The sequence below is a fragment of the Photobacterium arenosum genome, from assembly GCF_014841115.1.
Taxonomy (GTDB): Bacteria; Pseudomonadota; Gammaproteobacteria; order Enterobacterales; family Vibrionaceae; genus Photobacterium; species Photobacterium arenosum.
In genome coordinates this window covers 1-57,671 of record NZ_JACYTP010000013.1, presented here as the reverse complement: position 1 = coordinate 57,671, position 57,671 = coordinate 1, and the positions used below count along the sequence as shown (strand labels likewise).

Genomic DNA, 57,671 nt, shown 5'->3' with positions numbered 1-57,671 from the left:
AAAATATCGATTTGAATATCCGGGTTGATGAAACAGTTCCTGAAAAAACTCAAGGTGACAAGAACCGCGTGACTCAGGTTATGTTTAATCTGATTGGCAACGCTATCAAATTCACGAACAGTGGCTCAGTGAATGTTGCTGTCACAACAGCAAATAATGAGATTGTGATTACAGTTATTGATACTGGAATTGGTATCTCTGATGAAGCACAGAAAAATCTCTTTAATCCGTTTGTTCAGGCAGACGGTAGTATTACCAGAAAATATGGTGGTACCGGTTTGGGTTTGGCCATCAGCCGCCATCTTGTCGGGAAAATGCAAGGGCGTATTTCACTGGTCAGCCATTTAGGCCACGGTAGCTGTTTTTCTGTGTTTTTACCGATCATCGCAGCTGCAGCTGAAATAGAAGAAGAAAAGCTACCTCAAAGAAAAATTCCTCGCCGAGCATTATCAATTTTGTTGGCGGAAGACAGTAAGACAAACCAGATGGTTGCAAAACTCATGCTGGAAAAACGAGGACATCATGTTCAAGTCGCTGACAATGGGCAAATGGCACTGGATATGATTGAAGCGTCACCCGAACAATTTGATTTAATATTAATGGATATCTCTATGCCGGTTATGGATGGTATGGAAGCAACCAGAAAGATCAGAGAAAAGCATGTTGATTTACCCATAGTTGCGCTGACGGCAAATGCCATGCACTCAGATCAGCTTGAATATCAAAAAGCGGGCATGAACGGCTTTCTAGCAAAACCGATACGCGTAGCTGAATTGGATAAATTGCTGAGCGAATATGCCGAGCTAGTCTCGCTGGCATAATTCATTCTTATCGATGAACGCATTGGCGCTTGTCGGCCTTAGGTAATTCCACCTGACATTGAAGAACCAGGCAAACTGACAATTTGCAGCAGGACTTAAATACAAGTGTGAATTACCTATTTTATGGTAAATCACCATTATGGTTAAATTGCGTGAACCTGTCTGGCGAGGCCGTCATACAGAAGGGAGCAGAGAGCCCAACGTGTAGACTCTCACAGCCTTAATTTAACATAATGTACATAATGCGTACTTAACTTGGGGGTGATTGAGGGCCAGAATTCCAGTCATACCAAGGGCTAAGCCCTTAATCCCTTGGCTCCTTAACTTTGCCGTGATGTCCTGCCAGATTCGCTGAGCTTTGAAGTCTTTGGCACGGTCTGCAGCAATAAATATTAAAGCTTCCTCAGGTTTAATATTTGAAGCTTCAGCTAGGAAAATTGCTTGAGTATCAGATAGATATCTTTTTCCACTTCTGAATTCGGAGATTCTAGATGCTCCAACACCTAAATCATGAGCGATTTGCTTGTCTTGGATATATTTTTTTGCCTGTTTGTAAGCATCTAGCAATGTATTCGCGTACATAAAAAGTCCTCCGTTTTGCCCATTGTAGTTCGATAATTCCCAGAATTGGTATCTTGTAATTACCACATGCGGTAATTAGGATTACCGAAATTGGGAATCGATAAGCAACAAACACCTTATGACTCAGCCCCTGTATTACGAACAAAACGCCGATGGCTCTGGCTTCGCCTTCATTGACGGCGAACCTGAGTACTTCCGTTCGTCCGCTGAGTTACATCAAATCGGTCTGGAATTTTACCCTCAGGGTTACGAGCTGTATCTCGTTACGCCTGAGAACTGGCAGCAACTCTACGACATGGGAGTCTTCGAACATGAAAACGATTATTGACTTCCTGTCCTTCACTTGGACGCCTGCCGAGCTGGCCCATGTGCTGGAGCTTGCCAAGGCTGGTGCTACCGTCAAGGCCGTTCGCCACTTCGACTTTGTAGAGTCCGGCAAACGTGTCGATAACTTTGCACTGGATACGGGCAAGATTGATTATGCGGCGGAAGTGCGTCGCCTGCTGAAAAACACGGATTTTGTCATTGGCGCTGATGCTCGCCGTTTTCATGAGGTCAAATCAGACCTGCTTGATCACTTCGGACTGAACACTATGGATTGCCTGTGCCGTGGTGAAATCGACCGCTTTATCAATCGCCTTAACCATGGTCTCGGCAAGTTCGGCAATGAATGGACCTTCACGCTACGTGCTGGCGGTTTCTCCGGGTATCCGCAATCGGCCTCCATCATGGTCAACGGTCAGCAAGCGGGCCTGTGTGCTTGGGGTGCCAAACAACATGGCTGCTATGTGTCGTTTTCCGGTACGGGCTGTGTCGCGTTAGACATGCCTGAAGTGCACAAGATGCTCAATGATTTGCCAGGCGCAAAAATTACCCGCGCCGATGTCGCTTATGACTGTTTCAACGGTGAATTCGGTATCAATCTGGCCCGTCAAATGGCAAAGGAAGGCTGTTTCATTACCCGTGGCCGTCCGTGTTCGTACACCTATATCGAATCCGGTCACATGGCAAAAGTCTGCGATTACCAAACCCAGTCCGGCACATCCCAGTCCCTGAAAAAGCGTTACGGCCTTGTCCCTGAGTCCGGCCGCTCGTTCTATGTCGGTAGCCGTGATGCGGGCAAGATGTTGCGCGTGTACGAGAAAGGCAAACAGCTTAAATCAGACCAGCATCCTGAGTGGGTACGCTGGGAGCTGGAACTGCGCTCAAAAGACCGTGTGATCCCGTTCGATATCCTGATTGATGCCGACAAGTATTTTGCAGGTGCATACCCTGCCCTGAGCCGTATTTGTGAGGCTGAGCAATGCGCTATCGCCACCCACAAACGCCATTACATGACCTCGGTCGAGAATGCTGTCAAACACGGTGCTACCCAGTGCGGCAAGCTGGTCAATTACATGCGACAGGTACTTGACCTGACGCCTGAGCAGGTGGTCAAGCAACTGACCAGCCACCTTGAACCGTTTGAAATCCCAGACCGACTCAATGCACCTGTCACGGGTGATTCGGATGCGTCTGACAAAGTCCCGCTTGCGGATTTGCTGGCCTTGCGTCAGCGGTCTCATCGAAATTCAATTTATCAGCGCCTAGTGACGGCGTAACTAAACGGAGAATACACAATGTCTGGATTAACTGTACTGGTTTCGGGTGTAACCATGGGTAAAGGGATTTCTAAGAAGTCCGGTCAACCTAAGCCGTATGCCTTTGCGCAGGTGCATTATTTGGTGCCGGCGAAATCTTTCCTCAACGATGACAACAACATTAACAAGCTGGGGCTGGAAGAAAAAACCATTTCCATGTCAGAGAACGCCAGCCTGTTTGCCAAGTTTGGCGAACTGACGTTTCCGACTCAGCTTAAGTTGTCGCTGGATGCGGACCCGGAAAACCCTTCTCGTAACATTGTGGTTGACTACGCCAAGGCGTAACGGAGGCGTTATGAAATTAAGGAACCTGCACAACGCGGTCATTCTGGATACCGAAACCACGGGGCTGGATTCTGATGCTGAGATTGTTGAGGTGTCAGTGATTGATGCCTTTGACGGTACAGTGTTGTTTGATTCGTTGGTTAAACCTCAGCGCCCTATTCCATCGGATGCGATTGCGATTCATGGCATTGGTAATCACATGGTGGCCGATGCCCCTGAATTTGGCGACATCTGGCCGCAATTGGCTCAGGTGTTGAGTGGTCGGAATCTGCTGATTTATAACGCCGATTATGACACCCGCCTGATTGAACAGTCTTTGAAAATCGCAACGGGTGAATCGCACGTGTTACCTGTCCTTGAGACTTTTTGTGTCATGGAGTGGTATGCCGAATTCTGGGGCGATATGAATGAGTTTCACGGCACATATCGCTGGCAAAAACTGACCAATGCTGCCGCTCAGCAGAATATTGATATCTCTGACCTTAGCGCACACCGGGCACTAGCTGATTGTGTGATTACTCGGCGCTTGATTAATGCAGTCAATTATCAATTGGCGATACGGTCGTAAGAATCTCGGGGCGGCATCATGACAGACACATGCGTACAGATAAATGAGCAAGGTTTCTTGTATGCCGTGCCCACTCCTATAACGGATTGTGCGGGTTATGTCCTTATCAGCAAATCCAGTTATGACAGCTATCTGGCTGGCTCTGAACTAACGCCCGAGGATGTAGGTGCGGCGTTTTCATTCGGCTTTGCCGCTATCTTGGTGAGCTGCTATTTCGCGGCCTATCCGGTAGGCATTGCCAAGCGTCTAATTAACAAACTTTAGAAGGAAACTCTCTTATGGAAACTATCTTTGCAGCGGTTGATATGGCAGGTGTAGCGACGTCAGTAACCGCGATTGGTGTGGCTATTGTCGGTGTGGCGATGGTGATGAAAGGCATCACGCTGGCGAAACGCGCCGTTAACAAAGCGTAATGCTGCCCCTTCTGCATGACCTGACGCTCACGCTCTGGTCACTCATTGGTGCTATCGCAGCGTATGCGGTTATGCAGGGATGGCGCTAACGTTCTGACTCTTTGGGCGGCTTCGGCTGCCCTTTTTTTTGGCTGAACCATGAATAGATTCATTTTAATTCTGTTTGTTGCTCTGGTTGGTTTGCTTCCCTTTTTACCAATTAAGGCTCACGCGGTGATGTATTACTTTAATAACGGGATTCCATCGTATGGCTCGCAACGCGGAACGTGTTCACCTCCGGGTGAATACTTAGATCATACCTACTTTAGTGAAGTGGCCTCCTGTGTTGAGGGTAAGCCTTCCGTTGGTACGAATAGTTTTTTCACTGGTTGCCGCGCAGGTACTACGGGGGTTAGCTGTGCTAAAGGCGGCCATACAAAGGGGGCGGCAGTGCTTTCGCGTGATAAGCCTGAGAACTACTGTGATTCGGCACATGTTTCTAGTTTGATTAGTCATTATAAACAGCAATGCAGCAGTCAGTTTGACTCAGAAGAGTACGACATTAATCCTAACTATATGTGTGACAGGCAGTTGCAAGGTGTCAGCGGTACCTGTAATGCCGTCAAAAAAGGTGATGGCACAGGTGACGGTGATGGTGGCGGTGATGACGGCGGCTCTCCCGGTGGTGGTGATGATGGTGGCGGTGAAGACGGCGGCGGCGATGGCGATGATAACAACAGTCCCTGCAACGCCTATCTCGGGATACGTTTTGACGTGGGTTGGAAATCCGTTAACCATGGCACTACCCCCGGTAACTATTGGTGCTCCAGCAAAGGCGGCGGCTGCCAGGCTAAGTATGTATCCGGCTCTAAATTTTGTGGTAGTCCCGGTGCCGGTTTTGACTGTTTCGCTGAATTTGAGGTTATCGGCCCTGAATGTAATCTCTCAGAAAACGCTGACGGCTTCTGTACCGATTCCGGTTGCGTTAACTCTGGCGGTGGCGATAAACCCGGTGATGGTGACAAACCTGGCGACGGCGAAGAACCCGGTGATGGCAGCGGTGAAGAACCCGGTGACGGTGAAGATCCTACTGACTCCATTGAGGGACATCTACGCAACATCGACACCAATGTCGGCAAGCTGAACGTGGATATGAACAAACTGCTGGATACGTCCATAGACAGCAATGCCACCCTTGAAGACCAGCTTTCTCTGATGAATGACTTCAACAACACGGTAAAAAAATCTGACAACACCTTGGAGGCCATGGCGAATTTTTCCGAGCAGGAAATCAAGCTGTTGAGCAACATTCAGGGGGATTTATCTGACTATTTCGATGACCAGTATCAGCAGATGAAAAACCTGTCTAACAAGCTGAGTGATCTAAATGCCGATCTCAACGCTAACTTTGACAACTTAGGCTCTGGTAACGACAGCATCAAGGAAGTGAAGAAAGTCGTTGAGAAAACTGAGCAGGTTGCACAGAACACGGCGGAATCGAATACCCTGCTCAATGACATTAAAAATGAACTGGTCGCCAATCGTATAGCCAGCAATGCAGAGCACTTTGCCTCACTGGAAAAGCTCGACGAAATGAAAGGACTGCAGGAGGAAGGCAACACCCACCTTGAAGGGATTGGTGACAGCCTCACGGGTATCAGCGATTTGCTGTCAGACTTCGGCAATCCTGACCTGACCAATGCCGGGAACGGCACCTGTATTCAGTCGAAAACCTGCTCCAGTTTCTATGCCTCAAGCTATCCCGAAGGGATCACCGGCATTATCAATGACTTTACCAATGATATGACCTCAGGGGGACAATTTGACTTCCTGAACCAGTTTCAGGTTGATGCAGGCGGCTCTGCCCCTGATATGGGTATCGCGGTGGATTTTGGCCGATTCGGTAACTTCGGCCGATTCAGTTTTGACATTGGTTATGGGGTCTGGAGCTTTATCCGGGCCTGTATCTTGTTCTCTGCGGCCCTGCTCTGTCGTCGCTTAGTCTTTGGAGGTTAACGTGTACGTTGGAATGTTTGACTGGATAGTGATTTTGTTCAACATGCTGCTTGAGTTCCTGTACCGCATGTTGCTGTCAGGGCTGGAAATGCTCAAAGACTTGTTTTACTTGCTGTTTGAGCAGATTCTCGCAGGGGCCAAGATGCTGGTTGGCTCCATTGCTAACCTGCTGGCCCCGATTAATCTCAGCCAGTATCTGACCGGGTTGCCCACTGAGATTGGTTGGGTGTTTGGACAGCTCGGCTTGCCTCAGGCCATTGCCATGATCATCACGGCCATCACCATTCGCCTGATACTGCAGCTGATACCGTTCACACGTCTGGGGTCATGACATGATTAACTTGCTTATCGGTCGCCCCGGTGGCGGCAAGTCTTATGAGGCAGTGGTCTATCACATCATCCCGGCGGTTCAGGCTGGCCGTAAGGTGATCACCAACCTGCCCCTTAACATCGCGCATTTTCAATCTGTGTTCGGTGACGGCGTCACTGAGCTGATAAAAATTATTGAAACCGATATGTCAGATCACGGCAACATTAACCGCCCTTTCTCTAAGCCAGAGGATTATAAAGACGACTGGCGCAATGAAAGCGGTCAGGGGCCGCTCATTGTGGTGGATGAGGCGCACTTGGTGTTGCCAATTAGCCGGACATCGGTCGAGGTGCTGGAATTTCTCAGCCTCCACCGTCATCACGGTGTCGATATTTTGCTGATTACTCAGTCTGACAGGAAGATACACAAAGATGTGCGTGACATGGTTCAACTGCAGTACCGCTGCTCAAAGAATACGGCGCTCGGTAGCGAGAAAACCTATACCCGCAAGGTTCAGGACGGCTGTCGCGGTGAAGTCGTCAATACCAGCCAGCGTACATACAAAGCCTCTTACTTTCCGTTTTACCAATCGCACACCGCCTCAAACGGTGCGGTGTCCGAAGCCACGGCGGCGGACATCAAACCCATCTGGCAACATTGGTCTTTTATTGGCGGCGCGATTTGCCTGGTGTTTGTGGTGGGCATGTTTGCTACTGGTAATGTTAAAAGTCCACTATCAGCCGGGGTGAAAGAGCAGCCTGAGCCAGTCAAGCAATTACACATCCAGCCGGACGGCTCCCCGACTCCCGTTCCTGAGGTGCCAGCGAAGAAACGCACCAACGGCAAGCATCCTCTGGCTGACTTTGACCTTTATGTTACGGGTGCTGCCCGACAGATAGCACTCCGGCCAGATAAGAGCTTTGATCTTGATTTGTCCTTTGATGTGATTTATCTCGAAGCCTACAAAGACGAAATGAAACAGTTCGCGGTCAACTCTAAGGAGCTGCGCAAGCTGGGCTACAACATCCATGCTATCGGCAAATGTGTCTACTCGCTCGAATACCATGATTTCGATTCGATTGTCGTCTGTAACGAAAGTCGCGGCCTGATTCAAGATGGCCCACTATCAACCGTCACATCATTTTGATGAAAGCTAAGGAGGGGCGCCCCGCATCGCGGGGAGGTGCCTTAGCTTTCAGCTAACCAGATGCCGACAGGCATATAAGGGCCATCTCCGCGCCCTTTTGTAAACTCCCTACTCACTGGCCCGTAGCCCGCACCTGTGCGGTGCTCCCTAAACTGCATCCATCGAAACCCTTCATCCTGTCAGGCCGGAGCGCAGCGACTCCTGCCCGATAACCTGCCACTTTCTCACGGGCCGAAAACGAAGTTGCGGGAGCGGAAGCGCACCCCCCGTCTAGTAATACGGGGGGAAAGTCTCACGTTGGGCACTGCCCGGATAGCGCGGTACGATTCTAAAGGTTGCATATTTTTCTGGTTGTGATCTCATAAGCCAACGGCTTTAGATTTCGGGGGATGCCATGAGCAGAAATGCAGAGTACGAACAGCGCAAAAAAGACGGCGGATTCAAGAAAGTGACTGTGTGGGTTCCGGCGGACAGAGAATCTGATATCAAGCACGCTATCAATGAGCTATGTGAAAATGAACACCTGACTATCAATGTGCTGCGGGATTTGGTGACTGGCAGACTGGTGTCAATGAACCGAAACTAGCGCCTGTCACTGGTGACGGTTTTGTTATGAGTTAATATGAACTGCGATTTACTAAAGCGAATATCTGAGATCACAATGATGGATTCGTTAGGAATGATAGTTATTTCCCTGCATTTCAGAACTTTAGGAATTAAAAAAAAGCCCCGGAGGGGCTTTAAGTAATTTAAGATTCGAGTGCATCTAAGATTTCATTCAAATGAAGAAACATTGGAGTATTGCCATAAGTTTCGTCAGGTTCATCTAAAGCCCTGAAGCCTAACCTCTTATAGAACTCAACTGCATGCTTATCAGCATCGAGATACAATCCATAGCAACCAATAGCCTTAGCCACGACGGCTGTTTTTTCCATTGCTAAAGCTACTAGTTCTTCTCCAAATCCTTGTTTTTGATAAGCAAGGTCTACACCAAGCATTTCCAACCGAACCACTGGCACGAACTTCGGCGCGTTTCCGAACAGCCCTGTCACAGAAAATCCGTCTCGATTTAGTGCATGGGAGGAGGCGGTGTAGAACCCTACAAGTTTTGAGTCGTCAGAATCATCTAACAGAACAGTTACAACCGAAGTTGACGCTTTTCCTTTGACTTTTAGATTATTTCTGACGAACCTATTGATTACATCATTACCACAGTTGAAGTGTTTGATCCCTTTCAGCTTCTTTTCACCATCATACAGATGGTTTGTAACTGTGCATTCAGCATTATTTAAAGTGCAGCTGTTTACACTTTTATTAGACGGTTGAACCACTTTTTGTTCTCCTACGTTGCATTAATGCTTTCAGCGCAGGGGTTGCCTCAGTTGGTGGATTCTCAAGGATTTCATTTAAGTTAGTCCAGGCCGTATTAGATAGAGTCGTATGTGAATTAAACTTCATAACTTCTCTAGCTTTTTCTGACGCTGCAGACAAAATAAAAGCCGTTAAGTTTACACCAGACAACGCAGCTGCTTCTTCAAGCTGGTTTTTAACTAATTGATTTGTTTTCAAATCTAAGCGTGCGGATTGTTTTGTTTCACACAATGCTGCTGACGACATAATTGAATCTCTCGTGTCGATTGGATCTATGGTTTTAGAAACCTCCTTAGTATCAAGACTTGGTTCTATGCCTAAGTCTTCCTCTACTTGTTTGCTTTTGATTAATGTTTTTCATGTTGTCTTCTCCGTTAATGGTGTTGTTTACACGTACATATTACGTATCTCTTCATCAATAATCATACAAAAAACAATCAATGTCAACATATACGTAAATATTACGTATATATTTTTCTTGTGGCCCTATTGATTCTGTTTACGGTGTATTAATATCAACATAAGATTATGTTCTATATGTGTTTTTATCGCTTGATATTAGGTAGCCTTTTTAGCTGTCTTGCGGCTTTAAGAATCTGCGCTTTGGCTCGACGATCATTATCAGTATCTATCTCAATCAAGGCATTTCCTGTGATAATCCGTTCAGGTGACATACACCACCCTGCTGGGGTAATTTATCTATCCCGCACAATACGCCAGCCTCTCCAGGCATCATCAATCGATTCAAGATCACATCCGCTGTACATCTTCATCAATCGTCTACACTCTGGCGGCATCTCCTGTCCCGCATCCCATCTTGTGATGGTTACCAAATGTTTGAAACATAATGTGCTTCGGTATTTAGTGACTGGCCGACTGGTATCAATGAACCGAAATTAGCGGCTGTCACTGGTGACGGGGTGCTATCGGTTCAATTTCAGTTATTGTGCATAGCATTTTAGTAAATATGCATCTTGATGATATGGTAGACTCCGGATGTCTTTGTTATCAGGAGGTTACGTGAGCAGAGAACTACAATCTAATAAGTATGCAGGCTTTCTATTTGTGGCTTTAATCGTTGCATTATCGGTTATGCCTTCAGTCTCTTTTGTGGGGGACTATGTAGAGAAAGCAATCAAATTCGTCGCATTTGTGTTTACTTTAACTACCGTTGCTGCTTTAGCTGGCATTTGGCGGGGGTCTATTCCCTTCAAGGCTCGTGAGCTCAAAGCTATTGCGCTTGGTTTGCCAATTGTTTCATTGATTGATTTGATATATCCCTCGATTAAGTACAGTGATCAAGGATATTTTTCTGAAGTTCTTTTCACATTCTCGATTGAGTTCTGCATTGTTTTGTCAATCTCAAGTCTTATTTGGAGTGCTGCGAAAAAATGAGTATCTTAGCTGAACTTAAGACAGCTTGGCCTATCTCTAAGTTGTTCACCGCCATGTACAATGAATTCAGTACCAAAAACCAGTCTGAGAAAGTGTATCGAGTCGTTGTGCCTATGATTAAAGAGTACGTTAATCAGGGATACACTTTTAAGAATCCTGAAATGAAGGAGGCGGTTGAGATGTTGAAAGGACTGGCCCCGGTTGGTGCTCCTCGACATAACTTTGAGCGACGTTATTTAGTTGATGAGCGTACCCTGCTCGACCTTCCTGACAACCCAGATCGTTTATCTCCAGGTTACTGGTGGTAACACAGAAACAGCCCCAGCAGGGGCTGTTTTTCTATCTGGTATGCGGTAAGCCCTTCAGAAGCCTAGCTGTTTTAATGATCAGAGTATTGTTTTTACTGTCAGTCTCTGCACCAATCTCAAGTAACGCATGCCCAGTTAAGATTCTATCTGGTGTTAAACACCATCCATTTGGGGTGATAAGCCCTTCTTTCGATATTCTCCAGCCATTCCACGCTTCATGAGTTGTGATCTCCCTGTTTGAGTACAGTTTCATTAGTCGCCTGCACTCAGGCGGTATCGTCTGACCGCTATCCCATCGCGTGACGGTTCTCACAGATTTAAAACATAGTTTTGCGGTTTCATCCCTGCTTAAACCGCATACGAATCTTCTGAAAATATAGTTTTCTGTAATTTTTCTTGTCATGGTGTCACTTTTTGCAATACTCGAAAAATGAGTTGTTGCATAGTAACCCCTTTCATATAAGCACTTACTAAATTAGGTGTTAATAAAATCGTTTAACATAACCCAATCATAATGCGTACTTAATATGATAAACCAAATCTAAAATGTCTCTTTCCTGCAAAGTTAAAGTGAGCTGGTTCAAATCGACGGCTCCCACCGACAAATGCTGCCTCTTGATGTTTATCGACGATACCACCTGGACGACTGGTGAAGAAACTGAGTCGACTTTCGATTATATGGCCGCTACGCGTGATAAGCCATCTGCCTTTTACAGCGGCCGCCATGCGTTTTTTCATGTTGGTAAGCGCGATGCCCACACTGAGCGTTTGACCCATTTTGGCCGGGTGCTGAAGGATCTTAATATCGAGCGGATCTGCACCAACAGTTCGCAACAAAGGCCGCATTGAGTGTGCGAATAAAAATGTTACAGGATCACTAAAAAAAGGGAATGTGTCTCAAAGTATCAATACTATTAAGAAGCCAGCCAGCTCCCCCGACTTCATCGTCATTTCAACTGCTGCTTTGCCAAGCTGGCACATTATACCAAGGACATTTACTGGCCGGTGCACGAACTGGATGATATTTTACCTGGTAGGAACTGCGAAGAGACTCGTTCTGCAGATAGCCTTATCTCTTTCATATTTATAATGACTTGAAATACAGCTAAAGCACAAAATGACAACGTCAACAATGGTTAATATCGACATTTAACCTGAGCAGCTTGTCAAATTTGTTCTCTAAACTGTATATTATTTTGTGTTTTCCTTTGGTAAAAAACGATAGAAATAATAAGTTATAGTGCATTAAAGTTATGTTCTTGAACTCTTTACTGGTATGTCAGTACATTCTTATCTAAGATCAATGAGAGCAAAAACACATAGTAATTAATTGGATGCCAGAACATGAAAAGTATTCTTATCATTGAAGACAACAAAGTGATGGCACAAATTTTAGCTCAGCTGTTAAGAAACAGCATACAGCCCCAAACATTGCTTCATGCCAGTTCCGTTAGCCAGGCTGAGGCCATATTCATGAAATCTCAACTCTTAGGCCATACATTGGATTGTGTCTTTTTAGACTTAAACCTCAACCACCCTTTGGATGGCCTTTCGTTGCTGGGCCAAATAAAGCAGGATCACCCAGACTTGCCTGTTATTGTTGTGACGGCAGAAAATGAAATGGAAACGGTGAAAAAAGTTATCTCACATAAGCCTGATGGCTATATTGTAAAACCCCTTTCGATGCAAAAGCTCAATCAATGCTTGGCTAAGATATCAAATCTTCAGTTAGATATTGAAAAGTAACTAAGGTCTGAATTATATTTTTTTACACTTAAACAAGTTATGGTGCATTAGAGAAGCAATAATAGCCTGCTCTTGGCAGGCCTGAATCTAGGCTTGTCTCCGGCCTGATTTCTTGTTGTTAGAAGAAAACGGAAACACGTTGTGGATCTTTTGCTTCACTTTTGCTGGAACATCTTTCGAGAAAACCAGCTTTGTCGTAAACCTATTCTTATAAACCTTGATTTGCCCAGTAAATGGCTCCCGATGGGCAATATCTTTACACCCATGTAAGAATCCACTGGGGACATTCCCCTTCGTCTGTTTCAACTCACCTTGCTCAAATTTTAACATCATTACTGGGCGATCCTTAAAAACCAGGATCAACACAGCAACTGCCAGCAAAAGAACATATTCCATCGTCTTATTCCTCAAACAAACAGCGCATGATATTAGGTATAGCGAATCAGTCGAGTTGAAGCAATTTACTTAAGTCTTGTTTTATGTCCTGTACCTTTTTATTGGCTTCCAGGGACTTGGTGCTTTCACTCAACAAATACTCGATAGTGTCAGATAAGGTACAGTCCAACTCTTTCGACTTATCGGCCAGCTTCTCCCAGACACGATAATCCAGATCAATAGATTTTTTGCGTGTATGGACCTGCTCAGCATTGAAGTGGCGTTTTCGCTTCGCACGTATCGCCTGCTTCATTTTATTTTCAAGATCGGGAGACATGTGATGACCAATCCAATCCAGCACTTTGGTTGGTTCGTGCTCTATCTCAAGTAATGATGCCACGGCGGCCTCGGCCTCACTGGTATCAATATGACGCGTAACGGCTTCCCCTTCCTTGTACTTCTTTACCAGGTAGCCCCACTTCCAGCCAGCCTCAAGGTTTTCTAATTGCTGATATTTCATAATCGACGCTTATTTGGGTATGTAAAGTCTACAATTAATAGAGAGTGACAGTGTAACTAGATCGATAGTGAAGCACAATAGCACATTGATTTAGAAGCATGTCTCCCTCTTTGAAGGAACGCCTTTTGGCTGATTCTCATCCGAATCGCAGGATAATCCATGCCTGTTCTATTATGCGGACAACGATTCCTTTATACTGCTGTCTTTTTCACAGTAACGGAAATTATATCAAGCCTATGCAAGAAGAATCCTGGCGTACCATGCTCCCAGATTACACTCAGTATGAGTCAATTCTGGACCAGTATGCACAACTCCCCCCTGCACCGACAGGCATTTTACAAGATCGCCTGAGCGATGCCGTACGCCGATTCACAGCAGTTGATATCCAGCCCAGATTATTAAGAATTACTGCACCTGATAACAAGGTTTACCGCGACTATATCATTGATCTGCTGATGCATTGGGATTCAGCAGGTAAAAGCCCGTCAGATGAGTCTCCTATTGTAATAGCCGGTGACAATGTCACAGACATCAACCTGTTTGGAGCCGTGTATCCACCTTTAGAAGATGGCAAATTAACGAAACCTCAGGTTAAGCATGGTCTGCTTCACCAAGCCAACAACGGTTATTTAGTATTGTCTGTCGCCAGTATTCTTGCCAACCCAAGCTTATGGCCAAGGCTCAAAGCGGTACTGATGAATGGCGAACTGGAGTGGCAACCCGTTACTCAGAAGAAATTTTACCCATTGCCACCTGCTGAAGCACTGAATGTAAAATTAGTCGTGGTTGGTGACAGATTCTTAATGGCAGAACTGGAAAATGCTGAGCCCGACATCGCTTCTGGCTTTAGCATGTATGGTGAGTTTGAGCAGGATATGCGCCTTACTCAAGCGAGTCTGCCAAAATATTTAGCCTATCTGAAGTCTCTGATTGAAAAAGCTGGGGTACCAGACATGGCGGACAACGACGCATTGAAACTCTTGATGCGTACCGGTGCTCGCCATGAAGAAGATCAAAACCGTTTACCTCTTTGCCCTATCTGGCATCTAAGCCTGCTATGTGAGGCAGCAATAGAATCCCAGAGCAAACCGATTACAGCCGAACACTTGCAGCAGTCACTGAAAGCCAGAGAATACCGCAGTTCATATTTGCCAGAGAGAGCCATCGAGGATATCCATCACGGCCAGGTTATTATTAACTGCCATGGCAAAGAAATCGGTCAGGTTAATGGTTTAACTGTTGTCGAAATGCCTGGCCACCCTGTCGCTTACGGCGAGCCAGCCCGAATTTCCTGCGTGGTTCACTTTGGTGATGGCGACATTTCAGATGTTGAACGCAAGGCTGAACTGGCAGGTAATATTCATGCTAAAGGCATGATGATCATGCAGGCCTTTGTCAGTACCGCCCTTGACCTTGACCAGCCGCTGCCGTACTCGGCATCTATCGTTTTTGAACAGTCATACAGCGAAGTGGATGGCGACAGCGCGTCTTTAGCAGAACTATGTGCTTTGGTGTCAGCCCTTTCTCAGCAGCCCATCAATCAGCAAATCGCCGTTACAGGGGCTGTCGATCAATTTGGCCGTGTACAAGCAGTCGGTGGTATAAACGAAAAAATCGAGGGATTCTACAAGGTTTGCGCCTATCGGGGCCTAACCGGCCACCAAGGTGTCATCTTGCCGAAAACAAACCTGAGTAACCTGTGTCTTTGTGACGAAGTCCTGAATGCAATTAAAGACGGTAAATTTCATATCTGGGCCGTAAATAGCGTGGATGATGCGCTACCTTTACTGACAGGTAAATCTTTCCGTCGAGACGAAAGTAATCAAGAAAGCGATGAAGATACACTCTTAGACGTCATCGCTATACGTATAGCGCACTTCCATAGCGGTCATAATGACGAAGGCTCAGGTTGGTTAACCAAAATGAAAAACTGGTTGGTCCACCACTGATCCGAGTTGTTAGGCGTACAGGTGTAAGCTAAATTGCCCCAATAATTTCAAAGAGAAAATAGCATCCAATGAAGAAATGCAATTCTTACAACCGTGACGATCTCCTCGCTTCCAGCCAAGGCCAATTATTTGGTCCTGGCCGTCCTCAATTACCAGCACCTAACATGCTGATGATGGATCGTATTGCTGAAATCACTGATGAAGGTGGTGAGTTTAATAAAGGCTTCATCATTGCTGAGCTGGATATCAAACCTGATCTTTGGTTTTTTGACTGCCACTTCCCTGGCGATCCCGTCATGCCTGGCTGCCTGGGTCTGGATGCAATGTGGCAACTTGTTGGCTTCTTCCTTGGCTGGATTGGCGGTGAAGGTAAAGGCCGTGCTCTGGGCGTGGGTGAAGTGAAATTCACGGGTCAAATCCTGCCTACAGCTAAAAAAGTCACCTATGAGATCCAAATGAAGCGTGTTATCAACCGTAAGCTGATTATGGGTGTTGCTGACGGCCGAGTGTTGGTTGACGGCAAGGAAATCTATGTTGCTAAAGATCTGAAAGTTGGCTTGTTTCAAGACACGTCGAATTTCTAATTCAAGTTTAGCGCTATAGCAATATCAAAAAGGTCGCACACACGGCCTTTTTTGCGTGTCTGCAGCAGATAAAGTAAAGCCCCTCTCCAAAGGGGCTCTGTATGGTTAGGGATATGAGGGTGAAGGTTTTATTTTGCGCGGCCAGATTGCAATTCTTCTCTCGCGTCTCGCCAGCCACCTAGCCAGTTCATACGGGCGTCCACAGTTTGATATGGACATGCGTCACTGGAACGACCATTAATGCCAGCTTGATAGCCTCGAGATTGGGCGCGTTCCATACGATCCCGCTTTTGTCTCTTCATAGTTCGATCCTCATCCTTATTCATATTAATCATTACCGTTACATAATGATGGAGTTTTTGTGACTCCACCTTAAGGATTGGATATTTAACTGAAGAGATCAACCTTCATAAAAAATCAGGCTCACAACTTGTGAGCCTGGTTAAAAATCGAACAATTTTGACAAATTACTTTCGGCGACGTAAGCCCAGCAGCACCATAAGTGACAGTGTCACTATACCAATGGAGCCCCCTTTGCGGCTTACACTACTTTCATCATCGCCTCTTGGCTGCACTTGAGCATCAACGCGAGGAATCAGCTTAACAGCAACTAAACGCTCATCCCCATCACACTCCGCATTCTTGCTGAGCGACTTATACCCCGCATCACACTTCAGTGCTGTCGCAGAAATAACACCCGCATCATTAATGCCTGTAGCCTGAGCGATACGGAACTGGTTTGCGGATCCACTAATGTTGTCATCATTGGTCAGGTCATCCAGCATCCAGGTTGACTTCGCTGGCAGTGCATCAGTGACAGCGTCACTACCTGCCAGATAGGTGAAAGCACGCTGACGACGTTGCCGGCCGTTAACCTGGTTGACCGTTTCTGCATCAACCCAACCGACAATCTGATCACTATTGTTGATCGCACTTGGGTAACCATTGGCACCGGCAAAGAAAATACTGCTTACGGATGAGTCCAGCCATTTGAATGAATTCGACGTCGCGTCATACAAATACATCATCTCAGCATAAGAGCGCTCTGTCGACTTGGCTCGCTTAGCAACCCCAATCACTGTATTTTGGTCATTGATATCCGTCGCTATGGTATAGCGGTAAATACGGTCATTACCCTGTTCAATATTCAGGTTCGGAATGTAAGAAACCGTCCAGCTCTCAGCGGTTGGAGTGCCAGTCACTCCCTCTTTCAGCTTAAAGATAGCTGCGCGCACCGCATAATAATCGTTGTCCACTGAGTCGGTGGTGTATCCCACCATCACTGGCTTACCGTCAACCAGAGAAACCGCCCGGGCTGATGCCTGGAAAGAACGATTGTTGTCATCTGGGTCTAACGCCGGGCGATCCGATGCACGGGCTGCAACTAACTGAGCTTCTGAAGTGGCTGAACCATCAACATTCCAGAATGCTGCCTCGTTGGCGAAGACAGTAAACTGACAAGCCCATGAATTAAATATCGTGCCTGGCGTCGCGCCATTGGTGACACAGTTATTCAGGTCGCCACGGTTGATCGGCACGTCATCAGGCAGCTTGATATTGTCATTAAGGTTTGAAGGGGCAAACGCCGCACTACCAACTACCAGCAGATTACCAGCAGGATACTCAACAGCATCCCAGGCTAATGTCTGACCCATGTTTTTAACCAGGTCATTGCCGGCTACCGGCAGTAATGAAACCTTACTGGCGCCAAGATTCACAAAGCCGCGCTTATTGAACTGGCGGGCATAATGGTTGTTATTGGCAAAATAAGCCGAGCTGGTCACACCCAACGCATAGCCACCCAACGTTGAGGTACCGACAGCACTGACCGCACCATTGGTGGAAACATGATCGCCGCCATCCACCAGCGTACCGAGTGACGGTGTCACGCTTGAATCATAACCTGCCACATCATTGGCAAACGTAGTGGCACGCTCAAAAGCGTCTGCACCGTTATCTAGGATTGGCAACGTGTTAGCATAATAATTGTTCTGCCAGGCAAACTGCTCTCTGCGCAGGCCGCCATAACCTGAACCATCTTCCGGGTTGTCCGAATTATAGCCAACACCAAAAAACCGCGTTTCAGCCCAGGTATCACAGGTATTGAATCCATATGCAGAGCTGCAGTGTCTTTCCAGTGACCACTCATCATTGATCTGCTGGAAATTATCCAGCTGATATGGAATCTCATCGCGGATATCAATACCGTCACTGCCAAAGCGGCTTTCACCGAAAACTTTATAACTGGTTGATGAACAGCTGGTTTCAAAGCAGTTTTCAGTGCCTGTTGACGGACTGATCCCCTGCCCATAAAACTGCACCTGGCTGGCCAAATCACTGTTATTTTTATCGTAATACTGCAGTGCAGATACACCACTGGCATCACCGCTCACTTCAACAACGTCGTAAACCGCCGCTTGTGCCTGCGTGACGCTGGCAACAACAATTGCCAGCGCTGAAAACTTGAACATCTTCTGTCGCATTAGGATTCCTTCTGCATTGCTTCTAGTTCTTCCCAACGTTCAAAGGCGACTTCCAGTGCCTGCTCTGCCTCTGCCAGGCGTGACAGGGTCACTTGAGTGTCATCAGTTGAGCTTTGGAAAAATGCAGGATCATTGATTTTTTCCTGCAACTGGGCAATCTCATTTTCCAAATCTTCCAAACGAGACGGCAATTCTTCAAGTTCTTTCAGAAGTTTATAAGACAACTTCTTACCCGGCTTATCCCGGCTCCCTTGCTGCCGCTGTTGGCTTTCATCTTTTTTATTCTCGGCGGCTTGCTCTTCTGCCTGTGCTTTTGCACGTTGCGCAGCAGAGTTTGCTCGCTGGGCTTGTGCATCATGGTAGCCACCCACGTATTCATTGACGACACCCTGACCTTCAAAAATCCAGCTTGTGGTCACAGTATTATCAACAAACTGACGATCGTGGCTCACTAAGAGCAAAGTGCCCTGATAATTGGCAAGAATATCTTCCAAAAGTTCCAGAGTTTCGATATCCAAATCGTTTGTTGGTTCATCAAGAACCAATAAATTATTGGGTTTCAGGAATAACTTGGCCAACAACAAGCGGTTCTTCTCACCGCCAGACAGCGCCTTCACCGGCGTGCGCGCTCTTTTGGGGTGGAACAAAAAGTCCTGCAGATAACCTAACGCATGGCGGCTGCGGCCGTTGACCGTGACTTCCTGTTTACCTTCTGCCAGGTTATCCAGCACGGTTTTTTCGGGATCAAGTATTTCGCGGTACTGATCAAAGTAAGCCACTTCCAGCTTGGTACCACAGTGAAAATGCCCTTCCGTCGCCTGTAGCTGGCCCAGCATGAGCTTGAGCAAAGTACTCTTACCGCAGCCGTTTGGCCCAATCAGGGCGATACGGTCACCGCGCATGACGTTAAAGCTGAAATCATTAATGATAGGTTTGTCGTCGTAACGGTAGCTGATATTCTCGGCTTCAAAGACAACCTTGCCTGAACGACGGGCATCCTGGAGCTGCATATCCGCTTTACCCATCACTTCCCGGCGCTCGCTGCGCTCGGCACGAAGCTGCTTCAGCGCTCTTACTCGCCCTTCATTACGGGTACGTCTCGCTTTAATGCCCTGACGTATCCAGGTTTCTTCCTGCGCAAGTTTTTTATCAAACTCAGCGTTCTGCTCGCTTTCGATACGCAATAACTCTTCCTTCGCGTCGAGATACTTATCGTAATCGCCAGGGAATGAGTTCAGCTTGCCTCGATCCAAATCGACAATTCGGGTCGACATTGAACGAATAAAAGCCCGGTCGTGAGAAATGAAGATGATAGAACCGCGGAAATCTTTTAAGAAACCTTCCAGCCATTCAATCGTGGCGACATCCAGGTGGTTGGTCGGTTCATCGAGCAAGAGAATATCCGGCTCACTCACCAGAGCACGTGCCAGCGCGGCTTTGCGCTGCCAGCCGCCAGACAGGTCCGCCAGCAAAGTGCCGGCATCTAACTCTAGGTGTTCTAATACAGAGCTGATTTTGTTGTCAAACTGCCAGGCATTAGCATGATCCAGTTTTTCCTGTACCTTAGCTAATTGTGCAAAGTGTACTTCACTGGCATCCGTGGTGATTTTATCGAGTAAGTGGTGATATTCGCGAAGCAAACCACCCACTTCTGATAAACCTTCTGCAACAAAATCAAAGACAGTGCCTTCGGCATTGCGAGGTGGATCTTGTTCCAGCCGTGAAACCTTTAATTCACTCATACGCTGGATACTGCCATCATCCAGCAGTACCTCACCGGCGATGACTTTCATTAACGTGGATTTGCCTGCACCATTACGGCCGACCAAACAAACACGTTCATTAGGTTGCAGCAGAAATTCGGCATGATCCAATAATGGATGATCACCATAAGCAAGCTGCGCGTTACTGATTTTAATTAATGCCATGACTCTTTAACCAAAGTGCCAGCTCAGCGGCATCGAAAGGCCAGCCAAGCTCAGAAACAGATTCATTGTCGTAAAAAGATACGACCGGTATTGTGACGCCGTAACGGGAAAACAGGTTGTCGTCAAAAGCAATATCAACGACATCTACCTGCTCTGAAACTCCAGCCTCCGTAAGCAGTGCATACGCCTGCTCACAGAGGTGGCATCCCTCCGTACTGTAGAGGATGATAGACAAGTAACAATCCTTAGTTTATCGACTTCAGCGACTCAAACATCGCCTTCCTTATGGGTAATAATCCAGCAGTTATGAATTTGCTTATTACGGGCAAAATCCATCGGCAGTGTTTCAGAAGATATGTTCTTCGCCACCAGCCCCAAATCTGCTAATGCCGCTTCATCCATCTTGAAGTGGCGTTTATTGTTTGAAAACACAATCTCTCCCCCCTTGCGCAGCATTCGCTTCAGGTTCTCCATCAGCATGATGTGGTCACGCTGCACATCAAAACTCTGTTTCATGCGCTTAGAGTTAGAGAAAGTTGGCGGATCAATGAAGATCAAATCAAAGGTGTCATCCACTTCCTGCAGCCATTGCAGGCAGTCCGCCTGAACATACTCATGCTGACGGCCGACCTGACCATTCAAGGCCATATTTTCCTGTGCCCAACGCAGATAGGTATTTGACATATCAACCGTTGTGGTGGATTTAGCGCCACCGCAAGCAGCATGCACCGTTGCCGAGCCTGTGTAAGCAAACAGATTGAGGAAATCTTTGCCTTTTGACATCTCGCCAAGACGACGACGGGTAATTTTATGATCCAGAAACAGCCCGGTGTCGAGATAATCAAACAGGTTAACCTGCAGCTTTACTCCGTATTCGTTGACCGTCATATAACGCGATGCATTAGACAGCTTCTGATACTGGCTTTTACCTTTCTGGCGCTCTCGCACCTTCAACACCACTTTATCGCTGTCAACCCCGGTCACCTGGATGGTGGCACGCATAATATCCATCAATCGACGGCGGGCCGTTTCCTCAGGTACTGATTTAGGTGCTGCGTACTCCTGAATCACCACATAGTCGGCATACTTGTCGATCGCGGCATTGTAGTCAGGCAAATCGGCATCGTAGACCCGATAGCAATCCAACTCTTCTTTCTTTGCCCATTTATCTAATTTCGACAGGTTTTTCTTCAGGCGATTCGCAAAATCCGGTGCAACCAGCGTTTCTTCAAGTTGTCCTTCTTTAGCACCCTCTACCTGCTTAACACCACCAGCAGTGATCTGATATGTCTTGAGCACACAATCTAATGCGCCGTTACGCAGCTTAAACTGCTTATCGGCCCGCATACGCATACAGCTCAGCAATTCATTCGACGATGAGAAGATCGACGCCACTGAACCGGCAAAGGCCAGCTTGAGACGATTTCCTAACTCGGTGTAAAGCGCAATCAGCTCAGGTGTGGTACCCAAGCGCTCACCATAAGGGGGGTTACACAAAATCACACCGGTCTCGAATCCGTTAGGACGAACCAATTGGGTGGCATCACCGTATTCGAAATCAATCAGCTCACTCACACCGGCGCGGCCTGCGTTGTCTCTGGCCACACTCAGAATACGCCTGTCCATTTCGCGGCCAAAGAAAGGTGTTGTGACGTTAGCCACACCCCGACGGGCTTTCACAGAGGCTTCAGCATGAATCTCTTGCCAGGCATCCTGGTCAAAATCATTTAAGACTTCAAAACCCCAACGCTTACGCTTTAATCCCGGCGCAATTTCCGCTGCTATCATGGCAGCCTCAATCAATAATGTGCCTGAGCCACACATTGGATCTAACAATGGCTTCTCTGGCGTCCAGCCACTTTTCATCACCAAAGCCGCAGCGTGAGTCTCGCGCAATGGTGCTTTACCCGCTTCAGTACGATACCCGCGCTGGTGAAGGCCACTCCCCGCCATATCCAAACCCACAATGGCTTTATCGTTCGACAAACGCACGTGGATGCGTAAATCAGGTCGTTCACGGTCAATTGTCGGACGAGGCTGATTTCCCTTGGTAAACCGGTCAACAATGGCATCCTTAACTTTCATCGCGCCATACTGGCTGTTACGGATTTCACGGTTAGTACCGTTGAAGTCGACCACAATACGGGTACGGGAACTGAAATACTGCTCCCAGCTGATCGCTGTCGCGCCGAGATACAGATCCAGATCGTTCCTGACGTTGAATTCGCTTAATACCTGGACGATACGTGATGCAACACGAGTCCATAAACAGCAACGATAAGCCGTATTCTGATCAGCGGAAAAGCGAACGCCGGCATGCACAACTTTTACTTGTGCAGCACCTAATTGAGTCAGTTCATCGGCCAGAAGATTTTCCAGACCGCGGGAAGTAATAGCGAGATATTGATTCATGGGTTTCTTTTCAAACAAATGTTGCCCGCGATTATACCTGAATTCACAGATATGCGCCTGTATCAGCTATGCCGGCCAGTCATTTTTTCTGCACTGTTCGAGTATAAATCAAGCTAACAATCGCAGTTTGCCACTTCACAGACGGTTTATCTTTGCAATCCGCCACACGCCAAGATAGCAAAACAGATAAACGCATACTTTTCAGAGCATCTCACCCAGGCAGATAGTTTCCCACAGGAAACGAACCTAGCCTAACTCCTTGAATACAATTCATAATACGGATTTAGCAAGCACTTACCTCTACGCCCGAAAATCGTTTCCTCATGGAAACAGTAAAATAAATCCTATTAAAATCAACAGCTTAATAATAATCAGTAATCAGAGTGACAGCGTGATTACTGAAGATACAGCGGCCAAACACAAGCAATGTTTGTAAGCATTCGCTATCTCCACACCTATGTATATACAATAATCTCTCGCTGCACTGTTCGCTCCAGATGCAACTCTTTCCTGTTGGGAAACTTAATATGATGCGCTTGTTCGGGTTTGTAATGGACTTTCACAAATGAGGAAAACAGGGAAATATCCACCCAGATAAACGATAATTTACCGGAAAATAGTGGTGTTTTTTTGTCCAAAAAAAAGACAAGTAACTATAAAAAAGTCCCTATTTTTACTGATTTTTTGCATCAAGATGACGTTATGTCGCTCAATACCCGTATAGATATTCATCAGATGCTGCACTGATGACTATTATCCCCACGGCAGCGGATGTATCTGGAGCCGCTAAAAAGACAAAAAGGCGATAGCTGATAGCAAAGCATGACGCCCTCTGTTGAGAACAGGGGCTGAGAAAACACCCTGATTTAGCCAAAGGCCTGTTCAAGGTGCAAGAAGCGGCATGAGATAAAATACGTGTGTTTAGATAAGAAGAGAGTGTGGGAATTGGCGCAGAGAATCGAGCCGTGACACAGACAGCTAAATCCGGTCACGTAAAGCAGCTGATTAACCAGGCACTATATGACAAGTGGCTGATAGCTTATTGGGGATATATAGAAATGTGCTTTTAAAGCCTATTGCTGTAAATCGTTGTTAAATATACTTTTCCAGGCCAACGATTAGCCTACCAGCGCCAGGCCAAGCTCTGTGTCTAAATGGACGGCCTGCATTCTGTCGTTCATTACTTTGATAATGCCGCAGAATTCCATTTCTTTCCCTGACGTCAGAACATGAGATTCCACATCCGCCAGCATGCACAGGCTCGCACAGCCGCTGTTTTCAATAACCAGGTAACGGGCAGAGCCGAAATCGGTATCCAGCCCGATGATCTCGCCGTTATGAGGCGTATACCCCCCCTCTTGCTGAGAAAAAAACCAGCTTTTAGGCATCATGGGTTTATGAAAACGACTGGCAGCGACAGCATTTAAGGCCAGCTCGACCTTACGCGGAGCAGACAAATCCAGCGCAGAAATATTTTCGAGGTATGTTTGATAGGTACTTGCATCGTCAACCGTGAACTCACATCGGTTAAAGGCGCAAGCAATAAGATGTTTACTCGGAATTGAAACGCGGAAAACCATCTCTTCGCCCAGGTCGAGCATTAAAGAGTCATTCTTCTGGTCGTAATACCACGTCCATGAATTATTTGGTTTTAACACGATAGGCTCCAATGTCAGTGTCTTAACTGTGATCAAAGCAAGCAAATTAAGTACGTAAAAGGAATTGTACTAAGTAAGTGGTAAAATAAAAGGGGAAAAAATTTGTAAGATCATAGTGTTAAGCTATGTAATTTTGACAAAATACCGCTTTTTACCGATGTTGGAACAAAAAAACGCCCACATAAAGTGGGCGTTGTTTGTATGACGGCAGATTTACAAACGCTAACGTTTAGTGACAGCGTCACTCATTATCGTAAATCACAATTGAGTACGATATCTTTAACCAGCTTAGGACCATGATAGATAAAGCCTGAATATACCTGGACCAAACTGGCACCGGCTAGCAGCTTCTCTCTTGCAGCAATGGCTGAATCAATGCCACCTACCCCAATAATAGGGATTTGCCCTTTTAGCTCATGATTAAGCATGCGGATGACTTCCGTGCTTCTGTGCTGCAGCGGACGCCCACTCAAGCCGCCAGCCTCATCACAATGCGGCATTCCCTGTACCAGGGTACGATCCAGGGTCGTATTCGTCCCTATCACACCGTCTATCTCATTTCGGATCAATGAATCGGCAATCTGGATCAGCTCGTGATCTTCGAGATCAGGCGCGATCTTCAGCGTAAGCGGCACGTATCGGCCAAACTTCTCAGCCAGCGATGTTTGTCTGCTCTTCAATTGCGTCAGCAAATCATCCAATGCCTCACCGTATTGAAGATTACGCAGTCCAGGCGTATTCGGTGATGAGATATTCAAAACGATATAGCCAGCATGCTCGTAGACTTTATCCATACAAATCAGATAGTCGTCTACCCCTTTCTCCAACGGTGTATCTTTGTTTTTACCGATGTTGATACCGATAATTCCGTCAAACGTGGCTTTCTTTACATTTTCAACCAGTTGGTCAACGCCTTTATTGTTGAAACCGAACCGGTTGATAATACCTTCTGCAGGTTTTACCCGAAAAAGTCTGGGTTTGTCATTTCCCGGCTGAGGTTTAGGCGTCACAGTGCCGACTTCAACAAATCCGAAGCCCATTGCGCCAAAGGCATCAATACACTCGCCATTTTTATCCAGGCCAGCGGCCAGACCAACAGGGTTTTTAAACTTGAGTCCCATGACTTCAACAGGACGATCAGGGAGGTTTTGGCGGTAAAAAATATCGAGAGGTGTACCGGTGAAGCGAGAAAAGTTCTTGATAGCCAAATCATGCGCTTTTTCAGGATCAAGCTGAAACATGGCCGAACGCGCGAGGCGGTAAATCATTATACCTCCTTAAAAAAAAGCCCCGTATAAACGGGGCTAGATTATTCACTGATTTGGTTTGCAATTCAAATTTAATAGCACCAATTCACGCATTGCAACGGAGAATTTTGCAAATTCATGGGCTGTACCCACCTTGAATTCAGCAAGTACGCTTTCCCAGCGTTGAATGGCGGAGTGATGATGCTCAATCCACATCTCAATCAGCGTTTCAGGTTTTTCACTGCCCTTGCCTGCTCCGATAACTGCAGATGTGAGCTGACGTTGCTGCCAATCCAGATCTTCACGGAAAGAAGCACGAGCCAGTGCCTGCCAATGGTTTTCAACCGGCTGATTATGAACCTGTTGCAGGAACCAGTGCAGTGATAACTGTGCGCCAAGTACAAAGTAGACACGAGCAATAAAGCCAACATCTTTGTTCAGCTCTTTCGCACTCTGCGCAATATCCATGGCAGAGTACAAGCTGCTCAGGCGGGCAATATTGTGCGCAAGCTGTGCCGGGACGCCTTCGTTGATCATGCTGTTCGCCTGATCATCATGCTCCTGCACCTCTTCAGCCACCAGGTATTGCTCCAGGTTATCACGCAGGTTGTTCAGCGTTGGCTGATAGAATGCAATTTGCTCTTCAATGCCCATCTTACGATCGCGGTTACGCAAGAACCAGCGAGTGATGCGACGCAGCATACGACGGCAACGATACATCATTTCGTACTGGATATGCGCAGGCACTTTATTGTCCAGCTCGCGGATTTGCTCGAAGAACTGCTCAAAGCCAAACACATCACGGCCAACAGAGTAAGCAGACGAAATTTCCGCCACTGTCGAACCCGTCTCTTCCTGCAAACGGGTAACAAAGTTACAACCCATCTCGTTAGACATCTGGTTAGCCAGCGATGTGGCAATCAACTCTCCTTTCAGAGGGTGATTTTCCATCTGAGTACGATACTTTTCCTGCAGTGCTTTCGGGAAGTATGCCGGCAGCAGGCGGTTATGATAAGGATCTTCAGTGATCTCTTCAGTAACCAGCTCTTCTTTCAGTACCATCTTGCCGTAAGCAACCAATACAGCCAGCTCCGGACGCGTCAGACCAATGCCGTCTTTCTCGCGCTCTGCCAGTGTATCGTCATCTGGAAGATACTCCAAACCACGGTCCAGCTTGGCTTCTTTTTCCAGATGATGAATGAAGCGGATCTGCTCTTTCAGCAGCTGTACGCTTTGATGCTGAGTCACAGAAATAGACTCACTTTGGGTGTACGCATCGTCCAGTACGATATCGCCTACTTCATCTTCCATCTGCTCAAGCAGAAGGTTGCGTTGCTTGTATGTCAGATCACCCGCCGCAACCAGACCATTGAGCAGGATCTTAATGTTAACTTCGTTATCAGAGCAATCTACACCGCCCACGTTGTCAATGAAGTCTGTGTTAACCCGTCCGCCATTGATCGCAAACTCAACACGACCCAGCTGAGTCATACCCAGGTTACCACCTTCACCAACGATCTTGGCGCGCAACTCACCGCCATTAACACGCAGGCCATCGTTAGCACGGTCGCCAACATCGGCATGTGTTTCACTGGCAGCCTTAACATAAGTACCGATACCGCCGTTCCACAACAGATCCACTTCCATTGTCAGGATCAGTTTGATCACTTCATTTGGCGTCAGGCTTTGTTTACGCGTACCTAAGAGTTTCTGAATTTGTGGTGACAGCTTAATAGACTTGCTGCGACGCGAGAATATACCGCCCCCTTCAGAGATCAGGCTGGCATCGTAATCTTCCCAGCTTGAACGAGGAAGATTGAACAGACGGTTACGCTCTTCCCAGCTTGAGGCTGAATCCGGGTTTGGATCCAGGAAGATGTGCATGTGGTTAAAGGCTGCAACCAAGCGCGTATGTTTAGACAGCAACATACCATTACCGAATACGTCGCCGGCCATGTCACCAACACCAGCACAGGTGAAATCTGTTGTCTGGCAGTCAATACCCAGCTCACGGAAATGACGCTTAACAGACTCCCAGCCACCTTTGGCAGTGATACCCATTTTCTTGTGGTCGTAGCCGTTAGAACCACCAGAAGCAAATGCGTCACCCAGCCAGAAGTTATAATCTGCTGATACCGAGTTAGCCAGATCAGAGAATGTCGCGGTGCCTTTATCGGCAGCAACAACCAGATATGGGTCGTCCTCATCATGACGAACAACATTGCTCGGATAAACAACCTCGCCTTCAACGATGTTATCAGTCACATCCAACAGTGCGCGAATGAAGCGCTTGTAACAACGCTGACCTTCAGCCAGGATTTCCTCACGGGTTGTCATTTGCGGCTGACGCTTACAAACGAATCCGCCTTTTGCACCTACAGGTACGATAACTGTGTTCTTAACCTGCTGTGCTTTAACCAGACCGAGGATCTCGGTACGGAAATCTTCCTGACGGTCTGACCAACGCAAGCCACCACGGGCCACCTTGCCACCACGCAGGTGAACACCTTCAATATCTGGCGCGTAAACGAAGATCTCAAAGAAAGGTACAGGTGCCGGAATTTCCGAAATTTCAGACGGACGCAGTTTCAGCGACAGCCATGGCTTAGGCTGGCCTTGTTCATCAGTCTGATAGTAGTTAGTACGCTGGGTAGCCAGAATCATTTCCATATAACGACGGATAATACGGTCGTCATCCAGACTTTCGACTTCTTCCAGCTTTTCATTCATCTTAGTGATCAGTGCTTCTTCAGCTTTTGCACTGAACTTTCTCGCCGGATCAAAACGCAAGGCGAACAGATCAACCAGATCACGCGCCAAATCAGCATGGTTGGCCAGCGTATCTTCAATATATTGCTGGCTGAATGGAAAACCAACCTGACGCATATAACGGGCATAGCTGCGGACAATAGTGATTTCCCGGCCAGTCAGCTCTGCACAGAACAGAAGACGGTTAAAGCCGTCACTTTCCAGTTCACTGCGCCAGATAGCAGCAAACGCTTCCTGGAAACGATCTCGTGCATCGCTCAGATCAATCTCGTTGCAACCATTGACCAGCATCGCAAAGTCGAGGATCCAAAATACTGTTCCGTTCGCCGTAACGATCTCGTATGGCGACTCTCCGATCACACGTAAGCCAAGGTTTTCCAGCATAGGCATCACATCTGACAGATGGATGGGCTCATCACGATGGTAAAGTTTCAGCTTCACAAAACGGGAATCTGTTGCCACTTCCTGCGGACGGTAGAACAACATACCCAGCTTGTTGTCTTCGCTCAGGCTTTCCAGCAGCTCAATATCTGCAACCGCAGAGCCTGGCAGCATTTGTTCTTTATAAGAACGCGGGAAGGCGCGCGCATAGTTTTTCGCCAGAGGGGTTCCCTGATTCTCACCAAAATTTGAGATCAGTGAATCAATTAAACGATCTTCCCAGGAAGCCGCTGCTTCTACCAGATTACGTTCGATCGCTTTTACATCTACATCAAAGTTGTTGTTATCTACACGCACAATATAATGAGTTCTCGCTAGTGGGCTCTCTGAGAAGAAAGTGGTGAAATCCACGTTCAGTTTAGAGCCAAAATACTCTTGGAAAATTTTCTGAGTCTTGACACGCAATTCGGTGTTATAACGCTCGCGGGTGACATAAACCATGCAAGAGAAGAAGCGACCGAAAGGATCACGGCGAACAAACAGACGCAGAAGATCACGATCCTGCATTCTGACAACACCGCTGGCCACATCCTGCATTTCTTTTTCACTGGCCTGAATCAGCTCATCTCGCGGATACGTTTCCAGAATGTTATTCATCGCCTTCCACGAGTGTGAATCTTCTGAATAACCACTGCTTTGAAGAATGCGTACCACTTTATTGCGGATCAACGGAATATTCATCGCTGTCTGATGATAAGCCGTTGCAGCATACAGGCCGGTGAAGCGGTGCTCGCCTATGACATTGCCGTCTTTATCCAGACGTTTAATACCGATGTAATCAATGTACGCTGGGCGGTGAATCGCTGACTTGCCGTTGCTCTTGGTCAGAATCAGCAGATTTGGCTTTCTGGCTTCTACACGTGCTGATTCTGGCAAATCAGACAGCATCAGTGTACGTGCTTTACCCGGCTTGCTCAGCAAACCCAAACCTTTCTCGTCACAGGGACGCAGTTCAAAATCACCTTCAACAGGTACCAGATCGTACTGGTGATAACCCATAAAGGTAAAATTATGGCGTGTCACCCACTCCAGAAACTCAATCGCTTCTTCACGGTGGCTTTTATCTACCGGCAATTTCGCTGATTTAAGTTCTTCTGCAATCTCCAGCATTTTGCTCTGCATTGCCTGCCAGTCATTCACGACCAGCACAATATCTTGCAATACTTGCTCAAGCTCGGTTCTCAAAGCATCCATTTCTTCCTTACTGGATAACCGATCGACTTCAATGTGGAATAAAGTTTGCAGATCTCCGGATTCTCCACATGCTTCAATGATCACCCCTTGATCATCGCGCTTGAAGAAATACGGGCCATTGAACATCAAATGACTGGTGATACCCAGACGGTTTAATGTCATACGGACTGAGTCGACCAGAAATGGATGATCCGGCATCACAATCTCCACTACCGTGTGGGTTGACTGCCAGCCATATCGACTCAATGTCGGGTTATAAACACGAACAGAAATTTGGTCAGGTTTGTTTTGCACTAGATGGTGCCAGAGGCTTAGTACTGCACCATACAAATCAGATTCATTCCGTTGAAGCAGATCATCATCTGCCAGTTGTCCTAACAATCGTTGAGCAAACACTTCGACTAATGACTGCTGAGGGGATTCTATCTTGTCCTGGATTAAGCCATACACTTTTTCAAGCAGTACCGGCACTATTGTGTCAGGTGCGGTCATAGCAGATGCTCCATCGTTATTACTTTTATCAATCTAGTATAGGGTTTTATAACGACGCCCCGAGTTCAGCGCTAAAAAACTTCTCTCTGGCGAGGTATTGTTGACTCGAAAGCTATTGTAGGGGGTTTTGTTGCCAAATGGTTACGTTAATTACTCTGGTTTTTGAAGAAAAAATCGAATATGTGACTAAGGTAGATGTTTTGACTGGTGGCCTGCCAGCAGACAAAAATTCCAATGCGATAACTTGCTATTACACACACTTTTTGGTCTAACCATCTAAAAATATAAACTTTTTTCTAGCTGTGAAACTAATCAACATCTCAGGCAACTGATTATGAGATACTTTTTTCGCAACAGATAAAAAAACCAGTTTCGCATAATTATGTAGGATATTTGTTAATATCCGACTAAAGACAGGTTTTAAGCGATTTTCTCCAACTTTTCAAAACGGTTTTCTGCATTCACCACAACCCGAAAGCGCCCTTTTATACCTAACTGGCTGAGGAAAGGACGAAGTCTGACGGCTGGGAGCTGCAGCCGGAGGCCCTCATCGGTGTGAACCAGCACTGAGCTGGCAGCACCTGAGTAATGCTGCAGGTAGGTGTGATAGGGAATGTTGACTGAAAAGGTGTATCTCTTCATGCAAACAAGCCTGTTGGTCGAATAAAAAAAGAAAGGCTCCCGGAGGAGCCTTCTGATTAAAACAGACTTGCTTTATTGTTCAAGTGCTTTTTCCACTTTCTCAAACAAATCTCTCGCCAGATTGTCCAAACCGGCCAACTTCTCCAGTTCGGCACGCATCAGTGCCTGGCGTTCCTCATCATACAGACGGTACTTGAGGAAAGGCTCAATCAGGCGTGAAGCCAGCTGCGGGTTCGACGTATTCAGGGCGGTCAGTATCTCAGTCAGGAAACGATAACCACTACCGTCTTTTGCGTGGAATCGAACCGGGTTGTTGGCGCAAAAGCTCGCTACCAGACTGCGTGTACGGTTCGGGTTCTTCAGGCTAAACGCTGGGTGTTGCATAGTGTCACGCACATTATCCATAGCGTTTTCCGCTGGATTCTTACCCTGAAGAATAAACCATTTGTCCATAACCAGTCCGTCATGGCTCCACTTGTCGCTGAAATCTGCCATCTGCAATTCGCGGCAGGCCAGCTGTGCTTCATTAGCCGCTGACATGGCAGCCATAGTGTCTGTCATGTTATCGGCCGTTTCATACTGAGCTGACACCAGTTTTTCACCCTGCTCTGTCAATGCCAGATAAGCGAGGCAGCGATTACGTAACGCACGTTTGGCTATCGCACCATGTTCAATACTGTAGCTGGCTTGCTTCAGTGAGTGATAAATGGCAGTCAGCTCATCTTCCAGCTCTGTCGCCAGAAGCTTTTCGAGCTGTCCGAGCACAGCATGTATTGCATCAACATCGACAATGTCATACCAGCCAGCCACTTCATTCTCGCTGGGCAGAGTCAGCATTTCAGCAATAAAGGCAGGATCGAGTTTTTCGTCCAGTAACGCCCCGCGGAATGCATCAACCACGTTTTCAGGGAAAACCACTGTGTCCCCCGTTTGTACCGCGGCCACATTATTTCGAATGTATTTGGCAAGTAACATCTGACCGGCATCCCAGCGCGCAAATTCATTGCGTGCATGAGTCATCAGGAATACTAACTCCAGGTCACTGTAATCGTACTCCAGGACAACCGGCGCCGAGAATTCACGTAACATGGAAATCACAGGCTGCTCTTTCACCTGTTCAAATTCAAAAGTCTGCTCAAGCTCTGTGACATCCAGTACATGATGCACTTTTTCTCCGTTACGCTGTAACTCAATAACCTGACCTTTACTGTCGTAGAGTTCAATATCAAACGGAATATGCAGGGGCTGTTTCTCTTTTTGCCCGGCTGTAGGTGCCGTATGTTGTTTTACCGTGACAAGGTAACGTTTGGTGTCGACATCATATTCGGTGCTGACTTTTACAATCGGCGTGCCCGACTGGCTATACCATAAACGGAACTGACTCAGGTCAACACCCGAAGCCTCTTCCATCGCCAGCACAAAGTCGTCACATGTCGCTGCTGTTCCGTCATGACGTTCAACATACAGTTTCATACCCGCCTGAAAACCTGCTTCGCCCAGCAGCGTGTGCATCATCCGAATCACTTCACTGCCCTTCTCATAAACTGTCAGGGTATAGAAGTTATTCATCTCAATGACTTTTTCCGGTCGAATCGGGTGCGACATCGGACCGCGGTCCTCAGCAAACTGTGGCCCACGCATAACACGGACGTTGTTGATTCGGTTTACCGGCCGAGAGCCCAGATCCGATGAAAACTCCTGATCCCGGAATACAGTCAAGCCTTCTTTCAAGCTGAGCTGGAACCAGTCCCGGCATGTAATGCGGTTACCGGTCCAATTGTGAAAGTACTCATGACCAATAACTGACTCAATACCCAGATAATCCGTGTCCGTAGCAGTGGCCGGATTCGCCAGCACGTATTTGGAGTTAAAGATATTCAGACCTTTGTTTTCCATCGCCCCCATGTTGAAGAAATCAACGGCAACGACCATATAGATATCCAGGTCATATTCCAGGCCAAACCGCTCTTCATCCCATTTCATAGAGTTAATAAGCGATTGCATGGCGTGCTCGGCGCGATCCAGATTGCCCTTATCGACAAAGATTTCCAGCGCAACGTCACGACCGCTGACTGTTTTATAATTGTCACGCAGCACATCAAAGTCACCGGCAACCAAGGCAAACAGGTAGCAAGGCTTTGGATACGGATCCTGCCACTGAACCCAATGACGACCATTTTCCAGCTCACCGCTTGCCACTTTATTACCATTACTCAATAAATACGGGAAGCTGGCTTTATCTGCGATCACTTTGGTGGTGAAACGGGCAAGCACATCCGGGCGGTCCTGATAAAACGTAATACGCCGAAAACCTTCCGCCTCGCACTGAGTACAGAAGCCACCACCAGATTTATACAGACCTTCAAGCGCGGTGTTTGCTTCCGGGTTAATCTCCGTTTCAATGGTAAGTTCAAACTCTTCAGGCAATTGACGAATCAGCAGGCCATCTGCCGTTTCTTCATAGTGCTGCCAGGTTTCACCATTGATTTCCAGCCGACGCAGAACCAAATCATCACCGTCTAATTCAAGTGACGTCACACCTGCAGTTTGTTGCTTCACTTTACTGACAGCAACAACGCGGGTCGCCGTGTCTTGCAGATCAAACACCAGATCAATGTCGGTAATCGTAAAATCGGGTGCGGTATAGTCAGCACGATACTTAGCAGTGGGTTGAGCGGCATTCGGTTGATCGGCCATAAAGTCCTTCCTTCATCATCCATATTGGCAGTTACCACAAAACAACGAACAAGATTTGATCTTTTCAATCGATGAAACATTGTTTGCGGAACTGAAAAATTTGCATACCCCAACTTCAGGTTATGATAGCGGGTATGGAGCAGGTAAAGTCAGCGTGAAGCCTATGCCATATACACGCAATTATAGGTAAGACAAGAATTCTTGAAATCGCATCAACTATACTTTATGTGAATACGTATAATTGGTCGCCAATAATCTTTACACTGTGTTAAGGCAAAATGTTAGCAGATAGCACTTGAGGTGAAAATCTTATCTTTATCTATTGTTACCAGCGTCGCGTCGCGTAACAATGACACTGTCGTACAACCTCCTTTACCCCAGTACATTGATTTTAGCCTCTTTAACAGGAATGACTCTGCAATATGAACCACACTATGCAACCTTGGATCATTGATTCACTGCTTGATACCGATGCGTACAAACTCCACATGCAGCAAGCGATTTTTCACCTCTACCCAGATGTGAGCGCTGCCGCCGAGTTTCGCTGTCGCAGTGGCGAAGATCTCAGGCCTTACCTGGCTGAAATCAAAAGACAAGTCGCTCACCTGGGTGAGCTGCAGTTTAGCGCAGAAGAAATTGACTACTTAGCCACACTGCCATTCTTTCAGCAAGACTACCTGGACTATTTAAACCAGTTTCGCCTCGATCCCACGCAGGTCATCATAGATGAAAGCGATGAACAGATCACTATACGTATCGAAGGAAAATGGCTGGATATCATCTTGTGGGAAGTGCCTTTGCTGGCCATTGTCTGTGAGACTCGATGTCGTCATCGCTATGCTGATGCCTCACCTGAAGCTGCGATTGATCAACTCAATCACAAGCTGTCCCGTTTTCACGCGCTGGCTGCCGATACGGACATCAGCGAATTTTCTTTGGTCGATTTCGGCACCCGGCGTCGCTTTTCTAAAGATGTACATTACGCCGTTGTCGATCATCTGACAGCACACTTCCCTCAGTTCAGCGGTACTTCAAACTACCATCTGGCCCGAACTCGCCAGCTAACCCCTGTTGGTACCCAGGCACACGAGTGGTTCCAGGCTCACCAACAACTGGCCGGAGAACTGGCTGGTTCTCAGCAGTTAGCATTGAACCGCTGGCTTCAGGAATACCCGGAATCCTTAGGTATCGCCTTAACCGACTGTATTAACATGGATGCATTTTTGCGGGATTTCGATCTGCGTCTTTCCAAACGCTTCAGTGGTCTGCGTCATGACAGCGGTGATCCGATCACATGGGGCGAAAAAGCCATTGCGCACTATCAGTCGCTGGGCATCGATCCAAAAAGCAAAACGCTGGTATTTTCCGACAGCCTGACGTTAGAGCGCGCACTGGAGATATATCAGCACTTCTGTCAACGCGTCCAAATCAGTTTTGGTATAGGGACGAATATGACATGCGACTTGCCGGGCGTAGACACCTTAAACATTGTGCTGAAACTCACCGAATGTGAAGGCCGGCCAGTTGCCAAAATTTCAGATGAACCTGGAAAAAGTATCTGTCAGGATGAAGAGTACCTGGGTCAACTCCGTGAAGCCTTCAAGCTGGTCAATGACTGAGTTGAATGCACAGTAATACTGCAGACAAAAAGAGAGGCGAAAGCCTCTCTTTTTATTACAACGTTGCGTTACAAGGTAACATTTTACAGATAGATAAGGTGTTATTGACGCTGCATCACAGCTTCCATGCCAAACTGTTTATTTGTCAGAGTTAACGTATTGTCTCCGCCCAGTTTAAAGTGGCTGTCATGCTGGCCATCTTCGTAAATCAGCACAATCCTGTCATCTTCCAGGTAGTAGATGCCCTTATGCTCTTTACGTGTTCCGTCTTTTCCTATTACCTGAGCGGAGAATAAGAAATCCGGACGTAGCGACAGCTTCAGCTCTGACACTTTGTTATCAACGTCCTTACCGCCTATCGCGGAAGAACGCCATTGACCCGGTAAATTTTCAGGCGCCAGCTTAGTAAAACGCGCACCATCTAAAAGAAACTGGTTATAACTCAACACATATTCATGCTGCTGGGAGGGCTGATTGATGGAGTTCATGGTAAGCGTCGTTTCATCAATATCATAGTTGCCGCCCCACTCGTCGATCAGTCCGTCAGTACGAAGCAGGCGCACTTTAAAATGATAAGACGAACTGAACTTAATATTCATAGCACGGTAGTTGATTCCCTCACTCTCCACCCCTTCCTCGGTAGTGCTGAACCAGTACCAGTCTCCAAGCAGCAGTGGATAATCGAATTCAGTCAGCTCATCGGCTGCTGCAGTGTTGCTCCATGTAAAAACACTGAGAACAAATGACAAAAGAACGGCTCGCAGCATGATAGTACCCCTAAGAAGTATCAGCCCCTTCTATCAAATTAGCCCTCATTGGAATGTCCCGCGCGCGAATATGATACTTGTCATAAGTATTCAACAGCTTGTTTCAACTATGAGACATGGCCAGCCATGAACTTCAGCCTTGTTATTAACACCACTAACGCACTGTTGTAAAAAGAAAAACGGCGCAGAATGCGCCGTTTTTTATATCATCATTAAACCTTAATCACTTCAGCTTTGCTCTTCCCGAACTAAATCAGCCGTGATTGCAACAGCCTCATCCAGATAAGCATCAGGCGCTTCATAATCTTTAGGGACGTCTTTCAATGCAATGAAAGGTTTCTCACCTAACGATTTCTGACGTGCGTTCAAGCGCTCCAAACGCTCTTTCTCATCCAGATCCTGCTCAGAGCGACGCTTGCTTTCGTTCAGAGACAAGGCATTTTTATCTTTCTCAGCGTTGTACTTGGCTATGTCATCGAAAATAAAACCAAACTCCATATCGCTCTTGATACGTTGTTCGTGTTGAACACGTAACGAAGGCAACAGCGGAGAAAAGTCATACAGCTTCTGGTAACCCGCAGGCTTGATACTGTCCCACGGCAGAGCATTATCTTCTACACTTTCACCCGTATCCGCAGGGTCAATGGCAGTAGGGAAACTGATATCCGGTACAACACCCAGATTCTGCGTACTGCCGCCGTTAATGCGGTAGAACTTCTGAATCGTGTACTGAACGTGACCTAGCGGTTTATCGAACAGATCATAGATATGATTCAGAGAACGGTGCTGCTGAACTGTACCCTTACCGAATGACTGTTCACCGATAATAACGGCACGACCGTAATCTTGCATTGCCGCGGCAAAAATCTCAGACGCAGACGCACTGTAACGGTTGATCAGCACAGTTAAGGGGCTATCAAAGTAAACGCGATCATCGGAATCACCATTCACTTTCACACGTCCGTAACTATCGCGAACCTGAACCACCGGGCCACTGTTAATAAACAGGCCGGTTAATGCTGTGGCTTCCGTTAACGCACCGCCGCCGTTATTACGTAAATCAATAACAATACCATCAACCTGTTGCTGGTTTAATTTCGCCAGCTCTTTCTTGGTATCTTCAGAAAGACCAACATAGAAACTCGGGATCTCAAGAACACCAATTTTGCGGCCTTTATAAGTTTCTACTGATGACTTGGCAGCCCTGTCTTCAAGACGGATCTTATCCCGGACGATTGTGACACTGTAGCTTTTGGCATTGACTCCCTCCGGAAGAATCTCCAGGCGAACCTTGCTGCCCTTCGGCCCTTTGATCAGCTGTACCACATCATCCAGTCGCCAGCCCACCACATCGACCATTTCTTTACCGTCCTGAGCGACACCAATAATACGGTCTCCTGCAGACAGTTTTTTAGAATTGGATGCCGGGCCACCAGCAACTAAAGAACGAATAACAGTGAATTCATCATCCACTTGAAGCACAGCACCAATCCCTTCCAGAGACAGGTTCATCTCCGACTGGAACTGCTCAGCGCTGCGAGGAGAGAGATAACTGGTATGAGGGTCAACTTCACGCGCGAATGCATTCATATAAAGCTGAAACACATCTTCGCTGTGACTTTGAGTCAGGCGCTTCAACGCGTTGTTGTAACGTTTACCCAAGGTTTCCTGAATGTCTTTCCACTCTTTGCCTGCCAGCTTAAGATTCAGCTCATCCGATTTGACACGTTCACGCCAAATTTCATTCAGCTCTGCCCTGTCCTTCGGCCATGGCATTTCTGAACGATCAACCACAATATCTTCGTTGACATTGAAAGACATAGGTCTGTCCAACAGAGTCAGCGCATATTGATAACGATCAAACCGACGCTTCAATACCGTATTGAAGATATCGTAAGCTGCTGTTGTTTCGCCTCTTTTTAACTGGTCATCAAGCTGATATTTCCACTGTTCGAACTGTCTGATATCAGATTGAGTGAGGAAGCTTTTGTTGAAGTCCAGCATTTCCAGATAGCGATCGAAAATGTTGGCAGAAAATTGGTCATCAAGTGAGAACTGGCGATAGTGAGATCGGGTAAACCGTGAGGCTACACGCTTACTGGCGGTCGCATGCTGTTTTTCTGGAGACAAAACAGGCAATTCACTTTGTGTATGTGTGGCTTCCAAGGCCTGAGCTGATGCTGCCAGCATGATACCGGCAGCAATCAGTGAGAAACGGAATCGACATTTCATACGTCGAGCATTCTCCTTTATGAACGCAGGTGCTCCGCTTTCACAACCATGGTCAGGCCATTAGTCAGACGGACACGCACATCGTCCTTATTAATTTCTACAATGGTTGCCGGCATGTTGCCATTGCCCATATTGACACTGACATCCTTACCCACTGTCACTTCATCGGAAGACAAAGCGCGTGTTGTTTCTACCGGCTTCTTATCTAGCTTAGACGTTTTTTGCTTAACGTTTCTAGGTCTAGGTGATTTTTCCCTAACTTTCTTTGGCTTAGCATCACCTTCAGCTGCCGCTTTAGCCGCTGCCTGCTCTTTACGACGGGCGCGAACTTTCGCTTTACTTTCTTCCAACGCCTTTTGCGCGTGATCAACATGTTCCTGTTCTAACACACCACACTCATTGCCATCAAGGTCAATACGGCTAGCGCCTGCTTTAACACCATGAAGATAACGCCAAGAAGAAGTGTACTGACGAAGTGCTGCTCGCAGCTGAGTTTTACTGACTTTAGGATCATCACTCAGTCGTTCAGCGAGGTCTTGGAAGATACCAATTTTTAATGGTTTAGCTTCACCTTCAACAGTAAAACAATTCGGGAATTGCTCTGCAATATAGGCAATCACTTCTTTACTGTTCGTTAACTTTTCAGAGTTTTCCATGGACTTTCCTGACAAAGCGAGAGTACCTCGCTGTTAGTGCTTTTAAATAAAACCAATAAGTGCGGGCTATTATAATTACCTGATGTTGAAAAACCACCGAAAGCATGCAATTAGAGCTTAATTTGTAGTTCCTCAATGAATGCAGCCAGCCCGTCTTCATCTTCCTGGTCAAATCTTGACAGGCTTGGGCTATCAATATCCAATACGCCGTACAATTCACCTTTAACTGAAAATGGAATCACGATCTCAGAATTACTGGCAGCATCACAGGCAATGTGCCCCTCAAATTGATGGACGTCACCTACTCGCTGAACTTTGTTTTCTGAGATGGCCGTACCACAAACACCGCGGCCAACAGGTATACGAACACAGGCTGGTTTACCCTGAAATGGACCCAATACCAACTGGTCATCTTTCAGCAAATAAAAACCGACCCAGTTAATATCCTCTAACTCCATGTTCAGTAACGCACTAATATTAGAAATATTAGCAATTACATCGGGTTCACCGTCAACGATTGCCACAGCCTGTTGGGTTAAACGACGGTAGAATGCAGATTTATTTTCCATGGCTTACTCCATATATAGCCGTTAAAATGGCACCTTTGTATCGTAATAGGAATCGTTATCACTGTGAAAGGCTCAACGAATCAAATGATTAACTGGTCATGGTTGATAAAGCAAGCAAAACATCACAAAAAGAGGCTGATTGCTGCCAATATCATCGCCCTGATTGCTACGCTTATCAGCGTTCCTATCCCACTGCTGATGCCGCTGATGGTAGACGAAATTCTGCTTGATCAGCCTGGTAAGGGAATTGCTTTATTAAACCACTTCCTGCCGTTAGCCTGGCAACAACCGACTGCCTATATCATTCTGGTGCTCCTGATGGTCGTCGTCATGCGTGCTGCCAGCCAAGCTTTGAATATCCTGCAAAGCCGCCAGTTTACCTTAGTCGCCAAAGACGTTACTTATCAGATGCGCAAGCACCTGATTGATAAACTTGGCCGGATAAGCATGCGTCAGTATGAAGAGCGCGGCAGCGGCGGAATCACTTCTCATCTGGTTACGGATGTTGAAACCATAGATAAATTTGTGGGCGACACGTTAAGCCGCTTTCTGATTGGTACGCTGACTGTGCTCGGGACAGCCATCGTGCTGCTGTGGCTGAACTGGGAGCTGGGGCTGTTTATTCTTCTGGTCAACCCCGTTGTGATTTATGCATCACGAAAAATGGGAAACCGAGTTAAGCACTTAAAGCGGAAAGAAAACCAAGCCTTCGAGAAATTTCAGCAGCGACTGGTTGAAACGCTGGATGGTATTTATCAGCTAAGAGCGGCAAACCGTGAACGCGATTTCCTGAAAAACCTGAAAGAGCATGCTGATGGCATCCGTGATAATGCCGATAAATACGCCTGGCAGTCAGAAGCCGCCGGACGGATCTCTTTCCTGCTGTTTTTGATTGGATTCGAACTCTTCCGCGCTGGGGCCATGCTCATGGTGCTGTTCAGTGATCTGACCATTGGCCAGATGTTCGCGGTATTTGGCTATCTGTGGTTTATGCTGGGCCCTGTTCAGGAACTGCTGGGGATTCAATTTGCCTGGTACGGTGCTTCGGCCGCTATGCAGCGTCTGAACCAGTTGATTGCACTGGAAGAAGAGGTTCGCCCTCAGGCCAAAGTGGATCCCTTTTCCGGCCATAAGCAGATTGCCATTGATATCAATCATCTCGACTTTTCCTATGATGAAGACAAGAAAGTCCTGAACGGATTGAATATTTCATTACCCGCAGGAAAACGCGTGGCATTAGTGGGTGCGTCAGGCGGCGGAAAGTCCACATTGATCCAGTTACTCCTTGGCATCTATCAAAAAGACAGTGGCGATATACTGATCAATGGCCATCCTGTTGAAGACGTCAGCTATGAGGCACTGCGGGAAAAAATGGCCGTTGTGCTGCAACAACCGGTACTGTTCAATGATACTCTTCGTCATAATCTGTCATTGGGCGCTGAGTATAGCGACGAACAACTTTGGCAAGCAATTGAAATTGCACAGCTTTCAGATGTCACACAGCGGCTGAGTGACGGGCTGGACACTCAGATTGGCCGTCAGGGTATTCGCCTTTCAGGAGGACAACGCCAACGACTCGCTATCGCCCGAATGATTCTGACTAACCCGGATTTCGTCATTCTGGATGAAGCGACATCTGCACTGGATACGGCCACTGAAGCCGCTTTGCATACTGCCTTGAACCACTTTCTGGCAGACCGGACGACCCTTATCGTGGCTCACAGACTCTCTGCGGTGAAACAGGCTGATATCATTTATGTGCTGGAAGACGGTCAGGTAAGCCAGACTGGGACACACGCGGAGCTGGTGAACACGACTGGTCTGTATCAGACCCTGTACGGTACTGCTCAATCCAGCGAGGCTGAACATCACATTAACAATCAGAACCTGACAGTAGCCAGGTTCAGTTCAAAATAATATAGTGATGCCAGTTCAACAAGTTAACGGTTCCAATAGGATGGACATCAATGTCAACGGTAAGACTCTGCCCTAGTTGTGATTTACTATTGACACCTAAAGTAACCGCCAGGGGACAAAGCGCTTTTTGTCCCCGTTGCGAATCACGCATGTACCGTGGCGGCATGCCATCTATACGTGGCGATCTGGCTCTCGCTGTCGCCGGTTTGATACTAATCATACCGGCGCATCTCTATCCTTTAATTACCATTCGCCTGTTCGGTGTCATGATACCGGCTACCATACCCTCAGGCGCGCTGACGTTGTCGTCCGATTACCCCGCTGTCGCGCTGTTAATACTGTTCTGCAGCACAGTCGCACCTTTACTGGTTTTCCTATCGGTAGTCGGCGCTCAACTAGGCTTGGCGAAGCGCCAGCTCAGCCTTTTTAAGTACTCGATGTGGTGCATAGAACACCTGAAGCATTGGGCGATGTTTGATGTTTTTCTGGTCAGTTTGGGCATTGCGTGCTTCAAAGTTAAAGACTATGCCGATATCTATGTCGGCCCCGGCCTGTTTTGCCTGGTTATGATGGAAATACTGATGGTCATCATGCTCACGCGCTTCCATGTCAAACGGTATTGGGAAGCCTGGCAACCTGAATCCGATCATAAAAGCCCAGCTTTGAAGTTACACTGTGACAATTGCCATCTGAGCCAGGAAGAAGCCGATAAATGTCAGCGCTGCCATAGCCCAACTCACTACCGTAAACCGTTTTCAATTCAGAAAACATGGGCTTACCTGATCACGGCGACTATTTTCATCATCCCGGCAAACACCTACCCGATTTCAATATTTTTAAACAATGGTAAGCGGATTGAAGACACTATTCTCTCTGGCGTCGCGTCACTCATCAATACCGGCATGGAAGGCATAGCCATTCTGATTTTCTTTGCCAGTATCGTTGTGCCCGTAGCCAAAATACTTGGGCTTGCATTTATTCTTCTGTGCATCCACGGTAAAAGAAAGATCAATCACTTACACAGAATGAGGCTTTACCGTATCATTCAATGGATCGGTAAATGGTCAATGATGGACTTGTTCGTCATTGCTTTAATGGTCACGCTCATTGATCGCGGCCAGATTCTGGATTTTACCCCTGGCCCGGGAGCCATTGCCTTTGCGATCGTTGTCGTGCTCACCATGCTGGCAGCAGAAAGCCTGGACTCTCGCCTGATTTGGGATAACTATGACAAACAGTAAACACCCTCCACAGCCGCCTTTTGGCAACCCCGTCGGCCCGCAACAGCCTCAACCGGTGAATGTCAAAAGGGACAGACAGATATCGCCGCTGTGGATTTTACCTGTACTGGCTTTGGGGCTGGCGGCATGGCTGGTCGTTCAGGCTGTCAGCGAAGCTGGCCAGCGCATCATTATCCATTTTGAGGATGCGGCCGGTCTGGTTGCCGGCAGAACCATGATTCGTTATCAGGGCCTGGAAGTTGGCGTCGTCCGGGACGTTAAATTATCTGATGATCTGCAAAGTATCTATGTAACCGCTGATATCTATCCTGAAGCGGTACAGGTTTTACGTAAAGGCACGCGGTTCTGGCTTGTTAAACCCAAAGCCTCGATTACCGGCATCAGTGGCCTTGATGCACTGGTATCGGGTAACTACATTGCGCTGCTCCCAGGAGAGGGAGAACCGGCCCAGGAGTTTGACGCTTTAGACAGTCAACCCTCCGAAACTCCCGCTGGCGAAGGGCTCACCATTCAGCTTCAGGCGCCAGACCTGGGTTCTGTTTCTATCGGCGCGCAGGTCTACTATAAAAAAATCCCTGTTGGCGAAGTCTATAACTACACCCTCAGCAACAGTAAAAAACGGGTGTTGATTGACGTCCTGATCCAACCTCAGTACGCCAACCTGGTGACCAATAAAAGCCGCTTCTGGAATGTTAGCGGTGTCAGTGCCAATATCGGATTTAATGGTGTCGATGTTCAGTTTGAAAGTCTCTCTGCATTAATTGCCGGGGCGATTGCTTTCGACTCCCCGGACGAAGGTCTTCCTATCCAGCCGAACCATTTGTTTCGCCTGTACCCCGATCTGAATACCGCTGGACGCGGCATCGCCATTACCGTTGAATTACCAGATGACAATGACATCAGTGCTGGCGGCGCTCCGATCGTGTATCGCGGCCTGCAGATTGGCCAGATCTCTGATTTGCGTTTAGACCATCAGCGCAAACGTATTATTGCCCATGCAGCGATTGAACCTAGCATGAGTGATTTGCTGACATCCGGCACCAGTCTGTTGTTGGAAGAAGCCAACCTCTCCTTACAGGGTGTGAGTAATCTCGGTAACCTGATAAAGGGCAATTATCTGACGTTAATTCCAGGCGAAGGTGAGCCGGCCCGGCACTTCCAGGCATTCACCCAGGAGCAGCTTGAAGAGAAACGTCCCGGGGCTGCCGTCATTCACCTGTACGCCGATAAGAATGTTGGTATCAGCCGAAATACTCAGGTGACACACCGAGGCATGGCCGTGGGAAGTGTCAAAAAAATCAGCCTGGAAAAAGAAAAAGTCCGCTTTGATATCATAATCAAACCCGAATTCACCTCTCTGGTACGAAGCCAAAGCCGCTTCTTTATTGATGGCGGAATTCAGGCCGACATCAGTGCAGACGGTATCAATGTCTCAGTACCACCAGCAGAGCAGTTAATCAGTAACAGTATCGCTTTTACCTCTGAAGGCTCAGGGAAAATGCGTAGCCAATATCCGCTGTTTGAAAGTCGGGCACTCGCGAAACTTGCCAGCAGCCAGCAATCCGGCAGTACCACGGTACAACTTTTTGCCGACGCTCTTCCCTCGGTGAGCGAAGGTAGCCCTGTGCTATACCGTAACCTTCCCGTCGGCAAAGTCAGTGGTTATGCCCTAACGCGTGACGGCGTCACAATAAAATTATCGATTCAGAACAAGTACCGCTATTTAGTGACAGCAGACAGCGTTTTCTGGGATCAATCCGGTGTTGAAATCGAAGCTGGTTTGTCTGGGGTCAATATAAAAGCCAGCCCTGTCACTTCATTACTCAAAGGCGGTATTGCTTTCGATAACATGAACGGCATTCCCAACCGTGTCGGTAAACAATTCAAACTGTTCGGCAGCCTGAAAAGCGCGAAGGAATTTGGTACGCAAATCAGCCTGACGGCAGAGCATGCCAAAGGCATTTCTGTGGGTACTGACATCAAATACCAAGGAGTGACGGTGGGTAAAGTGTTGTCGCTGGTACCGGATTTTAAAACCGGTCTGGTTCAGATTGATGCGCGTCTTTTTCCCCGGTTTGCTGATGCTCTGACAAAAGATAAAACGCACTTTTGGCTGGTCACACCCAAAGTCGAACTCACTGGAGTCAAAAATCTCGACAGTCTTTTAAGCAGCTACATAGAAGTAGAGCCGGATGAAGGAAACTATCGGCAAACATTCGCGCTTTCGGAACAGGCAAAAGCAAGGTTCGATGGCCTGACCGTTATTCTGGAAAGTGTCAACCGCGCTTCAATACGTTCAGGTACACCCCTGCTGTTCAGAGACATACAAGTGGGCCAGGTCAGTAAAGTCACGTTAGGCGAATTGGCTGACAGAGTAATGATTGAGGCGCACATTGAGCCTGGCTTCCGGCATCTGGTTCGTTCAGATACCGTATTCTGGAACACATCAGGTCTGGATGTCAGTGTCGGTCTGACAGGCGCCAGCATTCAGGCTGGTACTGTAGACAGCCTGATTCGTGGCGGCATTGCACTCGCCACACCCGAAGGCCAGCCCCTTTCCGCGCCAGCTCAAAGCGGAACGCACTTTCTGCTTCACGAAAAGGCCAATCCGGAATGGAAACAGTGGCGGACTGCTATTCCGGCCGAATAACACCCAGCATCGCCACCGGGCACGTGGGTCGCCGAAAAAGTCTGGCTGTTCCAGCCTGCAAAACAACAAGGCAAGCCATTGGGCTTGCCTTGTTGTTTTATCCTAACGTCAGTTTGTTATAGACTTGCCGCCTGCATCCCAACCGAGATAAAGCAAGTGCATCAGTCCATCTACATTCCAGACGATTTCATTAACCTCATCCGCCAAATTCTGCCAGACAGTCTGGATATGGACAGTTTCCTCGCCAGTTGCCGTACCCCGCTGCGTCGTAGTATCCGGGTCAATACACTGAAAATTTCCGTCGCCGATTTTTTGGCAAAAGTCAGTGATAAAGACTGGATCCTCACGCCGGTTCCCTGGTGTGAAGAAGGATTCTGGATAGAGTACGATGAGTCAGTCACTGAGTCTTTAGGCAATACTGCAGAACACCTGGCAGGACTGTTTTATATACAGGAAGCCAGCTCCATGCTGCCAGTCACCGCTTTACTCACAAACAACGAGCAAATCGGCTGTGTGCTGGATATGGCCGCCGCCCCCGGTTCAAAAACAACGCAAATCGCGGCCTCAATGCATCATGAAGGCGCACTGGTTGCTAACGAACTATCAGCCAGCCGCATCAAGGTATTACACGCCAACCTGCAGCGTTGCGGTGTGTCTAATGCCGCAATTACACATTTCGATGGGCAGATATTCGGTAGCTGGACCCCTGAAGCATTTGACAGCATTCTTCTGGATGCCCCCTGTTCAGGCGAAGGTGCAATACGTAAAGACGAAGACGCCATGGCAAACTGGAGCCTGAAGCACGTTCAGGATATTGCAGACATTCAGCGCGGCCTTATTGTCAGTGCTTTTCAGGCGCTGAAACCCGGCGGTGTGATGGTGTATTCCACCTGCACGCTTAATCATACTGAAAATCAAGAGGTGTGCTTATTTCTCAAAGAAACCTTTGGCGATGCAGTGCAATTTGAATCCCTTGCAGGTTTATTTAACGGTGCAGAGCAAACCTGTACCGAGGAAGGCTTTTTACACGTCTTCCCGCAGGTTTATGATAGTGAGGGGTTTTTTGTCGCCCGCATTCGTAAACTTGCGGCTGTTGAAAGCGAGCCGGCTAAAAAACGAAAAGCCATTTTTCCCTTCTCTCTGGCCTCGCGTAAAGACAGTGAGCAAATCCACCAGCAGCTGTACACAGATCTCAGCCTGACACTACCGCCAGAGCGGGAGGTTTGGCTTCGGGATCAGGAAGTCTGGTTGTTCCCTGCCCGCCTTCGTCCGCTATTAGAAAACATCCGTTTCCAGCGTATTGGCATTAAACTGGCAGAAAAGCACAAAAAAGGGTACCGCTGGCAGCATGAAGCAGTCATGACACTGGCCACAGGCAAAGAGCCAAGCTGTGTTTCTCTAACTACCGATGAGGCCAATGAGTGGATCATGGGCAGAGACATACGCCCGCAAGACCTCACTGGCAAAGGTGAAGTTATTGTTACCTATCAGGATTATCCTCTGGGATTAGGAAAATGGGTTGGGAATCGCATCAAAAATGGCCTGCCAAGGGAATTGGTGAGAGATACAGGTTTATCTGGAAAAATACTTTGAATTTGGAGCAGACGGTTATTGGTATCGATGATGGCAGTAGCCTTGACTGTCTCAGGGCTAAAACTGGCAAAAAATGCTGCTTGAACTAAGCTTGATATTGTAATTGATCTCCATTTATAAACCAGTTAGCGCAAGGCTCTCACGAGCCATTCCCCTAAGCCCGAAACAGGAGTCGTTTCGGGCTATTTTTTATCCTTTTTTAATCCCTTCTGCCCTCAGACCACCCGAATTTTTCCGGGCCGAATCTAGCTTCATTCAAAATACTCGAACAACTTACACAAGTTTTTCAGCTTTTAGTGCTGCAGCCCGGCATTTATAGTTAGCCCAAGTTCATTAAAGAATCACTATAGAAGGGACAGCATTATGTCTAAAGTTCTTGTTCTGAAATCCAGCATCCTTGGCGGTTACTCTCAATCAAACGCCCTGATTGATCATCTTGTCAACGTTAAAGCAGATAGCATCTCCACCATCATTGAACGTGACCTGGTTGCTCATCCGCTCCCTGTTCTAGACGGCGAGCTGGCAGGTGGGTTACGTGGCGGTGACAATCTGACCCAACGTCAGAAAGAAACGATTGCACTGTCTGATCAGCTGATCAACGAAATCAAAACCAGTGACACTATTATCATTGGCGCACCTATGTATAACTTCAGCATTCCGACTCAACTGAAAAACTGGTTTGACCTGATTGCCCGTGCAGGTGTGACTTTCTCTTACACTGAAAATGGGCCTGTTGGTCTGCTGACAGGTAAAAAAGTGATTGTTGTTTCTTCTCGTGGCGGCATGCATAAAGGTAACGCCACTGACACTATGGTTCCTTACCTGACCACTATCCTTGGCTTTGTCGGCATGACAGAGGTTGAGTTTGTTTATGCAGAAGCATTAAACATGGGTGATGAATTGGCCGATAAAGGCCGTGGGGAAGCGAAAGCACAGATTGAAGAGCTGGCAATCTAACAGCGCCTCATCTCTGCCGACATGTCATACGAAAAAAGCCGCTTATGCGGCTTTTTTATTATCAGATACAAACGGTTATTGTTACTTATCCGCTTATTTAGCCGGGCGGTTCGCCAGCTCAGTACGCTTATGTTCTTTCAATTGCTTACTGGCTTCACGACGCTCTTTTGATAGCTCAGCAGTGATGATGATGTGATCATCAACGCGGTCTTCATAATCCGCTTTCATGTTTTCAATAATGCTGACAATCTCTTCATGTGTCATATTCGGCTGAATGTAATCAATCAGGTTTTCCAGCAACTCAACGCGCTTGCGGTTGTCTCTGATCTTGCGGTCATTATCAAGAATTTCACGCTTAAGTTTATTTTTACGCCTTGCAAGACGCACCAATTCCAGGATATTGCTCATGTTTTGTCCTTACTTTGAAACTAGAAAACCTGCATTACTTGGGTTATAACAGAAACTTGTCTTTCTTCACAAGTAAGATCACTCTTAATTCACTACACCCTGCATTTCATTGATCTTGCTCAGCGCCTCAAAAATCAAGCTCAATTTTTAACCGATTAATTATACTGTTGATTTTCATTATTCTGATGACAGTTGCTTTTCATTAATGCGACAAGCAATGAAAAACAAATATGCACACTGTTTCTTGTTATGTGACTCACAATATACTGCGGAATTATTTGCTTTTGGAATACAAGAGCCTACTCTTTCTTAATACCAGTATTGATTTAGCTTAATACGATTGCGTGCGACACTTTTCGTCAGGACTCTTTCGGATGACTGTGGATGTAGAGTTAGCAATTCTTTGGTGTTTCGTTAAGCCTTATTGGTTAGCTACGTAAAGAGTAAGAGATTCAGGAGACAACATGTCCAAAGCAACAGGTACCGTTAAGTGGTTTAACGAGGAAAAGGGTTTCGGTTTTATCACTCAGGATAACGGTGGTGCCGACGTATTTGTTCACTTCCGCGCAATTGCCGGTGATGGATTCAAAACGCTGCAAGAAGGTCAAAAAGTACAGTACGAGGTTGAGCAAGGTCAAAAAGGCTTGCAAGCAGCTAACGTAGAAAGACTATAAGCTAACATCACATTAGCGTAAAAGGGGCTGCGAAGCCCTTTTTTTGTCGATGAAATCCGACCAGTTCCTCTTTCTCCTTTCAGGTAAAACCCTGAATCCATTTCACAATTCCTCACATTTGCAGTTATCTTCACAGTTTTTCAGGATTTTTTGGGTATGACTCACTATTTGCTTGCCGTCTGCTTTGCATTGTGGCCTAATAACTCTGCCTATAATGCAACGCTATTTATGCAACAAAGTGAAAAGTATACTTCGATACACCCGCTTCACCTAAGCGCCGTTGTCCTGAAGAGCTACATCCTTGTCCATAAGTAATCCATTATGTTGGCATGAAGCACGCCCAAGGGCGTATTTATTCCTATATTTTCAGGAGACATCCTATGTCTAAAGCAACTGGTACTGTTAAGTGGTTTAACGACGAGAAAGGCTTCGGTTTCATCACTCAAGACAACGGCGGTGCAGACGTATTCGTACACTTCCGTGCTATCACTGGTGAAGGCTTCAAATCTCTGGCTGAAGGTCAGAAAGTGAAGTTCGATATCGAGCAAGGCCAAAAAGGTCCTCAAGCTGCTAACGTTGAGCGCGCATAAGCCCTCTTCAAGCACATGAACACGAAAAAGAGCGCCTGAGGGCGCTCTTTTTATTTCCTCTGAATCATCCTCTGCCCCAAAAAACGCTTCCCGATGTTTTCACCTCAATGAAAAGCTTTGCTCTTCACCATTGAAGAAAAACTCACAGCGTCTGACCAAATTGCCTCCCACTCAGTTAACCCCCACATAAGATGCATAACCTGTCTCCTTAGCTCATACACCCTAGTTCACACTTTTCAACTTTAACCGCCATAAGCATTCAAGTGCACTATAGTGAACACAACTATGTATAAAAAAGCAGGCAATGGTTCCCCGGGTTCAGCCGTCTCCTTATTGCCTTCCGCTTTTTAAATGACAGATGTAAGGAATGAGGATCGATAAATGACAACCATTGCTAAACTCAATTACCGCAGAAAAATGGCAGGCTTACCCCTGATCCGTTTTAACCTGTTACGTCTGAATCCTGAAGACATGAACGATTTACGAGACGCCTATGCCGCAATGTATGAAATTTCAGACATTGCAGTTGGCGATCGCCGTGGCTATTTTTCGCTGGCCCGTGGTCACGGTTATGATCAGGATCTTTGCCACGATGATAACCGGGTATTTCTTACCTGGCACCGCTCATATATCTACTCATTCGAAAAGGCCCTGAATACGGCCTTACAGTGGAAACGTAAAGATAAAGAACTTGAACTCACATTGCCTTATTGGGACTGGACACAGTTCAGTCAATCGACTCATGCGGCAAACGGCCTGCCAAAAGTGCTCAATGACAGTCAGTATAAAAATGCAGAAGGCGTCCAGCTGGATAATCCCCTCAACCGGGCAAAAAGCCTGTATCGCATCACATCGCAAGGCCTGGAAGGTGATGAGCAGTACACACAACGCTTCCCCAACGCTTTTAAAAGCATCATCAGTCAGCTGAAAAACGATATTGATCGTTATATGGACAACCCCAACTTTATGCGCTTCCAGGAAGATTTCGATTTTGGAGCGCATGGTGCTGTGCATGTGTATGTCGGTGGTGCAGGTAACTCCCCCTTACCACAAGGATCCGGTGACATGAGCTCAGTCATTTCTGCGGCCTATGATCCCCTTTTCTGGCTTCACCATTCCATGGTCGACAAAGTCTGGTTTGACTGGCAAACACTGCACCCTGATGCAAATATTCCGACATTCGTTCAACAGAAAGTTGTCTATGACGGACGCATCGGGCGTGATCTGATTGACGCAGAGAATTCGCTAAAATACATCTATTCTGACAATTCAGTGGAATCCGCCATCGCAGCCACAGGTACCACCAATACCCTGCCAGCCAAATCACTCTCAGCAGCAGCAAGCCTGGCTAAAGAACTATCAATGGGACTGGTTGAAGGCGGCTTTGTCCGGGCGCAACTTGATTTCCTTCGTTTACATCCACCCAAAGAGAGTTATGAGATTCGCGCTTATATCAATAATCCCGCCTGCAATGCTTCAACCGGTTATGACGATGAAAGCTACTCTGGACGCCTCGTCCTGTTTGGTCATGGTACTTGTCACGGAGCATCAGGGCATTGTAATCCAACAATGGCCGTGCGTGACGATTACGATATTCGTACGAAGCATCCATTGCGCTACGAACACACACGTTATTCGATTGATCTCACTCGCGGATTGCGGCGCTTTATTGGTCGGAAGAAATCCGTCGATGATGTGAAAATCTACCTGCTTGTTATTGATGCGAAAGGCAAAGCCGTTCCACCTGAAACCCTCAAATATGATGGTTGTTCCCTTCGCACTTTTGCGAAGAAATAGCGATTGCCCTGTGGTATGTGCATCTTGCAGCCACAGGGTTTAACTATAATCAAATTGCCATGAAAATTACCGTTCCCTCTACCGCCGCAAGAAACGGCATTCTCCGTGTCTGGCTTCAACGGATCCCGGTCGACAGCCAGATCATTTATGCCTTTCGAACCAGCCCGAATGCCGCTGATGCGCACCCTATCAGCCAGGCTCATATCTACGGCCGCGGCGAAGGCTCATCCGCCTCTGAGAAAGTCATGCTGCAATTTCCTATCGGCCCGGGTGGCAAACCCTTTCAGGCTGGCGAAGTGCTTATCCTTAAAAGGCGCAATACAGCGGCTGACGCCTACGAAGACGTTCAACTCGATGTCATTGAGGTTACATAGACATCATTAAATTATGACGGCGTCACTAAAACACAGTCATACAACCAGGGCTGCATCACGCATGTAATGACTTTTCCAGACTCCGGCAGTCCAATGTTGGATTGAACAGACTTTCAGGCTATTAGCGGGCTGAGGTGTTTGGAGGGGGACTATAGGGGGACTGTAAGACGGTAGCAACTTAATAATCGAAGTTAAGTGAAATACTGTTGGTCATTATGAGTTCTGATTTATATCAAAACAATAATCAGTCAATTTGCAATCTGTCATCTAATTCTATCAAGTGATTGTTTTGTTTGAGTTTTTTGTGTTTTCATCAGACTGTCCCCTTATGTTAAAACTCGATGAGTTTTTTGTGCTTTATTATTGCAAGTATTTGTGATGAACCTATAAATTTTTTATCAAAGGATCAGTATTCTTCAATTGCGTAGGCTGTTGTGTGACTGTATCATACTATGTTAGGTTTATATTATTTCTATTGCATATTGGTGTGGTGTGTCTGATCAGGTAAATGCGACTATCATTGAAGCCACAGGCAAGGCGGTCTCAACGGCTAAATCAACTCCTGTTGATGGAGTGATTGGCCTTTTTAAGGGATTTTTTGGTACTTTTTCCCAAGAAAATCCTTATTTGACCACATTCTTGTTTATTGCTCTTTGTGCTTTTGTCGCATGCGTACTTTTGTCCCCTGTCTGGATTTATTTTTCTAGGCAAAAAACAAAGAGACTCAAGCACTTACAGGAGCATAAGGAAAAGTTAGCTAATATAAGACTTAGAGCTTTCGAGTTCAAAATGCAACAACAAGGTAGAAATAGTTTAGGAGCAGAAAAATGACTGGATTGTATTTGGCAATATCAGTGATTGTGCCAATATATATATTATGGCGCTATTATGATGCTTCAAAGGCATGGAAAAAAGTTGCCTCTGATTTAAATGATTACTTAGGTGAAGATCATCCTGAGCAATTGAAGTTGCTACTTGTTTCGATGTTTGAAGATACAATGAAGCATACTATTATTATTCGTATAGCTATTCGAAGTTTATTGAGAAATAAATCAAATAAGTCATTACCAGCTATCTCTCAGAGATTTAGTGAGATTAGTGAAGAGCAAGAAGATAGATTTTCACGTTTAATTGTGTCAATGATATTTGTTAACTTTAGGCTGTCCCCATTAACTTATTTGTTTTTAGTTGTATTAATCGCTTTAGTGAATTTTATCTCTGCAGTATTTAGTCGGTCTGATGAAACAGTAGATTTTGTTATGAAGGAAAGGTCTACTTCTAAATATGTAGAAAACTTTGCTAACTCTATATATAAAGACAAAATTGCACATTAATAAAAAGGAGCCTGATGGCTCCTTTTTTACATCCTCTGCCCAGACCAGACCACCTCACCAATTACTTCAAAATCACTGCTCATGATCTCATCTTTGCTCAGTTCCCACGGTTGGTAATTGTCGTTGTCACTGGTGACAGACAGGCCATGCTTTGAGAATTGCAGGCGCTTTACCATCAACTGACCTTCAAAGCGAAACACGTAAATTCCATCACCAGTAAAATGGTCAATTTGGTTCACCATGACCAGACAGCCATTCTTGAGCGTTGGATACATACTGTCGCCTTTCACTGGCATCAGGAAAACATTTGCAGCTTTCACCCCGACTTCGTTTTGAATGTAGGTTTCACTGAAAACGATATCGCTCGACTTCTCTTCACTCACCACTAAAGCGCCATGGCCCGCACTGGCTTCTACCTCGTAGAAATCGAGGCTCACATACCCTTTGGGCGGAGCAATAACCCCATTTTGTGATATTTGTCTCGCTTTTAGGAAAATATCTTCAGGGATTTTTTCACGTGTCTTCCATGACTGAATGGTCTTAGGGGAAACCCCTAGAACCTTTGCCAGATCTACGTTTTTAGCAGTGTTTGTAAGCTTCTTTAACTCTGCAATTTGCTCGTCGATACTCTGCATGTGTGCTGCTCCATGTCTGCAAATGTATTGCTAAGTGAAAAATGATCGGCAATAATGCTGCCATAAGTTGTTGCGGGTGATTTGCAGGCGTTGGAAACGCCTTGAATTGCTCCAAGTGTACTACATGGAGGCTATATGAATACAAATTTTGCACTGCTTGCACGATTCCAAAGTCCAACCGTTGAACTAAAGCAAGTCTGTCAGGAGTTCTTCGGCATTACGCCTAAGACGGCAGAACAGAAAGCTAAAGCATGTGATTTCCCCGTCCCTACCTTCAAGCTACGCGACTCTGAGCGCAGCCCTACCTTAATCAAAATTGATGACTTGGCGGCTTACATTGATACCCGTTACGAGCAAGCCAGAACAGACTGGCAGTCTGTGCGCGGTTAAGGGGGCGCTATGCATCCAATACACGCCCCTTGCCCGGACATGGCTGGCATGGTCAGCCCTGATCCAGAGAAACGCCAGCGCGCTGTATTCCTGCTGGGTAAATTGCGGGAAAAACACGGGATAAGAAAGCGCACCTACACACCCCGCCCGATGAACTACAGATGCACGCCAACAGGCTGCTATGAGGTCAATGAGTAATGCAACACGGTACGGTTTTTACTCGTCATTTCTTAAAACGTCTGCCGCAAGTCGTCCGTCAGGATATCCACACCAAGATAGCCAGCCGCCAACAGCGCGGCGGGGCTACCCGTGACAACCTTGACCGCTTCAGTGATGAGGCGGTGAAGTTCGGCTTGAAAGTCTCCCCCTTCATTGAAGACAAGTTTTCTTTTGTCGACAGCCGCAACAAGGTCAACGCTGAGCGTTTGAACCATAACATTCTGATGCGAGACGAGGCCGTGCGTAAGCTGGCCCGTCTGGTTGCTGATGAGAATATGCAGGCAATGAAAGACATTGACCCGCAGGTTTTTGACAGCTTTCTGGAGGCGATGAAGCACATCTATTCTGTGCTGGCTGAGAATATCCGCGCCATTTCCATTAACCCGCCAGTCATGCCGGGTGACAAGATGGAAGAAGAACGGGCCGAGCAAGAACTCACGGCTTCAGTGCTGAAAATGCAGTCTGAAGAATGGATTGAACGCCGCCTGTTACACCTTCGGGCGCAGTACATCGAGTACGCCCAGATTGCCCTTGAGCGCGTCGGCGACAAGGGGCACCAGTCAAAATACCTTTCTTATCCGTCTTTCCAGAACTGGAAGAACAAGCAGCGTGAAGCGGAGCGCTTCATTCAGAACACCGCGGTGTACAACGAGGCCACCGGGGAGCACTTCGACCTTGCTGAAGTGATCAAACGCACCACGGCCAACCCGGAAAACCGCCGCATTGAAATGATGGTACGTTCCCGCGGCTTTGAAGAGCTGGCGCAGGACTTGGGTTATACCGCCTTGTTTCTGACGTGGACATTGCCGAGTAAGTACCACCGCAATTCCAGCAAGTGGAACGGGGCCACGGTCAAAGAAGGCCATAGCAATCTGATGCAGCAATGGGCACAGGCCCGTGCCCTGATTGCCAAAGAAGATATTCACTATTTCGGTTTTCGCGTGGCGGAGCCGCACAAAGACGGCACCAGCCATGGCCACTATTTTCTGTTCTGCGATCCGAAAGACAAAGACACCCTGATTAACATCATTTCCGGCGTGGCGACCAGTGAAGACAGAGCCGAGCTGGGAGACGACATTTCCCCGCGCTTTGACGTTAAGGAAGCTGACCCGGCCAAGGGCGGCGCAACGGCCTATATCGCTAAGTACGTTTCGAAAAACATCAACGGCAAGCACATGCCGGACACCGAAGCCGAAGAAAGCGCCTTTCGCGTTCGTGCCTGGGCCTCGGTTCACCGTATTCGACAGTTTCAGCAGTTCGGCGGTGAGCCTGTTTCCCTGTGGCGACATCTGCGCCGGGCCACCGAAGAACAAACCCGCATTGATCCAAAACTTGAAGCCCTGAGACAGGCGGCAGATTCCTCTAAGTGGGCGCTGTTTTGTCAGCTCGCCGCTGATGCGCAGCTGGCCTATGAAGAAAAACAGAACCAGTACGGTGAGAGCGTGAAAAAAGCCATTGGCTTTCACTGGATCTCTGAAGGGGTGAGCACCTTCATTTCGACATGCAACGAGACTTACCGATTAGTGAAAAAGTCTGAGTTAGGGGCGCTGTTAGAGTCGCGGAGCGGCTCCCCTTGGAGCACTGAAAATAACTGTAACCCCCTGCTCGGAGAGCACTTAAAGCAGGTGACCGGATGGAGCCATGCCGGGGTGCAGTGCCTGATTAAACCCATATTGGCCGGGGCCAAAGTGCCAATAGACAAAGATTGCCAGCTCAAACTGGCAAATAACCGCTTAATTGTGACCCGAGGATAATTTGATGATTGAAACCATGACCGCCCAGCAGCTACGCCACGCCGAGAAAGCCATTGATACGGCGGAAGCCTTATCCGTGGAGGTGAAAGGCGAGATTGAAAAGCTCAAAGCACTGGATATGAAAGTGCTGGTGAAAAAGGTCTCAGCCGTGATGTTCAGCGGCGGCTCCCTGAGTCTGGAGGCTATCGGCCTGCCGGGTGATTTCTTTGACAAGCTGGAAATGCTCGACGGGATCAGCGCGAAAGCCCGCGCCGGTTATCGGGCCGAAGTACAAGCCCGCTTGGCAAAACTGGAAGGGGGCGAGGATGAGTAAGAACCCGACCCGCGGCTATATCCGCTGCACGGTGCCCGAGTGCGGCGAGGTCTGCACGGTGCACATGACCGGGGAGCACCGCCTGATGGAATCCGGCGAGCCGCCGAAGAACCCGCGCAATATCGGCAAACTCTATTACCGTTGCCCGCGTTGCGGGAACAGCACAAACAGCACGTCAATGCATGAGCACATTGAAAAGCACAAGGTAGACACGGTTCAGGCGCTGGGTGACGCGCCTGTTATCACTGTTCAGGAAACCGTTCAGGAATCTGTTAGCGAACCCGTTCAGGAAACGGTTCCGGATTCGGTTCAAAGCGTTAGCCAGAGCGTTACCCAAACCAGTGAGGACGGGCTTCCAGCGTTAACAGAGCCGGAGAAAGCCCCCGCGCAAGATGTCCCGAAAATAGCGTGGAAAACCCTGTATCCGTGGTTAGTCGGGTTATTTGTACTGGTAATGATTTTAATTGGTCTGTGTAAAGGTAAAAAAGATGACAGCAACAGCGGAAAACTTGCAGCACATTGAGGCGTTTGATCTCGTCGAAGAACAACCCCAGGCGGATGACTGGGCGGATTGGGGCGCAGCGATTCAGCAACTTGAATCTCAGGAAGTACCAGAGCCGGATGACAACGCCATGGCGCAGGACGCCGCCAACGATGAAGACGCGGCAGAAGCCGCGGTTGATTTACTCGACTTGGGTTTTGTCCTTTCAGAGCAGGCGATCACCTTCGCGATTGGTCTGGACTTTGAATATGACGAGAAAGCCAAGGCCAAGGTATTAAAAGCGGCCGGGCCATTGATGCAAAAGCACGGCGCGACGTGGTTGAACTGGCTCGGCCAATACAAGGAAGAGATCCTGTTTTTGGTGGCCGTTGTCGGTCTGGGCGGCGTCACGGCCCGTCAGGTGAAAGGGCTACGGGCGGAGAAGCGCGCCCAACTGGCAGAAGAGAAAGCACAGCAGGAGGTGGACAATGGCGAAAAAGCCAACCCTGAACCTGCCGCGGCCTAAGAA

Annotated in this window: 57 protein-coding genes (1 of these 57 running past the window's edge); 35 read left to right on the top strand and 22 right to left on the bottom strand. The window is 47.2% G+C overall.

Going from position 1 to position 57,671, the window contains the following annotated elements; genetic code table 11:
* Positions 1 to 821, top strand: partial view of an ATP-binding protein gene (locus IFO68_RS17480; protein ID WP_192017106.1) — the 3' end only. Its footprint begins 1,264 nt before the window's first position; only the last 821 of its 2,085 coding nucleotides appear in the window; its start codon lies beyond the left edge, outside the window; it ends in the stop codon at positions 819 to 821.
* A 225-nt stretch (positions 822 to 1,046) separates the two neighbouring features.
* Here IFO68_RS17480 and IFO68_RS17475 read toward each other — a convergent pair whose 3' ends face one another.
* The gene (locus tag IFO68_RS17475) at positions 1,047 to 1,403 is read right to left on the bottom strand and encodes a DUF3693 domain-containing protein (RefSeq protein ID WP_192017105.1); all 357 of its coding nucleotides are present in this window, start codon (positions 1,401 to 1,403) and stop codon (positions 1,047 to 1,049) included.
* 118 nt (positions 1,404 to 1,521) lie between these two features.
* Between IFO68_RS17475 and IFO68_RS17470 the strand changes: the two genes are divergently transcribed.
* The 10 genes from IFO68_RS17470 (at position 1,522) to IFO68_RS17430 (ending at position 8,347) form a co-directional block, all read left to right on the top strand.
* Entirely contained in the window at positions 1,522 to 1,731 is a 210-nt protein-coding gene (locus IFO68_RS17470; protein WP_161443297.1) for a hypothetical protein, read from the top strand.
* Complete coding sequence (locus IFO68_RS17465; RefSeq protein ID WP_192017104.1) at positions 1,715 to 3,004, top strand: replication initiation factor domain-containing protein; 1,290 nt, start codon at positions 1,715 to 1,717, stop codon at positions 3,002 to 3,004. Before IFO68_RS17470 ends, IFO68_RS17465 begins: the two co-directional genes overlap by 17 nt.
* A gap of 18 nt (positions 3,005 to 3,022) precedes the next feature.
* Positions 3,023 to 3,328, top strand: a complete 306-nt coding sequence (locus IFO68_RS17460; protein WP_161443301.1) for a hypothetical protein — start codon at positions 3,023 to 3,025, stop codon at positions 3,326 to 3,328.
* 10 nt (positions 3,329 to 3,338) lie between these two features.
* Positions 3,339 to 3,896, top strand: coding sequence for a 3'-5' exonuclease (locus IFO68_RS17455; RefSeq protein ID WP_192017103.1), 558 nt, complete (start codon positions 3,339 to 3,341; stop codon positions 3,894 to 3,896).
* A gap of 18 nt (positions 3,897 to 3,914) precedes the next feature.
* Positions 3,915 to 4,160 (top strand): single-stranded DNA-binding protein, encoded by a 246-nt coding sequence (locus tag IFO68_RS17450; RefSeq protein ID WP_192017102.1) that lies wholly within the window; start codon positions 3,915 to 3,917, stop codon positions 4,158 to 4,160.
* Positions 4,161 to 4,174: 14 nt separating this feature from the next.
* Positions 4,175 to 4,309, top strand: coding sequence for a hypothetical protein (locus tag IFO68_RS22020; protein ID WP_272872736.1), 135 nt, complete (start codon positions 4,175 to 4,177; stop codon positions 4,307 to 4,309).
* A 483-nt stretch (positions 4,310 to 4,792) separates the two neighbouring features.
* On the top strand, positions 4,793 to 6,304 hold the full coding sequence (locus IFO68_RS17445; protein ID WP_192017101.1) for a hypothetical protein: 1,512 nt from the start codon (positions 4,793 to 4,795) through the stop codon (positions 6,302 to 6,304).
* 1 nt (position 6,305) lies between these two features.
* Complete coding sequence (locus IFO68_RS17440) at positions 6,306 to 6,635, top strand: DUF2523 family protein (protein ID WP_336510282.1); 330 nt, start codon at positions 6,306 to 6,308, stop codon at positions 6,633 to 6,635.
* A 1-nt stretch (position 6,636) separates the two neighbouring features.
* The gene (locus IFO68_RS17435; protein WP_192017100.1) at positions 6,637 to 7,761 is read left to right on the top strand and encodes a zonular occludens toxin domain-containing protein; all 1,125 of its coding nucleotides are present in this window, start codon (positions 6,637 to 6,639) and stop codon (positions 7,759 to 7,761) included.
* A 394-nt stretch (positions 7,762 to 8,155) separates the two neighbouring features.
* The gene (locus tag IFO68_RS17430; RefSeq protein WP_192017099.1) at positions 8,156 to 8,347 is read left to right on the top strand and encodes a hypothetical protein; all 192 of its coding nucleotides are present in this window, start codon (positions 8,156 to 8,158) and stop codon (positions 8,345 to 8,347) included.
* A gap of 163 nt (positions 8,348 to 8,510) precedes the next feature.
* Here IFO68_RS17430 and IFO68_RS17425 read toward each other — a convergent pair whose 3' ends face one another.
* A complete protein-coding gene (locus IFO68_RS17425) occupies positions 8,511 to 9,092 on the bottom strand; it encodes a GNAT family N-acetyltransferase (protein WP_192017098.1) in 582 nt (193 codons plus the stop codon).
* Positions 9,076 to 9,378, bottom strand: coding sequence for a type II toxin-antitoxin system TacA family antitoxin (locus IFO68_RS17420; RefSeq protein WP_192017097.1), 303 nt, complete (start codon positions 9,376 to 9,378; stop codon positions 9,076 to 9,078). The genes IFO68_RS17425 and IFO68_RS17420 overlap by 17 nt, the downstream gene beginning before the upstream one ends.
* 774 nt (positions 9,379 to 10,152) lie before the next feature.
* Between IFO68_RS17420 and IFO68_RS17415 the strand changes: the two genes are divergently transcribed.
* Positions 10,153 to 10,527, top strand: a complete 375-nt coding sequence (locus tag IFO68_RS17415) for a hypothetical protein (RefSeq protein ID WP_192017096.1) — start codon at positions 10,153 to 10,155, stop codon at positions 10,525 to 10,527.
* Complete coding sequence (locus IFO68_RS17410; RefSeq protein ID WP_192017095.1) at positions 10,524 to 10,835, top strand: NADAR family protein; 312 nt, start codon at positions 10,524 to 10,526, stop codon at positions 10,833 to 10,835. Before IFO68_RS17415 ends, IFO68_RS17410 begins: the two co-directional genes overlap by 4 nt.
* Positions 10,836 to 10,866: 31 nt before the next feature.
* Here IFO68_RS17410 and IFO68_RS22095 read toward each other — a convergent pair whose 3' ends face one another.
* Complete coding sequence (locus IFO68_RS22095; RefSeq protein ID WP_336510285.1) at positions 10,867 to 11,088, bottom strand: DUF3653 domain-containing protein; 222 nt, start codon at positions 11,086 to 11,088, stop codon at positions 10,867 to 10,869.
* A gap of 365 nt (positions 11,089 to 11,453) precedes the next feature.
* Between IFO68_RS22095 and IFO68_RS17400 the strand changes: the two genes are divergently transcribed.
* On the top strand, positions 11,454 to 11,684 hold the full coding sequence (locus IFO68_RS17400) for a hypothetical protein (RefSeq protein WP_192017093.1): 231 nt from the start codon (positions 11,454 to 11,456) through the stop codon (positions 11,682 to 11,684).
* 495 nt (positions 11,685 to 12,179) lie between these two features.
* Positions 12,180 to 12,581: a response regulator gene (locus tag IFO68_RS17395; RefSeq protein ID WP_192017092.1), complete on the top strand. Its 402-nt coding sequence runs from the start codon at positions 12,180 to 12,182 to the stop codon at positions 12,579 to 12,581.
* Positions 12,582 to 12,668: 87 nt separating this feature from the next.
* On the opposite strand, the gene IFO68_RS17390 is transcribed toward IFO68_RS17395, so the two are convergent.
* On the bottom strand, positions 12,669 to 12,977 hold the full coding sequence (locus tag IFO68_RS17390; protein WP_192017091.1) for a DUF3634 family protein: 309 nt from the start codon (positions 12,975 to 12,977) through the stop codon (positions 12,669 to 12,671).
* A 46-nt stretch (positions 12,978 to 13,023) separates the two neighbouring features.
* Entirely contained in the window at positions 13,024 to 13,476 is a 453-nt protein-coding gene (matP, locus tag IFO68_RS17385; protein ID WP_192017090.1) for a macrodomain Ter protein MatP, read from the bottom strand.
* A gap of 236 nt (positions 13,477 to 13,712) precedes the next feature.
* Here matP and IFO68_RS17380 point away from each other — a divergent pair, with 236 nt between their 5' ends.
* Both IFO68_RS17380 and fabA read left to right on the top strand, forming a co-directional pair.
* Positions 13,713 to 15,425: an AAA family ATPase gene (locus IFO68_RS17380; protein WP_192017089.1), complete on the top strand. Its 1,713-nt coding sequence runs from the start codon at positions 13,713 to 13,715 to the stop codon at positions 15,423 to 15,425.
* 68 nt (positions 15,426 to 15,493) lie between these two features.
* Entirely contained in the window at positions 15,494 to 16,009 is a 516-nt protein-coding gene (gene fabA, locus IFO68_RS17375) for a bifunctional 3-hydroxydecanoyl-ACP dehydratase/trans-2-decenoyl-ACP isomerase (protein WP_027252208.1), read from the top strand.
* Between the two features lie 128 nt (positions 16,010 to 16,137).
* On the opposite strand, the gene rmf is transcribed toward fabA, so the two are convergent.
* The 10 genes from rmf to pepN all read right to left on the bottom strand — a co-directional run bounded on the left by rmf (position 16,138) and on the right by pepN (position 33,972).
* The gene (gene rmf, locus IFO68_RS17370; RefSeq protein WP_027252207.1) at positions 16,138 to 16,311 is read right to left on the bottom strand and encodes a ribosome modulation factor; all 174 of its coding nucleotides are present in this window, start codon (positions 16,309 to 16,311) and stop codon (positions 16,138 to 16,140) included.
* Between the two features lie 165 nt (positions 16,312 to 16,476).
* On the bottom strand, positions 16,477 to 18,492 hold the full coding sequence (locus IFO68_RS17365; RefSeq protein WP_192017088.1) for a DUF3466 family protein: 2,016 nt from the start codon (positions 18,490 to 18,492) through the stop codon (positions 16,477 to 16,479).
* The gene (locus tag IFO68_RS17360) at positions 18,492 to 20,420 is read right to left on the bottom strand and encodes an ABC transporter ATP-binding protein (protein WP_192017087.1); all 1,929 of its coding nucleotides are present in this window, start codon (positions 20,418 to 20,420) and stop codon (positions 18,492 to 18,494) included. Before IFO68_RS17360 ends, IFO68_RS17365 begins: the two co-directional genes overlap by 1 nt.
* Positions 20,407 to 20,655, bottom strand: a complete 249-nt coding sequence (locus IFO68_RS17355) for a glutaredoxin family protein (RefSeq protein ID WP_027252204.1) — start codon at positions 20,653 to 20,655, stop codon at positions 20,407 to 20,409. Before IFO68_RS17355 ends, IFO68_RS17360 begins: the two co-directional genes overlap by 14 nt.
* Positions 20,656 to 20,687: 32 nt before the next feature.
* Positions 20,688 to 22,832 (bottom strand): bifunctional 23S rRNA (guanine(2069)-N(7))-methyltransferase RlmK/23S rRNA (guanine(2445)-N(2))-methyltransferase RlmL, encoded by a 2,145-nt coding sequence (gene rlmKL / locus IFO68_RS17350; RefSeq protein WP_192017086.1) that lies wholly within the window; start codon positions 22,830 to 22,832, stop codon positions 20,688 to 20,690.
* Between the two features lie 1,118 nt (positions 22,833 to 23,950).
* Complete coding sequence (locus IFO68_RS17345) at positions 23,951 to 24,490, bottom strand: cell division protein ZapC (RefSeq protein ID WP_192017085.1); 540 nt, start codon at positions 24,488 to 24,490, stop codon at positions 23,951 to 23,953.
* A gap of 248 nt (positions 24,491 to 24,738) precedes the next feature.
* On the bottom strand, positions 24,739 to 25,758 hold the full coding sequence (gene pyrD / locus IFO68_RS17340) for a quinone-dependent dihydroorotate dehydrogenase (RefSeq protein WP_192017084.1): 1,020 nt from the start codon (positions 25,756 to 25,758) through the stop codon (positions 24,739 to 24,741).
* A gap of 45 nt (positions 25,759 to 25,803) precedes the next feature.
* The gene (locus IFO68_RS17335; protein ID WP_192017083.1) at positions 25,804 to 30,633 is read right to left on the bottom strand and encodes an NAD-glutamate dehydrogenase; all 4,830 of its coding nucleotides are present in this window, start codon (positions 30,631 to 30,633) and stop codon (positions 25,804 to 25,806) included.
* Between the two features lie 420 nt (positions 30,634 to 31,053).
* Positions 31,054 to 31,275: a DUF2835 domain-containing protein gene (locus IFO68_RS17330; RefSeq protein ID WP_192017082.1), complete on the bottom strand. Its 222-nt coding sequence runs from the start codon at positions 31,273 to 31,275 to the stop codon at positions 31,054 to 31,056.
* A gap of 72 nt (positions 31,276 to 31,347) precedes the next feature.
* Positions 31,348 to 33,972 (bottom strand): aminopeptidase N, encoded by a 2,625-nt coding sequence (pepN, locus tag IFO68_RS17325; protein WP_192017081.1) that lies wholly within the window; start codon positions 33,970 to 33,972, stop codon positions 31,348 to 31,350.
* A gap of 422 nt (positions 33,973 to 34,394) precedes the next feature.
* Between pepN and pncB the strand changes: the two genes are divergently transcribed.
* Positions 34,395 to 35,591, top strand: a complete 1,197-nt coding sequence (pncB, locus tag IFO68_RS17320) for a nicotinate phosphoribosyltransferase (protein ID WP_192017080.1) — start codon at positions 34,395 to 34,397, stop codon at positions 35,589 to 35,591.
* Between the two features lie 101 nt (positions 35,592 to 35,692).
* Here pncB and IFO68_RS17315 read toward each other — a convergent pair whose 3' ends face one another.
* The 4 genes from IFO68_RS17315 to IFO68_RS17300 form a co-directional block, all read right to left on the bottom strand.
* Entirely contained in the window at positions 35,693 to 36,358 is a 666-nt protein-coding gene (locus IFO68_RS17315; RefSeq protein WP_192017079.1) for a lipocalin family protein, read from the bottom strand.
* A 228-nt stretch (positions 36,359 to 36,586) separates the two neighbouring features.
* On the bottom strand, positions 36,587 to 38,590 hold the full coding sequence (gene prc / locus IFO68_RS17310) for a carboxy terminal-processing peptidase (protein ID WP_192017078.1): 2,004 nt from the start codon (positions 38,588 to 38,590) through the stop codon (positions 36,587 to 36,589).
* A 17-nt stretch (positions 38,591 to 38,607) separates the two neighbouring features.
* On the bottom strand, positions 38,608 to 39,246 hold the full coding sequence (gene proQ, locus IFO68_RS17305; protein ID WP_192017077.1) for an RNA chaperone ProQ: 639 nt from the start codon (positions 39,244 to 39,246) through the stop codon (positions 38,608 to 38,610).
* A gap of 110 nt (positions 39,247 to 39,356) precedes the next feature.
* On the bottom strand, positions 39,357 to 39,815 hold the full coding sequence (locus tag IFO68_RS17300; protein WP_192017076.1) for a GAF domain-containing protein: 459 nt from the start codon (positions 39,813 to 39,815) through the stop codon (positions 39,357 to 39,359).
* Positions 39,816 to 39,899: 84 nt separating this feature from the next.
* Between IFO68_RS17300 and IFO68_RS17295 the strand changes: the two genes are divergently transcribed.
* From IFO68_RS17295 to IFO68_RS17275, 5 genes are all read left to right on the top strand, one after another.
* The gene (locus IFO68_RS17295; RefSeq protein WP_192017075.1) at positions 39,900 to 41,732 is read left to right on the top strand and encodes an ABC transporter ATP-binding protein; all 1,833 of its coding nucleotides are present in this window, start codon (positions 39,900 to 39,902) and stop codon (positions 41,730 to 41,732) included.
* Positions 41,733 to 41,782: 50 nt separating this feature from the next.
* Complete coding sequence (locus IFO68_RS17290) at positions 41,783 to 42,973, top strand: paraquat-inducible protein A (RefSeq protein ID WP_192017074.1); 1,191 nt, start codon at positions 41,783 to 41,785, stop codon at positions 42,971 to 42,973.
* Positions 42,960 to 45,623, top strand: coding sequence for an MlaD family protein (locus IFO68_RS17285; protein WP_192017073.1), 2,664 nt, complete (start codon positions 42,960 to 42,962; stop codon positions 45,621 to 45,623). The genes IFO68_RS17290 and IFO68_RS17285 overlap by 14 nt, the downstream gene beginning before the upstream one ends.
* A 156-nt stretch (positions 45,624 to 45,779) precedes the next feature.
* Complete coding sequence (gene rsmF, locus IFO68_RS17280; RefSeq protein ID WP_192017072.1) at positions 45,780 to 47,216, top strand: 16S rRNA (cytosine(1407)-C(5))-methyltransferase RsmF; 1,437 nt, start codon at positions 45,780 to 45,782, stop codon at positions 47,214 to 47,216.
* 363 nt (positions 47,217 to 47,579) lie between these two features.
* The gene (locus IFO68_RS17275; protein WP_192017071.1) at positions 47,580 to 48,173 is read left to right on the top strand and encodes an FMN-dependent NADH-azoreductase; all 594 of its coding nucleotides are present in this window, start codon (positions 47,580 to 47,582) and stop codon (positions 48,171 to 48,173) included.
* Positions 48,174 to 48,266: 93 nt separating this feature from the next.
* On the opposite strand, the gene IFO68_RS17270 is transcribed toward IFO68_RS17275, so the two are convergent.
* Entirely contained in the window at positions 48,267 to 48,581 is a 315-nt protein-coding gene (locus IFO68_RS17270; RefSeq protein ID WP_192017070.1) for a DUF496 family protein, read from the bottom strand.
* A 464-nt stretch (positions 48,582 to 49,045) separates the two neighbouring features.
* Between IFO68_RS17270 and cspE (IFO68_RS17265) the strand changes: the two genes are divergently transcribed.
* The 6 genes from cspE (IFO68_RS17265) to IFO68_RS17240 all read left to right on the top strand — a co-directional run bounded on the left by cspE (IFO68_RS17265) (position 49,046) and on the right by IFO68_RS17240 (position 53,350).
* Positions 49,046 to 49,255 (top strand): transcription antiterminator/RNA stability regulator CspE, encoded by a 210-nt coding sequence (gene cspE / locus IFO68_RS17265; protein ID WP_027252187.1) that lies wholly within the window; start codon positions 49,046 to 49,048, stop codon positions 49,253 to 49,255.
* Positions 49,256 to 49,635: 380 nt separating this feature from the next.
* Complete coding sequence (gene cspE / locus IFO68_RS17260) at positions 49,636 to 49,845, top strand: transcription antiterminator/RNA stability regulator CspE (RefSeq protein WP_027252186.1); 210 nt, start codon at positions 49,636 to 49,638, stop codon at positions 49,843 to 49,845.
* A gap of 381 nt (positions 49,846 to 50,226) precedes the next feature.
* Positions 50,227 to 51,642 (top strand): tyrosinase family protein, encoded by a 1,416-nt coding sequence (locus IFO68_RS17255; protein WP_192017069.1) that lies wholly within the window; start codon positions 50,227 to 50,229, stop codon positions 51,640 to 51,642.
* Between the two features lie 59 nt (positions 51,643 to 51,701).
* Positions 51,702 to 52,016, top strand: coding sequence for a hypothetical protein (locus IFO68_RS17250; protein ID WP_192017068.1), 315 nt, complete (start codon positions 51,702 to 51,704; stop codon positions 52,014 to 52,016).
* Between the two features lie 492 nt (positions 52,017 to 52,508).
* Positions 52,509 to 52,847, top strand: a complete 339-nt coding sequence (locus tag IFO68_RS17245) for a hypothetical protein (RefSeq protein WP_192017067.1) — start codon at positions 52,509 to 52,511, stop codon at positions 52,845 to 52,847.
* Complete coding sequence (locus tag IFO68_RS17240; protein WP_192017066.1) at positions 52,844 to 53,350, top strand: hypothetical protein; 507 nt, start codon at positions 52,844 to 52,846, stop codon at positions 53,348 to 53,350. The genes IFO68_RS17245 and IFO68_RS17240 overlap by 4 nt, the downstream gene beginning before the upstream one ends.
* A gap of 26 nt (positions 53,351 to 53,376) precedes the next feature.
* Here IFO68_RS17240 and IFO68_RS17235 read toward each other — a convergent pair whose 3' ends face one another.
* Positions 53,377 to 53,985, bottom strand: a complete 609-nt coding sequence (locus IFO68_RS17235; protein WP_192017065.1) for a S24 family peptidase — start codon at positions 53,983 to 53,985, stop codon at positions 53,377 to 53,379.
* Positions 53,986 to 54,120: 135 nt separating this feature from the next.
* Between IFO68_RS17235 and IFO68_RS17230 the strand changes: the two genes are divergently transcribed.
* Genes IFO68_RS17230 through IFO68_RS17205 form a run of 6 tightly spaced genes read left to right on the top strand, consistent with a single transcriptional unit; the run spans position 54,121 to position 57,668 of the window.
* The gene (locus IFO68_RS17230) at positions 54,121 to 54,375 is read left to right on the top strand and encodes a pyocin activator PrtN family protein (RefSeq protein ID WP_192017064.1); all 255 of its coding nucleotides are present in this window, start codon (positions 54,121 to 54,123) and stop codon (positions 54,373 to 54,375) included.
* Between the two features lie 9 nt (positions 54,376 to 54,384).
* Positions 54,385 to 54,573, top strand: a complete 189-nt coding sequence (locus tag IFO68_RS17225) for a hypothetical protein (RefSeq protein ID WP_192017063.1) — start codon at positions 54,385 to 54,387, stop codon at positions 54,571 to 54,573.
* The gene (locus IFO68_RS17220; protein WP_192017062.1) at positions 54,573 to 56,348 is read left to right on the top strand and encodes a replication endonuclease; all 1,776 of its coding nucleotides are present in this window, start codon (positions 54,573 to 54,575) and stop codon (positions 56,346 to 56,348) included. The genes IFO68_RS17225 and IFO68_RS17220 overlap by 1 nt, the downstream gene beginning before the upstream one ends.
* A gap of 4 nt (positions 56,349 to 56,352) precedes the next feature.
* Positions 56,353 to 56,661, top strand: coding sequence for a hypothetical protein (locus tag IFO68_RS17215; protein WP_036760016.1), 309 nt, complete (start codon positions 56,353 to 56,355; stop codon positions 56,659 to 56,661).
* A complete protein-coding gene (locus tag IFO68_RS17210) occupies positions 56,654 to 57,184 on the top strand; it encodes a hypothetical protein (RefSeq protein WP_192017061.1) in 531 nt (176 codons plus the stop codon). Before IFO68_RS17215 ends, IFO68_RS17210 begins: the two co-directional genes overlap by 8 nt.
* Complete coding sequence (locus IFO68_RS17205) at positions 57,150 to 57,668, top strand: hypothetical protein (RefSeq protein WP_192017060.1); 519 nt, start codon at positions 57,150 to 57,152, stop codon at positions 57,666 to 57,668. The genes IFO68_RS17210 and IFO68_RS17205 overlap by 35 nt, the downstream gene beginning before the upstream one ends.
* The last annotated feature ends 3 nt before the right edge of the window (positions 57,669 to 57,671 follow it).

Bases quoted from the DNA above. Each gene is read 5' to 3' on its own strand.
- IFO68_RS17205 (WP_192017060.1), top strand. From the start codon at position 57,150: ATGACAGCAACAGCGGAAAACTTGCAGCACATTGAGGCGTTTGATCTC.
- matP (WP_192017090.1), bottom strand. From the start codon at position 13,476: ATGAAATATCAGCAATTAGAAAACCTTGAGGCTGGCTGGAAGTGGGGC.
- IFO68_RS17230 (WP_192017064.1), top strand. From the start codon at position 54,121: ATGAATACAAATTTTGCACTGCTTGCACGATTCCAAAGTCCAACCGTT.
- IFO68_RS17390 (WP_192017091.1), bottom strand. From the start codon at position 12,977: ATGGAATATGTTCTTTTGCTGGCAGTTGCTGTGTTGATCCTGGTTTTT.
- IFO68_RS17460 (WP_161443301.1), top strand. From the start codon at position 3,023: ATGTCTGGATTAACTGTACTGGTTTCGGGTGTAACCATGGGTAAAGGG.
- prc (WP_192017078.1), bottom strand. From the start codon at position 38,590: ATGAAATGTCGATTCCGTTTCTCACTGATTGCTGCCGGTATCATGCTG.
- IFO68_RS17300 (WP_192017076.1), bottom strand. From the start codon at position 39,815: ATGGAAAATAAATCTGCATTCTACCGTCGTTTAACCCAACAGGCTGTG.
- IFO68_RS17250 (WP_192017068.1), top strand. From the start codon at position 51,702: ATGAAAATTACCGTTCCCTCTACCGCCGCAAGAAACGGCATTCTCCGT.
- IFO68_RS17420 (WP_192017097.1), bottom strand. From the start codon at position 9,378: ATGTCGTCAGCAGCATTGTGTGAAACAAAACAATCCGCACGCTTAGAT.
- IFO68_RS17410 (WP_192017095.1), top strand. From the start codon at position 10,524: ATGAGTATCTTAGCTGAACTTAAGACAGCTTGGCCTATCTCTAAGTTG.
- IFO68_RS17270 (WP_192017070.1), bottom strand. From the start codon at position 48,581: ATGAGCAATATCCTGGAATTGGTGCGTCTTGCAAGGCGTAAAAATAAA.
- IFO68_RS17470 (WP_161443297.1), top strand. From the start codon at position 1,522: ATGACTCAGCCCCTGTATTACGAACAAAACGCCGATGGCTCTGGCTTC.
- IFO68_RS17295 (WP_192017075.1), top strand. From the start codon at position 39,900: ATGATTAACTGGTCATGGTTGATAAAGCAAGCAAAACATCACAAAAAG.
- IFO68_RS17395 (WP_192017092.1), top strand. From the start codon at position 12,180: ATGAAAAGTATTCTTATCATTGAAGACAACAAAGTGATGGCACAAATT.
- IFO68_RS17365 (WP_192017088.1), bottom strand. From the start codon at position 18,492: ATGCGACAGAAGATGTTCAAGTTTTCAGCGCTGGCAATTGTTGTTGCC.
- pepN (WP_192017081.1), bottom strand. From the start codon at position 33,972: ATGGCCGATCAACCGAATGCCGCTCAACCCACTGCTAAGTATCGTGCT.
- IFO68_RS22020 (WP_272872736.1), top strand. From the start codon at position 4,175: ATGGAAACTATCTTTGCAGCGGTTGATATGGCAGGTGTAGCGACGTCA.
- rmf (WP_027252207.1), bottom strand. From the start codon at position 16,311: ATGAAGAGACAAAAGCGGGATCGTATGGAACGCGCCCAATCTCGAGGC.
- IFO68_RS17360 (WP_192017087.1), bottom strand. From the start codon at position 20,420: ATGGCATTAATTAAAATCAGTAACGCGCAGCTTGCTTATGGTGATCAT.
- IFO68_RS17380 (WP_192017089.1), top strand. From the start codon at position 13,713: ATGCAAGAAGAATCCTGGCGTACCATGCTCCCAGATTACACTCAGTAT.
- IFO68_RS17290 (WP_192017074.1), top strand. From the start codon at position 41,783: ATGTCAACGGTAAGACTCTGCCCTAGTTGTGATTTACTATTGACACCT.
- pyrD (WP_192017084.1), bottom strand. From the start codon at position 25,758: ATGATTTACCGCCTCGCGCGTTCGGCCATGTTTCAGCTTGATCCTGAA.
- IFO68_RS17315 (WP_192017079.1), bottom strand. From the start codon at position 36,358: ATGCTGCGAGCCGTTCTTTTGTCATTTGTTCTCAGTGTTTTTACATGG.
- IFO68_RS22095 (WP_336510285.1), bottom strand. From the start codon at position 11,088: ATGAAACTGTACTCAAACAGGGAGATCACAACTCATGAAGCGTGGAAT.
- fabA (WP_027252208.1), top strand. From the start codon at position 15,494: ATGAAGAAATGCAATTCTTACAACCGTGACGATCTCCTCGCTTCCAGC.
- cspE (WP_027252187.1), top strand. From the start codon at position 49,046: ATGTCCAAAGCAACAGGTACCGTTAAGTGGTTTAACGAGGAAAAGGGT.
- IFO68_RS17285 (WP_192017073.1), top strand. From the start codon at position 42,960: ATGACAAACAGTAAACACCCTCCACAGCCGCCTTTTGGCAACCCCGTC.
- IFO68_RS17335 (WP_192017083.1), bottom strand. From the start codon at position 30,633: ATGACCGCACCTGACACAATAGTGCCGGTACTGCTTGAAAAAGTGTAT.
- pncB (WP_192017080.1), top strand. From the start codon at position 34,395: ATGAACCACACTATGCAACCTTGGATCATTGATTCACTGCTTGATACC.
- IFO68_RS17220 (WP_192017062.1), top strand. From the start codon at position 54,573: ATGCAACACGGTACGGTTTTTACTCGTCATTTCTTAAAACGTCTGCCG.
- rlmKL (WP_192017086.1), bottom strand. From the start codon at position 22,832: ATGAATCAATATCTCGCTATTACTTCCCGCGGTCTGGAAAATCTTCTG.
- IFO68_RS17235 (WP_192017065.1), bottom strand. From the start codon at position 53,985: ATGCAGAGTATCGACGAGCAAATTGCAGAGTTAAAGAAGCTTACAAAC.
- IFO68_RS17450 (WP_192017102.1), top strand. From the start codon at position 3,915: ATGACAGACACATGCGTACAGATAAATGAGCAAGGTTTCTTGTATGCC.
- IFO68_RS17455 (WP_192017103.1), top strand. From the start codon at position 3,339: ATGAAATTAAGGAACCTGCACAACGCGGTCATTCTGGATACCGAAACC.
- IFO68_RS17215 (WP_036760016.1), top strand. From the start codon at position 56,353: ATGATTGAAACCATGACCGCCCAGCAGCTACGCCACGCCGAGAAAGCC.
- cspE (WP_027252186.1), top strand. From the start codon at position 49,636: ATGTCTAAAGCAACTGGTACTGTTAAGTGGTTTAACGACGAGAAAGGC.
- IFO68_RS17330 (WP_192017082.1), bottom strand. From the start codon at position 31,275: ATGAAGAGATACACCTTTTCAGTCAACATTCCCTATCACACCTACCTG.
- IFO68_RS17435 (WP_192017100.1), top strand. From the start codon at position 6,637: ATGATTAACTTGCTTATCGGTCGCCCCGGTGGCGGCAAGTCTTATGAG.
- IFO68_RS17210 (WP_192017061.1), top strand. From the start codon at position 56,654: ATGAGTAAGAACCCGACCCGCGGCTATATCCGCTGCACGGTGCCCGAG.
- IFO68_RS17400 (WP_192017093.1), top strand. From the start codon at position 11,454: ATGTTTATCGACGATACCACCTGGACGACTGGTGAAGAAACTGAGTCG.
- IFO68_RS17475 (WP_192017105.1), bottom strand. From the start codon at position 1,403: ATGTACGCGAATACATTGCTAGATGCTTACAAACAGGCAAAAAAATAT.
- IFO68_RS17430 (WP_192017099.1), top strand. From the start codon at position 8,156: ATGAGCAGAAATGCAGAGTACGAACAGCGCAAAAAAGACGGCGGATTC.
- IFO68_RS17225 (WP_192017063.1), top strand. From the start codon at position 54,385: ATGCATCCAATACACGCCCCTTGCCCGGACATGGCTGGCATGGTCAGC.
- IFO68_RS17275 (WP_192017071.1), top strand. From the start codon at position 47,580: ATGTCTAAAGTTCTTGTTCTGAAATCCAGCATCCTTGGCGGTTACTCT.
- IFO68_RS17240 (WP_192017066.1), top strand. From the start codon at position 52,844: ATGACTGGATTGTATTTGGCAATATCAGTGATTGTGCCAATATATATA.
- proQ (WP_192017077.1), bottom strand. From the start codon at position 39,246: ATGGAAAACTCTGAAAAGTTAACGAACAGTAAAGAAGTGATTGCCTAT.
- IFO68_RS17465 (WP_192017104.1), top strand. From the start codon at position 1,715: ATGAAAACGATTATTGACTTCCTGTCCTTCACTTGGACGCCTGCCGAG.
- IFO68_RS17255 (WP_192017069.1), top strand. From the start codon at position 50,227: ATGACAACCATTGCTAAACTCAATTACCGCAGAAAAATGGCAGGCTTA.